This window comes from Streptomyces sp. C1-1 (assembly GCF_050214755.1).
GTDB lineage: Bacteria > Actinomycetota > Actinomycetes > Streptomycetales > Streptomycetaceae > Streptomyces.
Genome location: NZ_CP189826.1, coordinates 1,537,392 through 1,592,325 on the forward strand (window position 1 = coordinate 1,537,392; position 54,934 = coordinate 1,592,325).

Genomic DNA, 54,934 nt, shown 5'->3' on the forward strand with positions numbered 1-54,934 from the left:
GCCGGCGACCACCCCGAGCCCGAGGACGAAGCCGTCCGGCCCCCGCCCCCTCTTCCTCGGCACCTACACGAGCGTCGAGGGCGGCGGCAAGGGCATCGGCCTCGCCACCTACGACCCGTCGACCGGCCGCATCACCGGCACCGGGACCGTGACGGGGGTCGCCAATCCGTCCTACCTCGCCCTGCACCCCGACGCGCACACGCTCTACGCGGTCGACGAGCAGGACGCCGGCGCGGTGACGGCCGTGCGCCTGGCCGACCGCGAGGTCCTCGGCAGCCGCAGCACCGGCGGGGCGGGCCCGTGCCATCTGTCGGTGCATCCGAGCGGCCGCTGGCTGCTGAGCGCCAACTACGGATCGGGCAGCGTGGCCGTGCACCCCATCACCGGCTCGGGCGGCCTCGGCGAGCGCACCGACCTGGTCACGCACTCCAGCCCGGCCCCGGGACCCGGTCAACAGGGGCCGCACGCCCACCAGTTCATCACCAGCCCCGACGGCGGCCATGTGCTCGCCGTGGACCTGGGCACGGACACGGTGTACACCTACCGCCTCGACGAGCGCACCGGCAAACTCACCGAGGTCGCGCGGGCCGGGGCGAAGCCGGGCGCCGGTCCGCGGCACCTCACCTTCCACCCGGGCGGCCGCCACGCCTACCTGGCCAACGAGGTCGACGACACGGTCACGGTCTGCGCCTACGAGCCGTCCACCGGCCGTCTGACGATCGGCGAGCCGCAGTCGACGGGCTCCGGCGGGGGCACCAACTACCCCGCACAGATCCTGGTCACCGCGAACGGCTCGTACGCCTATCTCGCCAACCGCGGCGACAACACCCTCGCGCGGTACGCGATCGAGCGGGACGGCGCCCGGCTGCGGCTGCTGGGCACGGTTTCGGTGGCCGGTGACTTCCCCCGTCAGATCGCCTTCTCCCCGGACGGCACGCTGCTGTTCGCGGCGAACCAGAGGTCGGGCACCGTCAGCGTCTTCCACGTGGACGACGACAGCGGTGAACTGCGGTCGGCGGGCGAGCCGTTCGCCTCACCGGTCGCGGTCTGTGCGCTGCCGTTGTAGGGCGCGGGGACAGGCGGCGGCAGCGGCCTGTCCGAGCAGGACGTGCATGCGCTCGGTGAGTTGCGCGACGTCGTCGGCGGGCGTGTGGAACGGCAGGCGTACGTCGCCGTGGGTGCGGGCGCGTTCGATGCGCAGCGTCAGGCCGTGCCGGTCGACGGCGAGCGGCTGGACGCGGACCGCGCCGTGCAGGCTGCCGGGGTCGACGAGGCGCGTCAGGCGCTCGACCGCGTCGGCGTGGCAGTCCGCGAGGTGGGTCAGCAGGTGGGCCTCGGCCAGTGCCAGCGGGTCGGGCGCGGCGGCGGCGAACTCGTCGAGGCCGACGACCACCGCGCCCGAGGACTCCCGCAGCACGATCCGGGTCGGCCGGAACGCCAGGCGGTCGCCCTCGGGGGTGAAGGACCCCGCCGTCCACAGCCTGGCCCGGATGCGGTGGCGCACGGGGACGGGTGCCACGTCGGCGAACTCCAGCACGGCGGACGGCTCCCCGCGGGGTGCGAAGATCGCGGTCGCGAGCAGCGCGCTGTCCTCGGGCACGCTCACCAGCACCCGGCCGTCCTCGGTCACGGTGTGCGCGCCGACGAACTCCTCGCGTCCGCCCTCCGCGGTGATCGCGCAGGACCACGCCGCGGCCTGCACCGAGCGTGCCCGTTCCGCCGCGGCGGGCGCGGCCGTCCAGCTTCGGCTGTCACCCATCCCAGACCTCCTTAGGTAAGGCTTTCCTAACTTATCGGAGATCGGGGTGTACGCCAACACCGTCTCCGCAGAAGGGAGGGCCAGGCCCCTGCTCAGGAAGCGATGACGCCCAGCAGCGCCCGGGCGCACAGATCGCGCACCTGCTCGCGCGTCAGTTCCGAGCCGCGCAGCCACTCCAGGCAGACCGCCGTGGTGAAGGCCAGCCAGCCGCGGACGGCGAGCCGGAGGTCCGGGCGCGCCTGGGCGATCGGGCCGAGTTCCGGGTCGCGCGCCAGCGCCGCCAGGATCTGCCGCTCCTGCGCCCCGAGCGCCCGCTGGTAGACCCGTCGTACGGCCTGGTCCCCCGCCGCGTCGGCGCGGTGGAAGGCGCGGAAGCCGTGCGCGTGGGCGTGGACGTACTCCAGGAAGATGTCCAGGTTCGCCGTGAGCTGCTCGCGGGCCGGCACGCCCGGCACCGCCTCGGTCATCTGCAGCATCCGCTCGCTCTCCCGCTCGACGACCGCCAGGAAGAAGTCCCGCTTGGTCGGGAAGTAGTGGTAGAGCAGTCCGCGGGAGACCCCGGCGATCTCGGCGACCTGCTCGATCCAGACGTCGTCGTACGGGCTCTCGGAGAACAGCCGCGCCCCTACCGAGAGCAGCTGCTCGCGGCGCTCCTCGGTGCTCAGTCGGCGGCGCGTGCGCCCGCCGGGGTTCGCGGCCATCCCCGCACTTTACTTGACGTCGATTCAACAGCGGGCCCAGACTGGGCCGCGCTATTGAACCCACGTACAACTGGCTCGACTGCCGCTGGATCAAGGGAGATCGCGTGATGGCGGAGACCACGACGAGGCCGACGCTGCCGGGCGGATTCCGCAGCGCCGAACAGGGCTGGCCGGAGCTGCGCCGGATCCCGCATCCGCCGCGCCGGATCCCGCTGCTCGGGGACGTGCTCGGGGTCAACCGGGCCACCCCGCTCCAGGACTCCCTGCGCTTCGCCCGCCAGTTGGGGCCGATCTACCGGCGCAAGGCGTTCAACCGGGAGTTCGTATTCGTCTGGGGCGCCGATATGGTGGCCGACCTCGCGGACGAGTCGCGGTTCGCCAAGCACGTGGGCCTCGGGGTCGCCAACCTGCGGCCGGTGGCCGGCGACGGCCTGTTCACGGCGTACAACCACGAACCGAACTGGCAGCTCGCGCACGATGTGCTGGCCCCGGGGTTCAGCCGGGAGGCCATGGCGGCCTACCACCCCATGATGCTGGACGTGGCCGGACGGCTGACCGACCACTGGGACCGCGAGCGGGCGGCCGGGCGGGCGGTGGACGTGCCCGGCGACATGACCAAGCTGACGCTGGAGACCATCGCGCGGACCGGTTTCGGCCATGACTTCGGTTCCTTCGAACGCGACCGGCCGCATCCCTTCATCACCGCGATGGTGGGCACGCTCACCTACGCCCAGCGGCTCAACTCCGTTCCCTTCCCCGCCTTGTTGCGGCGCGCCGCGCAGCGCAACGAAGCCGACATCGCCCACCTCAACCGCACCGTCGACGACCTGGTCCGCGCCCGGCGCACGGCGAGCGGGGACGGCGACCTGCTGGACCGGATGCTGGAGACGGCCCACCCCGAGACGGGCGAGCGGCTGTCGGCCGAGAACGTCCGCCGGCAGGTCATCACCTTCCTGGTGGCGGGACACGAGACCACCTCGGGCGCGCTCTCCTTCGCCCTGTACTACCTCGCCCGCCACCCCGGGATCGCGGCCCGCGCCCGCGCCGAGGTCGACCGCGTCTGGGGCGACACCGCGGCGCCCGACTACGACCAGGTGGCCAAGCTGCGCTACGTGCGCCGGATCCTGGACGAGTCGCTGCGGCTGTGGCCGACGGCACCGGCGTACGCCCGGGAGGCGCTGGAGGACACCGTGCTGGCCGGGCGGCACCCGATGCTCCGGGGCGCCTGGACGCTGGTGCTCACGCCGATGCTGCACCGCGATCCCGCCGCGTGGGGGGCCGACGCCGAACGGTTCGACCCGGACCGCTTCGACCCCAAGGCGGTCCGCTCCCGCCCCGCGCACACCTTCAAGCCGTTCGGCACGGGGGCACGGGCGTGCATCGGGCGGCAGTTCGCGCTGCACGAGGCGACGCTGGTGCTGGGGCTGCTGCTGCGCCGGTACGCGTTCGTCCCCGACCCCGGCTACCGGCTGCGGGTGACCGAGCGACTGACGCTGATGCCGGACGGGCTGCGGCTGCGGCTGGAGCGGCCCGAGGTCACGACGGCCGGTGCGGCGGACGCCGACGAGGAGGCGCCGTCAGAGTCGCGTTGCCCAGTGCGCGGGGCGCGTGACTGAGCCCGGCAGACGGGTGCCCGCACTCCCCCGGGCCGCCGTGAGCTGGGGCTGGGTGAGGAAGAACGCCCCGGTCAGATCGGCGTCGGTGAGGTCGGCGTCCCGCAGGTCGGCGCCGATGAGATCCGCGTACCTCAGGTCGGCGCCGGTCAGGTCGGCGGCGATGAGGTAGGCGCCGCGCAGGTTCGCGCCGCGCAGGTCGGCCCCCTTGAGGCGGGCGCCCATGAGGTCGGCCCCGCGGCGGTCCTTCTTGCGGCCGCGGACGCCGGCCCGGACGAGTTCGCTGGTGCGCAGCAGAAGCAGGTTGACCTCTTGCCGGTGGGCGCCGACGTCCAGCCCGGCGAGCTCGTCGGAGGTCAGGCCGGTGAGTTCCCGTGTTTGATCCAGGGCCCGGCGCAGGTCGGCGTGGACGGGGCGGGCGGCGGGCAGCTCGAGGGCCTCGGTCAGGTACCAGAGCAGTTCGTGCAGCTGCCGGACGACCGGGAACACGTCGAACATCTGCCGGGCGCGCTCCCGTGGGCCCGTGCGCCAGTCCTGGCCGCCGAAGGTGATCTGCGAGACCTGCTGGCCGGCGCCGAAGCAGTCGTAGACCGTGCAGCCGGTGAAGCCCTCCTGCCGCAGACGGGCGTGGATGCCGCAGCGGTGGTCGTCGCGGAGGTTCGGGCAGGGGGTGCCGGCCGGCTTGTCGAGTGCGAAGTCGGCCGACGCCGCGAAGGGCAGGGCCACACAGCACAGTCCGAAGCAGTTCGCGCAGTCGCCGTGCAGGTCGGCACGGCCGACGGTCCCCTCTTGCATATCGCACACCTTATCGAAGGTGGGTCGGTGCTTCCCCTCCACCCGCGATCCACGGCTCACCCGGACAGCAGGGCGCGCAGCCACTGCTCCTCGCGCATCTCGACGTACTCGGCGTCCCCGCGCCAGGCGTCGCCGTGCCCCTCGGCCCAGAGCCTGGACCAGGGCTGGTTGCCCAGGTCGTTCTGCTCCCGCAGGAAGTCGTGCATCGCGCGGGTGCGGCGGCCCAACAGCGGTACCAGGGCGCGCCGTTCGGCCTCGTCGAGGCCGTATGCGTCGGCGAACAGGCGCAGCCGGGCGGCGGCGTCGGGGGTCTGCCAGTCGGGGTGCGCGGACAGCGGGACGAAGCCGCGGACGGCATAGGCGACGTCCCAGAGCCGGGAGCCGGGGGCCGCCGTGTCCCAGTCGATGAACGCCCAGCCGCTCTCACCGGCGACGAGGTTCCAGGGCGCCAGGTCCTGGTGGGCGATGATGTCGTCGCCCTCGGCGGGTACGAGCACCTGCCAGCACGCGTCCCGGGGCGGTCTGAAGTCCTGTACGGCCTCGTGGAAGTCGCGGATCATGCGCGCCACCCGGACCAGCCCCGCCGTCGGCTCCACCAGGGCGAACCGGTCCGGCCAGACCACCTCGCCCGGCACGAAGGCCAGCACCTCGCGGCCCCGCTCGTCGATCCCGAGCGGGCGTGGCGCGGACCGGAAGCCGGCCTCGTGCAGGTGCGTGAGCAGGGCGTGCACCGACGGCGTCCAGGGTCCCGCGGGCCGGCGCACGGTGTCGCCGACCCGGACCACACCGGCACTGACGTTCCCGCCGGTCAACGGCTGTTCCTCTGCGTGCGGCATTCCGCCAGTGTGTCCGAACACCCCTCACGGATCACGTCATTTGATCCGCGCCCCCTGCCGCGCGGCCGAACCTCACCGATGAGTTTCCGGCGTTGTGGGGGTCTTCTCATACAACGGAAAACAAGCTGCTGTACCACGGATACCAACCCCCTTCGGGCGGGAGCCGGACGGATCGAGGAGTCGGACCATGTGCACCCACCAGCCACCGTGCCCCACCGCGGACAGCCCGCTCCATCACGGCGCCGCGATCGTGTCGTCCCACCCCGAACAGGGCTGGACCCTGCTGTGCAACGGAACGATCGTGTTCGACGACACCGGTGAGCTGCTGCCGGACGGCCGGGTCGTCGACCCGCACCGTGTCCTCGGCCCGCTGGCCGTGGCGGCCTGACCCGCACCGCTGCGGGCTACCGGGCGAACACCTCGAACGCCACCGCCGGCCTGCCGCCGAACCGCTGCGCCGACCGCTCGGCGTTCTCCGTCAGGAAGGCGCGGGCGTACGTCTCCGGGTCCTCGGCGGTCAACGCCTCGATGTAGGTGCGGTGTTCGAGCAGTGAGCGCACCGCCCGCTCCAGACCGGCCGTGGCGTCCACGGCGTGCGTGGGCGAGGCGGAACCGGCGACGGCGACCCAGCGGACGCCGTCCCAGGGCTCGAGTCCCCGCTCGGTGAGCTCGGGGAAGATCCACCGGTTGCCCGCGTCCGCGGCCGCGTCCAGCGTGGCCCGCCCGACGGCCACGTGGTCCGGGGTGTTCCAGGCGACGCCGCCCCAGGTGTCCCGGTGGTTGAGGGTGATCACCAGCTCGGGCCGGTGCCGGCGGATCGCTGCGGCGATGTCCCGGCGCAGTGCGACGCCGTACTCGACCACACCGTCCCGGTGGTCGAGGAACTCCACCTCCGCAACCCCCACGACGGCGGCGCTGGCCCGCTGCTCGCGTTCGCGCAGCGGCCCGCACTCGGCGGGCGCCAGCGTGTCGATGCCCGCCTCGCCGCGGGTCGCGAGCACGTAGGCGACCTCACGGCCCTCGTCGGTCCAGGTGGCGATCGCCGCCGAGCAGCCGTACTCGAGGTCGTCGGGGTGTGCCACGACGGCGAGCGCGCGCCGCCAGTCGCCGGGCAGGGGCTGGAGCTGGGTGATCGTCGGCTCGGTCATGGGCGCAGACTAACGGGGCAGGCAGGGTCACGCCTCGTCGCGGACGAGGGCGAGGAGTCGGTCCAGGACGCGCTGGCCGCCCGCGCGGACGCCGTCGTGCTCGTACTCGTCGGTCACCCAGGTGCGCAGGCCTCTGATGGTGCGGGCCGTGCGGAGGGCGTGGGCCGTGTCGACGTACATGTCGTCGTGGTAGACGGCCGCCGCGACCGGCACGTCGTTGGCGGCGAGCCGGGCGGGGTCGTAGAGGGGGCGCCAGTCCGTGCGCCGTGCGAGCAGGTCGGCCGTCTCGCGCAGGGGCCGCAGCGCCGGGTCGCAGTCGAACATCCAGGGGTGGATCGACTCGCCGGTGAACAGCAGCGGGCCGTCGCCGGCGAGCGCCTTGGCCGCGTCGAACTGCGGGAACTCGCCGCGCACGCGCTCGGCCGACCAGGCGGTGGGGCGCTCGTCCTGGGCGTAGATCGCCTCGTGGACGAGGGCGTACAGGGGGTGGCTCGCGTACGACAGCAGGCCCTGTACGTCCTCCTGGAAGGCGTCGGAGAGCTCCGCGCCGTGCGGGGTGCGGACGAAGGCGTGCTCCAGGAGGTGGTGGAGGCGGTGGCTGCCCTCGCCGCCGCCCAGGAGGATGCCCAGGGTCTGGAAGGCCTCGGCGGTGAGGTGGTAGCCGTTCGGCAGGGTCACCTCGTGGGTGAGGAGGTGGTCGGCGATGCGGCGGGCGCGTTCGACGTCCTGCGGGTAGCGGGCGTAGTGCGCGGCGACCTTGCGCTCGACGCGGGGGTAGGCGGCGCGGTAGACGTCGTCGGCGTGCGCGTCGAGGGAGGGCAGGCCGCCGGTGATCAGGGCCGCGCTGAGGCCTTCGGGGGCGTGTGAGAGGTAGTTGACGGCGCAGAAGCCGCCGAAGCTCTGGCCGAGCACCGTCCAGGTGGCGCCGCCGGTGACCGCCGGGCGGATGGCCTCGCAGTCGCGGACGATCGAGTCGGAGCGGAAGTGGGTGAGGTAGGCGGCCTGTTCTGCGGGGCCGCCGCGCAGCGGCAGGGTCTGCCGGTTGGCGGGGGTGGAGTGCCCGGTGCCGCGCTGGTCGAGGAGGAGGACGCGGTACTCCTTCAGCGCGCGGCCGAGCCAGGACGGCCTGCCGACGAACCTGTTGGCTCCGAAGCCCGGACCGCCCTGGAGATAGACCAGCCACGGCAGGTTCCGGTCCGCCTTCTCGCTCGCGACGACCTCACGGGCGTAGAGCTCGATCGTCTCCCCGGCCGGGTCGTCGTGGTCGAGGGGCACGGTGAAGCGGCGGTCGGTGAGGACGACGCCGGGCTGGCGGTACGTGGCGGTCAACGGGTCTCCCGGGACGGACGGACTTCTGGCCGCGTCCCACTTCACCACATGACCGGGCCCGTGCCGACCTCCGGGATCATGAAATTTACTGAACGGACGATCAGCGGGCGGAGAGGCTGGAGCGCCGTACCACGAGCTCCGGCTGGAGCACGACCCGCCGGTGTTCGTGCCGTGTCGTGCCGGTCTCGGCCTCCGTCTCCTCCAGCAGCAGCTCCGCTGCCATGGCACCCATGGTGACGGCGGGCTGCCGTACGGAGGTGAGCGGGACGGCCGCGGCGGCGGCGAACTCGATGTCGTCGTAGCCGACGATGGCGAGGTCGTCGGGGACCTTTATGCCGGCCGCGTACATGGCCTGCAGGACTCCGAGGGCGAGCAGGTCGTTGGCGCAGAAGACGGCGGTGGGCCGGTCGGCGAGGCCGAGCAGGCGGGCGCCCGCGTCGCGGCCGGCGGCCACGTCGAGCCGTTCGGTGGGCAGCTCGCGCAGACAGTCCGGGCCGAGGCCGGCCTCGGCGAGGGCGTTCAGGGCGCCCGTGCGGCGGTCGCGGACCTGGTTGAGGCCGGGCGGGCCGCTGACGTACGCGATGGAGCGGTGCCCGGCGTCGACGAGGTGGCGCACGGCCAGGGCGCCGCCCGCCACGTCGTCGACGGAGACCGAGCACTCGGTGGTGCCCTCGGCGACCCGGTCGACGAGGACGAAGGGGATGTTGTGGCGCCGGAAGGTCTCGATGTTCCGGCCGGTCGCGTCGGCGGGGGTCAGCAGCACGCCCCGTACCCGCTGCTCGGCGAAGAGCGACAGGTACTCGGCCTCCTCGCCGGCGCTCTGCGCGCTGTTGCAGACCATCACGCCGAGCCCGGCGTCGCGGGCGGCGCGCTCGGCACCGCGGGCGACGTCGACGAAGAACGGGTTGCCCATGTCGAGGACGAGCAGCCCCATGATCCGGCTGCGGCCCGCGCGCAGCTGGCGCGCGGACTCGCTGCGGACGTAGCCGAGCCGGTCTATGGCGGACTGCACCCGTGCCCGGGTCTCCGTGGCGACCGTGTCCGGACGGTTGATCACGTTCGACACCGTGCCGACGGAGACTCCGGCGGCACGGGCGACGTCCTTGATACCCACCGACTGGGCCATCAGGCAGGGACCTCCAGAGGAACGCGGAGCGGCGGGAAGAGGACCTTCACATTACCGTCATCGCCCCGCACATCGGCGCCGGTCACGCGGGCAGTGCGAAGTCGACGACATGGAGTGCCGAGGGGGTCGTGCCGCTCGACTTCTCCTGGTACATGAACGACAGCACGTTGTCGTACCTCACCCGCAGCTCGTCGATGACGACCTCGCCGAAGGCGTTGAGGTCGCTGCCGTCGTAGAGCAGCGTCCAGTCGGTGTAGCCGGAGGACTTCGACGCGGCGGCGATCCGGCCGTAGGGCAAGACCGCGTAGGCGTTGTCGTACTTGTCCAGGACCAGCTTGGTGCGCTGGCTGGAGTTCAGGGGGACCGGGATCTCGGTCTTCTGCCAGCTGCCCGAGGCGTTCTTGCGGACGTGGAAGGCGCGGCCGTTGGCGGTGCGGTCGGCGACGTAGTTCGTGGTGCACTGGCCGAAGCGGCCGGGGACGTAGCTGATGATCGCGTGCGGGAGGCCGGTGGAGTCCGTCCACTGGCTCTCCTGGTTCATCAGGGAGTGGTCTGGGTTGAGGGAGTCGACGACCAGGCCGGAGTCGGTGACGGCGACGGTGTCCGAGGTGCCGGTGGTGGCGACCAGGGTGCCGGCGTCGTTGCGCCAGGTGCGGCCGCGGTCGGTCGAGTAGACGTAACCGGTGTCGTGGTTGGTGATCCCGCCGCTGTTGCACATCACCGCCGCGTTCTGCTCGCGCCAGGTGAAGAAGGAGTGCAGCCGGCCGTTGACGTCGTAGTCGATGCCGTGCAGGTACATGTTGCGGGCGGTGGAGGAGCCGTGCGAGCTGGTGTACGTGCCCGTGGAGGCGGACCACTCCCCCAGTGCCGTCCAGCTCGAACCGTCGTACTCGGCGAGGGCGTTGCGGCCGTTGCCGGAGATGCCGACCCGGTAGCTGAGCTGCAGCCTGCCCTCGGGGGTGGACACGAACTGCGGGTAGGTGAACTGCGAGGTGAGGGCGAGGCCGTCCATGGACGTCTGGACCGCTCCGAGCACGGACGAGGTCCAGGCGGTGGTGGCGGGGTTGTCCATCAGCCCGGCGGCGGACTTCACGTAGAAGTAGCCGTCACTGTGCGAGTCCATGTTGAGGTGCAGGCGGCCGTCGACCTTGGAGACGCCCATGGAGATGACGTTGTGCGAGTCGCTGGTCTTGAGGACGTGGGACAGCGTGACGGTCGACCAGCTGCTCCCGCCGAGCACGCGGCGGCCGACAACGGCGTTGCCGGTCGAGGTGTACCAGACGGCGTACTGGTAGCCCTTGTACGTCAACAGGCCGTTCTTCTGGAACGAGTTGTTGTTGACCAGGCCGTCGTAGGAGACGAAGAAGATCGCCTGGGAGTCGAGCTGGGTGGTGCCCTTCTTGCTGACGGAGGGGCCGGGGTCGGCGGCCCGCGCGATGCCCGGTGTTGCCACGGCCGCAAGTATGGCGGTCGCGAGCACGGTGCGTCTTCTCATGAGCGGCTCCAGCGGGGCGGGAAGGATCGGCGGGGACGGGTCAGGCGAGGTGGAACACTTCGGTGAGCGGTTTCATGGCCTCGTCGGGCCGGGCGCCGTCCAGCGACTCGAAGAACGGCCCCATCTCCGCCTGCCAGCGGGCGTTGACCTCGGTGGCCTCCATGCCGGCGAGCGCGGCGTCGAAGTCCTCGGTCTCCAGGTAGCCGACGAGCAGGCCGTCGTCGCGCAGGAAGAGGGAGTAGTTGTGCCAGCCGGTGGCGGAGAGCGCCTCGCGCATCTCCGGCCACACGGCGGTATGGCGTTCGCGGTACTCGGCGAGCCGGTCCACACGGACCTTGAGGAGGAAACAGACGCGCTGCATGAAGTACCGGCTCCCGCAGGGGTGGAAGGGATCAGAAGTTGAACTGGTCGATGTTCTTGGCGGTGAACACGGTCGGCTTGCCGAGGGTGATCACGCCGTCCTTGCCGATCGTGTACGTGGTCGACCCGGCCTTGAAGGTCTCGCCCTCCTTGCCGGTGATCTGACCGGAGGACAGCGCGACGGCGGTGCGGGCGGCCAGGTCGCCGAGCTTGGCCGGGTCCCACAGCTCGAAGCCCTCGACGGTGCCGTTCTTGACGTACTTGCGCATGTCGTTGGGGGTGCCGAGGCCGGTCAGCTTGACCTTGCCCTTGTACTTGGAGCCGGAGAGGTACTGGGCGGCGGCCTTGATGCCGACCGTGGTCGGGGAGATGATCCCCTTCAGGTTCGGGTACTGCTGGAGCAGGCCCTGGGTCTGCTGGAAGGAGGCCTGGGCGTCGTCGTTGCCGTAGGCGATCTTCACCAGCTTGACGTTCTTGTACTTCGGGTCCTTCAGCTCGTCCTTCATGTACCCGATCCAGGTGTTCTGGTTCGTGGCGGTCTGGGCGGCGGACAGGATCGCGATCTCGCCCTTGTAGCCGATCTGCTGGGCGAGCAGCTGCACCTCGGTGCGGCCGAGGTCCTCGGCGGAGGCCTGCGAGACGAAGGCGTTGCGGCAGTCGGGCTTGGTGTCGGAGTCGTAGGTGACGACCTTGATGTTGTTCTTCATGGCCTGCTTCAGCGCGGTGCACAGGGCGCCCGGGTCCTGCGCGGAGACGGCCATCGCGTTCACCTGCTGCTGGGTGAGCGTGTTGACGTAGGAGACCTGCCCGGCGGTGTCGGTGGCGCTGGAGGGGCCGACCTCCTTGTACTTGCTGCCGAGTTCGGTCAGCGCCTTCTCGCCGCCCTTGTCGGCGGAGGTGAAGTACGGGTTGTTGACCTGCTTGGGCAGGAAGCCGACGGTCAGCCCCTTCTTCAGCGCGGCGTTCGGGTCGGCCTTCGCGGTCGAGGAGGCGGAGGCGTTGTCGCTGCCCGAGTTGTTCTTGGTGGTGCCGCCGCAGGCGGTCAGCGCGAGGGCGAGCGAGGTGCCGGCGGCGAGGGCCGCGCAGGTACGACGGACGGATGACTTGCGCATGTTGAGGTTTCCTTTACGAGGGTGAGGAGTTACGACGTCGGAGTCGAGGCGGCGGCTCTGCGTCCCGCCCTCGCGACGGAGATTTGCCGTGCGACCCGTGGGCCGAGCACGGAGATGACGAGCAGGACGCCGGTGACGACGATCTGCGACTGGGCGGAGACGTTCAGCAGGCTCATCACGTTCTGCAGCGCTCCGAGGAGGAAGACTCCCGCGATCGCGCCGCCGAGCGTGCCCCGGCCGCCGTCGAAGTCGATGCCGCCGAGCAACACCGCTGCGACGACGGACAGTTCGAGTCCGGTGGCGTTGTCGTACCGGGCGCTGGCGTAGTGCAGCGCCCAGAAGATCCCGGTGAGCGAGGCCATCAGGCCGGTCACCGTGAACAGGATCAGCTTGTGCCGCTTGACCCGGATCCCGGCGAACCGCGCCGCCTCCTCGCTCGCGCCGATCGCGAACAGCGACCGTCCGAAGGGCGTGGCGTGCAGCACCACGACGGCGATGGCGAGCAGGACGAGGAAGGGCAGGAAGGCCTGCGGGAGGAACGAGTTCCCGAGCCGTCCGGACGCGAAGTCCAGGTACTGCGTGGGGAAGTCGGTCACCGCGTCGGAGCCGAGCACGATCTGCGCGATGCCCCGGTAGGCGGCGAGGGTGCCGATGGTGACGGCGAGGGAGGGCAGTCCGAGCCGGGTGACGAGCAGGCCGTTGACCAGCCCGCAGACGACACCGAGCAGCAGGCACAGCGGGATGATCGTCTCGATCGCCATGCCGTCGTTCCACAGCTTGCCCATCACCGCGCCGGACAGGCCGGCGGTGGAGGCGACGGACAGGTCGATCTCGCCGGCGACGACCAGCAGGGTCATCGGCAGGGCGATCAGGGCGATGGGCAGGGTGTTGCCGATCAGGAACGACAGGTTGAGGGCGTTGCCGAACCCGTCGACGGTGCCGAACGACAGCAGGAGCAGAAGGATCAGCAGCGCGCCGACGACCGTGTCCCAGCGGACCGCGCGCGTGAGGGACTCAGGCATTGCGGGCGTTCCTCTTCTTCAGGGCGGAGGCCACGCGCAGCGCGACGATCCGGTCGACCGCGATGGCGAGGATGAGCAGGATGCCGTTGATGGCGAGCACCCAGACCGAGCTGACGCCGAGGGCGGGCAGCACGCTGTTGATGGAGGTCAGCAGCAGGGCGCCGAGCGCGGCCCCGTACACGCTGCCGGAACCTCCGGTGAAGACCACGCCGCCGACCACGACCGCGCTGACGACGGTGAGTTCGTAGCCGGTGCCGGTCCCGGAGTCGACGTTGCCGAACCGGGCCAGGTACATGGCGCCGGCGAGGCCGGCGAGGCCGCCGCAGAAGGTGTACGCGGCCAGGATTCGCTTGCGGACGGGGATGCCGGCGAGCCGGGCGGCCTCCGGGTTGGAGCCGAGCGCGTACAGTTCGCGTCCGCTGCCGAAGTGCTTGAGGTAGTACGCCGTCGCCACCAGCACGGCCAGCGCGATCAGCGCGAGGTACGGCACCGCGGAGATGCCGCCGGAGCCGAAGTCCACGAAGCCGCCGGGCAGGTCGGCCGCCGTGATCTGACGGGAGCCGACCCAGATGGAGTCGATGCCCCGGATGATGTAGAGCGTGCCGAGGGTGACGACGAGGGCGGGCACCTGGCCGAGGCTGACGAGAAGGCCGTTGAGCAGTCCGAACCCGACGCCCATCAGGACCGCCAGCCCGATGGCGATCACCGAACTGCCGCCGCCGTGCAGGTAGTCGCCGGCCGCGAAGGCGCAGATGCCGAGGGTCGAGCCGACGGACAGGTCGACGTTCCTCGTGATCACCACCAGGGACTGGCCGGTCGCGACCAGCACCAGGATGGTGGCGTTCAGGAGCAGGTCCTTGATGCCCTGCTCGGACAGGAACTCGCTGTTGCCGGCCTGGGTGATACCGATCATCACCAGGAAGACGACCAGGATGGCGAGCTCACGCATCTTGAAGACGCGATCGACGAGCCGGGTACCGCTGGACTTGGGCACCTCGGCGACGGGGGTCTCGTTGGGAGTGGTCACCGTCATGCGGCGGCCCTCCCGGTGGCTGCGGCCATCACGGTTTCCTCGGTGGCTTCGGCGCGTGGGATCTCGGCGGTCAGCCGGCCCTCGTGCATGACGAGCACGCGGTCGGCCATGCCGAGGATCTCGGGCAGGTCGGAGGAGATCATCAGGACGGCGACGCCGTCGGCGGCCAGCCGGCTGAGCAGCCGGTGCACCTCGGCCTTGGTGCCGACGTCGATGCCCCGGGTGGGCTCGTCGACGATCAGCACCTTGGGTCCGGTGGCGAGCCACTTGGCCAGGACGACCTTCTGCTGGTTGCCGCCGGACAGGGTGGAGACGGCGTCGGCGATCCGCGCGTACTTCACCTGGAGCTTGACCGCCCAGTCCAGGGACCGGTCGCGTTCGGCGCCGCGGTCCATCAGTCCGGCCCTGACGGTCGTACGGAGTCCGGTGAGGCCGATGTTGCGTTCGATGGACATGCCCATCACCAGGCCCTGGGCGCGCCGGTCCTCGGGGACGAGGGCGAGCCCGGCGGCCATGGCGGTGGACGGGGCGCCGTTGGTGAGTGTGCGGCCCTCGACCTCGACCTCGCCGGCATCCCAGCGGTCGATGCCGAAGACGGCCCGGGCCACCTCGGTGCGGCCGGCGCCGACGAGTCCGGCGAGGCCGACGATCTCGCCGTGCCGGACCTCGAAGGAGACGTCGGTGAAGACGCCCTCGCGGGTCAACCGCCGGACGCTGAGGGCGACTTGACCGGGCTTGACGTCCTGCTTCGGGTACAGCTCCTCGAGGTCGCGCCCGACCATGCGCCGTACGAGGTCGTCCTCCGTCATGCCCTCGATCGGCTCGCTGGCGATCCAGGCGCCGTCGCGCAGGGTGGTGACGCGCCGGCAGATTTCGAAGATCTCCTCCAGCCGGTGCGAGATGAACAGCACGGCCGCGCCCTGTTCGCGCAGGGTGCGCACGACGCCGAAGAGGCGGGCCACCTCGCTTCCGGTCAGGGCGGCCGTCGGCTCGTCCATGATCAGGACGCGGGCGTCGAACGAGAGCGCCTTGGCGATCTCCACGATCTGCTGGTCGGCGATCGACAGGCCGCGCGCGGGGCGGTCGGGGTCGAGTTCGACGCCGAGCCGCTTCATCAGCCGCAGGGTCGCGGTGTGCGTGGCCTTGTGGTCGATCCGGCCCAGGGCCCGCCGGGGCTGGCGGCCCATGAAGATGTTCTCGGCGATCGAAAGGTCGGGGAAGAGCGTGGGCTCCTGGTAGATGACGGCGATGCCCGCGTCGCGTGCGTCACCGGGTCCGTGGAAGACGACGGGCGCACCGTCGAGCAGCACCCGGCCGGCGTCCGGCCGGTGGACGCCGGCGAGCGTCTTGATCAGGGTCGACTTGCCCGCGCCGTTCTCTCCGGCGAGGGCGTGCACCTCTCCGGGGAACAGCTCCAGGGACACGTCCCGCAGGGCACGCACGGCCCCGAAGGACTTCGAAATGTCCTCGAGCGCCAGCACCGGGGCCGGACCCGTGTCGGACGGGTGGGTCATGAGGGGCTCCTCGACGACGTCCGGGAAGCACCTCGCGACGTCGTGAAAGGTTTCAACTGGGTTGCCGGGACGTTAGGCGCGTGGGCCATGTCACGTCAATGGGTGGGCCCCGAAAAAATTTCGAGAGCCCTTCGAGAGCCAAAGGTCACGGTGAGGCTACGGGCAACAGAGTGCGCCAGAACGCTTGACACTTCTACGGAGCGTTCTAAGCTTCGCTTCCTGAATCGATTCATACAGAAGCCGTACGGACGCCATTCCGGCCCGATGTCACAGGAGCCCTGAAGTGACCGAGCTCGCCGCGGTGAAGGCCGCGCTGAAGACCCAGGCAGTCGAGACGCCGTCGTGGGCGTACGGGAACTCGGGGACCCGGTTCAAGGTGTTCGCCCAGCAGGGAGTTCCCCGCACGCCCCAGGAGAAGCTGGCCGACGCGGCTCAGGTGCATGCCGTCACGGGGGTGGCGCCGACGGTGGCGTTGCACATTCCGTGGGACAGGGTCGAGGACTACGCCGCGCTGGCGAAGTTCGCCCAGGACCACGGCGTGAAGCTGGGAGCGATCAACTCCAACACCTTCCAGGACGACGCCTACAAACTGGGCAGCATCTGCCACCCCGACGCGGCCGTGCGCCGCAAGGCCGTCGACCACCTCCTCGAATGCGTCGACATCATGGACGCCACCGGATCACGCGACCTGAAACTCTGGTTCGCCGACGGCACGAACTACCCCGGCCAGGACGACATCCGCGCCCGCCAGGACCGCCTCGCCGAAGGCCTGACCGAGGTCTACGCACGCCTGGGCCAGAACCAGCGGATGCTGCTGGAGTACAAGTTCTTCGAGCCCGCCTTCTACACGACCGACGTCCCCGACTGGGGCACCGCCTACGCCCACTGCCTCAAGCTGGGCGAGAAGGCCCAGGTCGTCGTCGACACCGGACACCACGCCCCGGGCACCAACATCGAGTTCATCGTCGCCACCCTGCTGAGGGAGAACAAACTCGGCGGCTTCGACTTCAACTCCCGCTTCTACGCCGACGACGACCTCATGGTCGGCGCCGCCGACCCCTTCCAGCTCTTCCGCATCATGCACGAGGTCATCCGCGGCGGCGGCCTCTCCTCCGACGTGGCCTTCATGCTCGACCAGTGCCACAACATCGAAGCCAAGATCCCCGCCATCATCCGCTCCGTGATGAACGTCCAGGAAGCCACCGCCAAGGCACTCCTCGTCGACCGCGACGCCCTCACCACCGCCCAGCGCGAAGGCGACGTCCTGGCCGCCAACGCCGTCCTCATGGACGCCTACAACACCGACGTCCGCCCCCTCCTCGCCGAACTCCGCCAGGAAACAGGCCTCGACCCCGACCCCATCACCGCCTACCACCGCTCCGGATGGGCCGAGAAGATCGTCGAGGAGCGGGTCGGCGGGAAGCAGGCCGGCTGGGGAGCCTGACGCAGGTCGGCAGGTCGGCAGGTCAGCCCTCGCCCATGCCGAACGAGTCGTGGACGGGGCGCACCTCGACGGCCACGACATGGAAGTCGAGGACGCGCCCGGCGATCTCCCGCGCCCGCTCCGGGGTGGCGCAGTCGACCACGTAGTAGGCGGTCAGCTGTTCGGTCGCTCCGGTGAGCGGGCCGCTCGTCGTCGTGGCACCGTCTTCGCCGTACCGGAGAGTGGTCGTGTCGCGCGGGTAGGCCAGCCCGGCTCCGTTCAGCATCTCGCCCGTGCCCCGCAGGTCTTCGTGGAGGGCTTCGTGCCGGTGGAAGACGTCCGCGCGCTCCGCGGGCGTCATCGCCTCGGTCGCCGCCGGGTCGGCGTACATCAGGATCATGTACTTCATGCCGCCTCCGGCACCGGAGCCACCGAGGTGGCCGCTCGGACGAGTGCCGCCGCGGCCGTCGAGCGGGACTGCTGGGGCCATGCGATGAAGAGAGTGGCCGGTGGGGCGTCCGGGACGGTGCGGTAGAGGACGCCCGGGCGCGGATAGCGGCTCGTGACCGATTCCGGGAGCAAGGTCACCAGCTTGCCGAGTTCGACGAGCGCGAGAAGTTGGGCGAGGTCCGCTATCGCATGCCGCTCCATGATCATGTCCAGGTAGCGGCACAGACCGTGTGAGTTGCCCGATTCGACGCCGGGAAGGGCGAGGTCGGCGAGGGTGATGTCGTCCCGGGCCGCGAGCGGGTGGGTGACGGGGATGGCGGCGAGGCGGGGTTCGACGGTCACCACTTCCGCGTCCAGGCCCGTCTGGTCGAAGGGGCCGTACAGGAGCGCCGCGTCCGCCTCGCCCTCGCGAAGCAGCCGGACCTGCTCGCCCCAGCCGGAGAGGCGGACCGTGACGGGCCGGGCCTCCGGCTCGGCGGCGAAGCGGGCCAGAATGGCCTCCAGCAGACCGGCGTCGCCGTCGGCCTTGATCGCGAGGATCAGCTTCGGGTCCGTCGCCGCGGCGCGCTGGGCCCGTCGTCCGGCCGCCTGCAGGGCGTCCAGGGCGATGCGGGCCTCGGTCAGCAGGACCTCGCCGGCCGGAGTCAGTGCGACGCTGTGGGTGGTACGCACGAACAGGACGATGCCCAGGTCCTGCTCCAGCTTGCGGATGGCGCGGGACAGGGGCGGGGCGGAGATGCCCAGCCGTTCGGCCGCGCGGGCGAAGTTGAGTTCCTCCGCGACGGCGACGAAGTAGCGCAGTGACCGGGACTCCATGGCCTGGCACCTCCATTCGGTGTTACCCGGAGGGTAACAAGCGGGACCCGGCCGGTCCTTCCCCGCGGGAGCGTCCGGGCACAGGATCGAGGCACGCGGCCCCCGGTACCGCCACGGGTGACGGGCGTGAACCGCGTTTCCGGCGAACCGTTTTGGAGCTTCTGCATGTTTGTCATCACCACGCCCACCGGTCAGATCGGCCGGCAGGTCGTCGAGCGTGTCCTCGCCGACGAGCAGCCGGCCCGTGTGATCGTGCGGGATCCCGGCCGGCTCTCCCCCGAGGTGCGGGAGCGGGTCGAGGTCGTCCAGGGCTCGCACACCGACCCCGGTGTCCTCATGAAGGCCTTCGCGGGAGCGGAGGCCGTGTTCTGGGTGATACCTCCGGACCACAGCACGGTGAACCTCGAGCGCCACTATCTGGACCCGACGCGGTCGGCGTGCGAGGCGATCGTCAGGAACGGCGTCGGCCGGGTCGTCAGCGTGTCGACCATGGGCCGCGGCATCGAGAAGAACGCCGGGCACCTGTCGGCCGCGCGGGCCGCCGAAGAGCTGATGGCCGGCGCGGGGGTGAAGTTCCGGGCGCTGCGGCCTCCGTTCTTCATGGAGAACCTGCTCCGCCAAGTCGACGCGATCAGAGGCCGGGGCACCTTCTTCCTGCCGAGCGACCGCAACCGCACCCTGGCACTCGTCGCCACCCGCGACATCGCCGGACGAGGCGCCGAGCTGCTGCTCGACGGCACCTGGAGCGGACAGGGCGGGGTACCCGTGGTGAGCCCCGACTCCCTCACTCCCAACGGTATGGCGGAGGTCCTCGGCGATGTGCTGGGGCTGCCGGTCCGGTACCAGCAGCTCCCGATCGACGCGTACAGGTCGATGATGATCGAAAACGGGGCGAGCGAGGCCTCGGCCCAGGGTGTGGCCGACATGGCCGTCGCCCAGAACGAGGGGGCCTACGACGAGGAGCACCGCACCGCGCAGCCGAGCCCGACCGGCTTCCGCCAGTGGTGCGAGGAGGTGCTCAGGCCGGCGTTCCCCGCCTGAGCACCTCCACCGGGAGTCACTCCGGGGCGGAGAACGGATGCCGGATCGCCGCCGGCGGCCAGGTGGGAGCGGTGTACGGCCGCCGGAAGGTGCGGCGGCCGGAGCCGACCTCGAACGGCTCGCCGTCGCCGGGGAGGCGGACCTCCGCCCGGGTGTTGGGCGGTACCAGGACCTCCACCACCAGCGTGTCGTCCTCGATCCGCCAGCCCGCCTCCGCGCGGCCGTAGGGCGTCTCGTGGGCGGCCTCGGCGAAGGTGAGGTCGCCGCCGGGCAGGGGTGCGATCCGCAGCCGGCGCCAGCCCGGTTCGGCGGCCTCCAGGCCGGCGACCGTGCGGTGCAGCCAGTCCGCGACGGCACCGAGGGCGTAGTGGTTGAAGGACGTCATCTCGCCCGGGTTGACGCTGCCGTCGGGCAGCATCGAGTCCCACCGCTCCCACACGGTCGTGGCCCCCATGGTCACCGGGTACAGCCAGGAGGGGCACCCCTGCTCCAGGAGCATCCGGTACGCCAACTGCGGCTCCCCGCCCGCGCACAGCGCGTCGCAGATCAGCGGCGTACCGGCGAACCCGGTGGCGATACGGAAGCCGGCCTTGCGCACGATGAACGCCAAGCGCTGTGCGGCGCCCAGCCGTTGACGTCCCGTCGGCAGCAGGGCGAAGCACAGCGCCAGCGCGTACGCCGTCTGCGCGTCACTGGCGAGCCGTCCGCCCGGGGTGACGAACTCATCGGCGAACGACGCCCGTACGGACCGTGCGAGTTCCTCGTACCGCACGGCGTCGTCCTTCTCCCCGAGCAGCCGTGCCGTCTCGGCGAGCACGTCGGCCGAGCGGACGACGTACGCGTTGGCGACGAGGTCGCCGTCGGTGCGGGCGGCACCCGGGTCCTCGGGCGGCGCGGCCGGGTCCAGCCAGTCGCCGAGCTGGAAGTCCTGCCGCCACAGGCCGCCGCCCTCCTCGGTGAGCCGGGCCGCCACCTCCATCCAGGCGCGCATGCTCGGGTACTGGGCGCGCAGCACCCCGATGTCGCCGAAGCGCCGGTACAGCGTCCACGGGAGCAGCACCGCCACGTCGGCCCACACCGCGTGCGGGGTGCCGCCGAAGTCGAACGGCAGGACGTCGGGCACCACCAGCGGCGGGACCCGGTCGGCTCGGGCGAGCTGTTCGGCGGCGAGGTCGCGCAGCCAGCCGCCGAGCATGCCGGAACAGTCGTAGAGGAAGGACGCGGTGGGCGCGAAGACCTGGATGTCGCCGGTCCAGCCGAGGCGTTCGTCGCGCTGGGGGCAGTCGGTGGGGACGTCCAGGAAGTTGCCGCGCATCCCCTGGACGACGTTCTCGTGGAGGCGGTTGACCAGGTCGTGCGAGCACTCGAACCAGCCGGTGCGCGCCATGTCGGTGTGCAGGACCACGGCTTCGACGGCGGCCGGGTCGAACTCGCCCGGCCAGCCGTCGACTTCGGCGTAGCGGAAGCCGTGGAAGGTGAAGCGGGGTTCGTACGTCTCCACGCCCGTGCCGGCGAGTGTGTACGTGTCGGTGGCGGCGGCCTGCCGCAGGGGCCGGACGCCGAGTTCGCCGTGTTCCAGCACCTCGGCGTGGCGCACGGTGACCGTGTGGCCCGCGGGGCCCGAGAGGCGGATGCGCAGGCGTCCGACGAGGTTCTGGCCGAAGTCGAGGACGGTCCTGCCGGACGGTGTGGTGATCACGTCGACGGGAGCGACGGTCTGGGTGCGGCGCACGGGCGGGCCGGTCGGCGCCACCAACTCGGCCTCCGGGAAGGGGAGTCGGGTGACGGACGTCCAGTCGGCGAGGTCGTGGCCGGGCTCGGACCAGCCGGGGCGCGCGAGCCGGGCGTCGTAGGCCTCGCCGTCGTAGATCTCCGAGCGCAGGACGGGCCCGGTCGTGGCGCGCCATGTCTCGTCGGTGGTGAGGGTGGTGACGGTTCCGTCGGGGTGGGTGACCTCCAGCTGGGCGAGGAGGGCGCGCCGGTCGCCGTAGAGGTTGCGGCGGCCGCAGCCGAAGCCGAGCCGGCCGGTGTACCAGCCCTCGCCGAGCAGCGCGCCGATCGCGTTGTCGCCCTCGCGCAGCAGCGTGGTGACGTCGAAGGTCTGATAGCGCAGGCGGTGGTGGTACGAGGTCCAGCCGGGGGCGAGGACATGGTCGCCGACCCGGCTTCCGTTGATCTCGGCCTCGTAGACGCCGTACGCGGTGATGTAAAGCCGCGCCGACGCGACCGCCTTGTCGAGGGCGAAGGTGCGGTGCAGCAGCGCCACCGGGAGCGGGGCGTCGGACGCGTCGCGGTCGGGGGTGACGGGGCGGGCGGTCCAGTCGGTACGGTCGAGCAGGCCCGTCTCCGCCCGGGTGATCGGTGACCAGTCGGACGCTTCGGCGCCCTCGCCCCACACCTGGACACGGACCCCGACCCGGCTGCGGGAGCCGAGTTCCGGGCCCGGCCAGTCCACCAGCACGGAATCGGCGCCCTCGACGCGCCCGGTGTCGGCGAGGACCGTGCCGTCGGCATCGGTGATCTCGACACGGTAGGCCCGCTGCGCCCAGTCGGGCACGGCGGTCTCGGTGCGCCAGCTCAGGCGGGGCCGGGACTCGCCGATGCCGACGGGCTCGCGGTGGTGTTCGAGAACAGGGGCCGTGACCCTCATCGGACGGTCTCCTTCTCTCAGATGGCGGCCGGCGCGGCGGACCGCCCCCGAACCTTCGGTGATGGCACGTGTCAGTGTGGCCGAAAAGATCGTGAAACGTTTCACGGCATCGTGAAGGCGACACGGCCGTCCGTCAAGGGTTCCGACAGGGCGAAGCTTTCGGTCTCACAATGTCGACGCAGCACAATCGCCCCGACGTCTTGACGTCGTCGCAGCCCTGCGGTTAGTTTCCCTGAAACGATTCAAACAGTGTTCAGAGGTGGTCATGCCAGACCTGTCCGCCGTGAAGGCAGCGCTCGCGGCCCAGCGGATCGAAACCCCGTCGTGGGCGTACGGGAACTCGGGGACCCGGTTCAAGGTGTTCGCCCAGCAGGGAGTTCCCCGCACGCCCCAGGAGAAGCTGGCCGACGCGGCTCAGGTGCATGCCGTCACGGGGGTGGCGCCGACGGTGGCGTTGCACATTCCGTGGGACAGGGTCGAGGACTACGCCGCGCTGGCGAAGTTCGCCCAGGACCACGGCGTGAAGCTGGGAGCGATCAACTCCAACACCTTCCAGGACGACGCCTACAAACTGGGCAGCATCTGCCACCCCGACGCGGCCGTGCGCCGCAAGGCCGTCGACCACCTCCTCGAATGCGTCGACATCATGGACGCCACCGGATCACGCGACCTGAAACTCTGGTTCGCCGACGGCACGAACTACCCCGGCCAGGACGACATCCGCGCCCGCCAGGACCGCCTCGCCGAAGGCCTGACCGAGGTCTACGCACGCCTGGGCCAGAACCAGCGGATGCTGCTGGAGTACAAGTTCTTCGAGCCCGCCTTCTACACGACCGACGTCCCCGACTGGGGCACCGCCTACGCCCACTGCCTCAAGCTGGGCGAGAAGGCCCAGGTCGTCGTCGACACCGGACACCACGCCCCGGGCACCAACATCGAGTTCATCGTCGCCACCCTGCTGCGCGAGAACAAACTCGGCGGCTTCGACTTCAACTCCCGCTTCTACGCCGACGACGACCTCATGGTCGGCGCCGCCGACCCCTTCCAGCTCTTCCGCATCATGCACGAGGTCATCCGCGGCGGCGGCCTCTCCTCCGACGTGGCCTTCATGCTCGACCAGTGCCACAACATCGAAGCCAAGATCCCCGCCATCATCCGCTCCGTGATGAACGTCCAGGAAGCCACCGCCAAGGCACTCCTCGTCGACCGCGACGCCCTCACCACCGCCCAGCGCGAAGGCGACGTCCTGGCCGCCAACGCCGTCCTCATGGACGCCTACAACACCGACGTCCGCCCCCTCCTCGCCGAACTCCGCCAGGAAACAGGCCTCGACCCCGACCCCATCACCGCCTACCACCGCTCCGGATGGCAGGGGCGGATCACCGCCGAGCGTGTCGGCGGCACCCAAGCCGGCTGGGGCGCCTGACCCCGCCTCGCGTACACCCGCACCGTCCCGACGACGCAAGGAAGAGACCCGCTCATGGCACCGCACCCCGAAGCCGCCGCCCTCCTGGCCCGCTCCCATCGGCTCGGCTCCGATCCCCGCAACACCAACTACGCCGGCGGCAACGCCTCCGCGAAGGGCACCGACACCGACCCCGTGACCGGCGGTGACGTCGAGCTGATGTGGGTCAAGGGGTCCGGTGGCGACCTCGGGACGCTCACCGAGGCCGGGCTCGCCGTGCTGCGGCTGGACCGGCTGCGGGCGCTGAAGGGTGTCTACCCGGGCGTGGAGCGCGAGGACGAGATGGTCGCCGCGTTCGACTACTGCCTGCACGGCAAGGGCGGTGCCGCCCCGTCCATCGACACGGCCATGCACGGCCTCGTGGAGGCCGCGCACGTCGACCATCTGCACCCCGACTCCGGGATCGCGCTCGCCTGCGCCGCCGACGGGGAGAAGCTGACCGCCGAGTGCTTCGGCGACACGGTGGTGTGGGTGCCGTGGCGGCGGCCCGGTTTCCAGCTGGGGCTGGACATCGCGGCGGTCAAGGAGGCGAACCCGCAGGCCATCGGCTGTGTGCTGGGCGGACACGGGATCACGGCGTGGGGTGGCACATCGGAGGAGTGCGAGCGCAACTCGCTGCACATCATCCGCACCGCCGAGGCGTTCCTGGCGGACAGGGGCAAGCCCGAACCCTTCGGCCCGGTGATCGACGGGTACGCGGCGCTGGAGCCCGCGGAGCGTCGTGAGCGGGCGGCGGCTCTCGCGCCGTACGTCCGGGCCCTCGCCTCCCAGGACAAGCCGCAGGTCGGGCACTTCAACGACTCCGAGGCCGTGCTGGACTTCCTGGCGCGCGCCGAGCACCCGCGGCTGGCCGCGCTGGGCACCTCCTGCCCGGACCACTTCCTACGGACCAAGGTGCGTCCGCTCGTCCTCGACCTGCCGCCGGCCGCCCCGCTGGAGGAGGCCGTCGCCCGGCTGAAGGAGCTGCACGCCGAGTACCGCGAGGAGTACGCCGCCTACTACCGGCGGCACGCCCTGCCCGACTCCCCCGCCATGCGCGGCGCGGACCCGGCGATCGTGCTGGTCCCGGGGGTCGGCATGTTCTCCTTCGGCAAGGACAAGCAGACGGCCCGGGTGGCCGGTGAGTTCTACGTCAACGCCATCAACGTGATGCGCGGTGCCGAGGCCGTGTCGACGTACGCGCCCATCGAGGAGTCGGAGAAGTTCCGCATCGAGTACTGGGCGCTGGAGGAGGCCAAGCTCCAGCGGATGCCGGCGCCGAAGCCGCTGGCGACGCGGGTGGCGCTGGTGACGGGCGCGGGCAGCGGCATCGGGAAGGCGATCGCGCAGCGGCTGGTCGCCGAGGGTGCCTGTGTGGTGGTCGCGGACCTGAACGTGGACAACGCCGCCCAGGTGGCCGAGGAGCTGGGCGGGCCGGACAAGGCCGTCGCCGTGAGCGTCGACGTGACCTCCGAGGAGCAGATCGCCGAGGCGTTCAAGGCCGCCGTCCTCGCCTTCGGCGGCGTCGACCTGATCGTCAACAACGCCGGTATCTCCATCTCCAAGCCGCTGCTGGAGACGTCGGCGAAGGACTGGGACCTGCAGCACGACATCATGGCCCGCGGTTCCTTCCTGGTCTCGCGGGAGGCGGCCCGGGTGATGACCGCGCAGGAACTGGGCGGCGACATCGTCTACATCGCCTCGAAGAACGCCGTGTTCGCCGGTCCCAACAACATCGCCTACTCCGCCACCAAGGCCGACCAGGCCCATCAAGTACGGCTGCTGGCAGCCGAGTTGGGCGAGCACGGCATTCGCGTCAACGGGGTCAACCCGGACGGCGTGGTGCGCGGTTCGGGGATCTTCGCGGGCGGCTGGGGGGCGCAGCGCGCGGCCGTGTACGGGGTGCCGGAGGAGAAGCTCGGCGAGTTCTACGCGCAGCGGACCATCCTCAAGCGCGAGGTGCTGCCCGAGCATGTGGCCAACGCCGTGTTCGCCCTGACCGGCGGGGAGTTGACCCACACCACCGGGCTGCACGTCCCGGTCGACGCCGGCGTCGCGGCCGCCTTCCTGCGATGAGCGCGCTCGTGAAGTCGTACGCCGCGGTCGACCTCGGCGCGTCCAGCGGACGTGTCATGGTCGGCCGCGTCGGCACCGACAGCCTGGAGCTCACCGAGGCGCACCGGTTCGCGAACCGGCCGGTGCGCGTTCCGGAGGGCCTGCGCTGGGACGTCCTCGCCCTGTACGGGGGTGTGCTGGACGGACTGCGGGCGGCCGGGCAGGTCGACTCGGTCGGCCTCGACAGCTGGGCGGTGGACTACGGGCTGCTGGACGCCGACGGTGCGCTGCTCGGCAATCCCGTGCACTACCGGGACTCCCGCACCGAGGGCGTCGCGGACAAGGTGTGGGCGACCGTGCCCGCCGAGGAGCTGTACGCGGCGACCGGGTTGCAGTACGCGCCGTTCAACACGCTGTACCAGCTGGTCGCCGCTCGGGACTCGGCCCAACTGGCGTCAGCGAAGCGGTTGTTGCTGATCCCCGATCTGCTGTCGTACTGGCTGACGGGTGAACAGGGCACCGAGCTGACCAACGCCTCGACGACCCAGCTGATCGACCCGCGCACCCGCGCCTGGTCGTACGACGTGGCCTCCCGGCTGGGCGTCGACCTCGGTCTGTTCGCGCCGCTGCGGCAGCCGGGCGATCCGGCGGGCGTGCTGCGGCCGGAGGTGCTGGAGGAGACCGGGCTGCGCGGGCCCGTGCCGGTGACGGCCGTCGGGTCGCACGACACGGCGTCGGCGGTGGCCGCCGTGCCGGCCGACGGGGAGCGGTTCGCGTACATCTGCACCGGGACCTGGTCTCTGGCGGGTCTGGAGCTGGACGCGCCGGTGCTGAGCGAGGAGAGCCGGACCGCCAACTTCACCAACGAGCTGGGGCTGGACGGCACGGTCCGGTACCTGCGCAACATCATGGGGCTGTGGCTGCTCCAGGAGTGCGTACGGGCCTGGGGAGAGCCGGAGTTGGACACGCTGCTGCTGGAGGCGGCGAAGGTGCCGGCGCTGCGGTCGGTGGTGGACGCGGGTGACGCGGCGTTCCTGGCGCCCGGCCGGATGCCGGAGCGGATCGCCGACGCGTGCCGCGCCTCCGGACAGCCGGTGCCCGGGACGCCCGCGGAGATCACGCGCTGCATCCTCGACTCGCTCGCCCTCGCGCACCGCAAGGCCGTCGAGGACGCCCAGCGGCTGGCCGGCCACCCCGTGGACGTCGTGCACGTGGTCGGCGGCGGCACCCGCAACGCCCTGCTGTGCCAGCTGACCGCCGACGCGTGCGGGCTGCCCGTGGTGGCGGGCCCGACCGAGGCGGCCGCGCTCGGCAACGTCCTGGTGCAGGCCCGGGCCCACGGGCTGGCGGGCGACCTGGGGAGCGGCCGGCGTCTGCTCACCCGTACCCAGCCGCTCACCCGCTACGAGCCGCAGGGCGACACCGCGCGCTGGCGCGAGGCGCAGGCCCGGCTCGCCGGAGGGTGAACCAGGTCTCCCCCGGACCCCGCACCCCGGTCTACCCTTCACTCATCCGATGATCGAACACAAGGAGCCGCGATGCGTGTCGCCCTGTTCCTGACCTGCGTCAACGACACGCTCTATCCGGACACCGGACGCGCCGTGGTGAAACTGCTGACCAGGCTGGGCGTCGAGGTCGACTTCCCGATGGGCCAGACCTGCTGCGGGCAGGCGCACTACAACACCGGCTACCGCCATGAGGCGGAGCCGCTGGCCCGGCATTTCTCCGATGTCTTCGGGGAGTACGAGGCGATCGTCACGCCGTCCGGATCGTGCGGGGCGATGGTGCGGGAGCTGTATCCGCGGATGGGTGAGCGGGCTCGGGCCGAGGGCCGCGGGGACGCTCTCGCGGCCACTCTGGCGCCGGTCGTGCCGAAGACGTACGAGCTGACGGAGTTCCTGGTGGACGTGCTGGGGGTAACGGACGTCGGGGCGTACTACCCGCACAAGGTGACCTACCACCCGACCTGTCACGGGCTGCGCGGGCTGGGGCTCGGTGACCGGCCGCGCCGGCTGCTGCAGGCCGTCAAGGGCCTGGAGCTGGTCGAGTTGCCGGGTGCCGAGGAGTGCTGCGGTTTCGGCGGGACCTTCGCGCTGAAGAACGCGGACGTCTCGGCGGCCATGGGTGCCGACAAGGTGCGCAACGCCGCCTCGACGGGCGCGGAGGTGCTGTGCGCGGCCGACAACTCCTGTCTGATGCACATCGGCGGGACGATGACGCGGCTGAGCACCGACATGCGGCCGGTGCACATCGCGGAGATCCTGGCGAGCACGGAGGAGGAGCCGGCGGCATGAGCGGGACGTATCTGGGAATGCCGGCCTTTCCGAAGGCGGCGCACGATGCCGTGCGGGACGAGACCCTGCGCGGCAATCTCCGGCACGCCACACACACGATCCGCGCCAAGCGGGCGAAGGCTGTCGCGGAGGTGTCCGACTGGGCGGCGCTGCGGGAGGCCGGCAAGCGGATCAAGGACCATACGCTCCGCCATCTCGACAGGTATCTGGAGCAGTTGGAGGAGTCGGTCACGGCCGCGGGCGGCACGGTGCACTGGGCCGTGGACGCCGAGGAGGCCAACCGGATCGTGGCCGATCTGGTCAAGGCGACCGGCGAGTCGGAGGTCGTCAAGGTCAAGTCCATGGCCACGCAGGAGATCGGGCTGAATGAGGCACTGGAGGCCGAGGGCATCCGTGCCTACGAGACCGATCTCGCCGAGCTGATCGTGCAGTTGGGCAAGGACCGGCCCTCGCACATCCTGGTCCCGGCCATCCACCGCAACCGTGGCGAGATCCGCGACATCTTCCGCCGGGAGATGAGCCAGTGGGGCCGCCCGGCCCCCGAAGGCCTCACCGACACGCCCGCCGAGCTCGCCGAGGCCGCCCGTCTCCATCTGCGGGAGAAGTTCCTGCGCGCCAAGGTCGGCATCTCCGGCGCCAACTTCATGATCGCCGAGACCGGCACGCTGGTGGTCGTCGAGTCCGAGGGCAACGGGCGGATGTGCCTGACCCTGCCGGAGACGCTGATCTCGGTCGTCGGCATCGAGAAGATCCTGCCGAGCTGGCAGGACCTGGAGGTGTTCCTGCAGACCCTGCCGCGCTCGTCGACGGCCGAGCGCATGAACCCGTACACGAGCATGTGGACGGGCACGACGGACGAGGACGGTCCGCAGACCTTCCACCTGGTCCTCATCGACAACGGCCGCACCGACACCCTCGCCGACGAGGTCGGCCGCCAGGCGCTGCGCTGCATCCGCTGCTCGGCCTGCCTCAACGTCTGCCCGGTGTACGAACGGGCCGGCGGCCACGCCTACGGCTCGGTCTACCCGGGCCCCATCGGCGCCATCCTCAGCCCCCAACTCCGGGGAACCGCGAGCGAGATCGACGCCTCCCTGCCGTACGCCTCGTCGCTGTGCGGCGCCTGCTACGAGGTGTGTCCGGTCGCGATCGACATTCCCGAAGTCCTGGTGCATCTGCGGGAGCGGGTCGTGCAGGGCGGACCGGTCACCCGGGAGGGCAACAAGGTGGTGCTGAAGCCGGCGAAGGGGCATGCCGCCGAGCGGGCCGCCATGCGGGCGGCGCGCTGGGCCTTCAGCCATCCCGGCGCCCTGCGCACGGGCCAGCGGATGGCCTCGCGCACCCGTCGGCTCCATCCACGGACGCTCCCCGGGCCCGGCAGGGCGTGGAGCGGCAGCCGGGACCTGCCGACGGTGCCGGCGGAACCGTTCCGGGACTGGTGGCAGCGCACCGGCGGCGGAAAGGGCGGTGCCAAGTGAGCAGCAGGGACAGGATTCTGGGCCGGGTACGGCGCGCCCTTGCGGACGTCCCGTCGGACGACGTGCCGTACGAGCAGGCTGTTCAGCGGGACTATCTGCGCGAGCACGGCGAGCGGAGCGTCGAGGAGACGGTGGATCTGCTGGCGGAGAACCTGGCGGACTACCGGGCGATCGTGCACCGCACCACCGTGGACGAACTCGCCGATGTGATCGGCCGGTTGCTGAGCGAGCGCGGCTCGAAGAGCGTGCTGGTCCCGCCGGGCCTGGACGTGGAGTGGCTCGGCGGCACGGACGCCGAGCGGGTTCCGGACCGGGCCGAGAGCACTCCGGAGGAGCTGGACCGGCTGGACAGCGTCGTCACCGGCTGCGCGATCGCCGTCGCCGAGACCGGCACGATCGTCCTCGACGGCTCCCCCGACCAGGGCCGTCGCCGCATCACCCTCGTCCCCGATCACCACATCTGCGTCGTACGCGTCCCCGAGCAGGTCGTCTCGTCCGTGCCGCAGGCCCTCGAACGCCTCGATCCGACCCGCCCGTTGACGTGGATCTCCGGCCCGTCGGCCACCAGCGACATCGAGCTGGACCGGGTGGAGGGGGTGCACGGTCCACGCACCCTGGAGGTGGTCCTGGTGAGCGGTCCGCCGGAGGGACGCGGCTGAGCGGGCGCCGGGGTTTTGCCCGCCGTGTCTGGGGGCCTTGCGGCCCCCAGACACCCGCTTCGGCCCTGAACAGGCCTCGTCCTCACACGCCGGACGGGCTGGATTGTGCGGGTCGGCGCCACTTCGAAGCCCTGAGTGGGTGCGGTCAGGCGTCGTCGGACTCCCTCGCGGCCGTCTGCGAGGCACCGGCCTTGGTGTTCCTGTGCGTCGCGTCGCGGCCGAGGATGCCGAAGGCCCAGCGTTCGTTGAACCCGGACACGAATCCGACCGCGCACCAGAAGATCCAGAAGTCGGTGCCCTTGGCGGCGGACCCGGTGTGCCCCGGTGCCGGGCAGATCTGGGCGGTGGTGGCGGGCAGTTCGAAGACCGGGACCAGTCCGCCGCTGAGCAGGAAGTACACCGCCAGGGCGAGGATCCAGCCGACGAAGACCCGGTAGACGCCCTCGTGCCGCAGGCTGCGGGCGAGCTGCCGCCCCGGCGGGATGGTGCGCTCCTTGCCGATGGTCTGCCGGGACGCCAGTTGCTCGACGCTGAGCCGCAGCCGGACCAGGACGCTCAGCACGGCGCCGAGGGCACCCAGCCCTCCTGCGACGAAGGCGCCCAGCAGGCTCCAGCGGTTGGCGCAGTCGAGGGTGACGCCCAGGACGCGCAGGACCGGCACGCCCCACAGGACCGGGGCGACGAGCAGGGCCATGCCCGCGGCGGCACCCATGGCCAGGCCGATGTTCAGTCCGCGGCTGACGGCCGTCACGCTGTCCTGCCGCAGCCAGCCGCGCATCTCGGCGACCTCCTGGTCGAGATAGGCGGCAAGGTACTGGTCGGGCCGGTCGCCGAGCCGCGGGTCCTCCAGCACGGTCCGCACGACGCACCGCAGGGCGTTCTGGACACTGATGCGGGTCCGCCGGTCGAAGGTGCGCTGCGCGGCGCCCAGCGCGACCTGAAGGTGCAGGTGCTGTTCCGGATAGGTCTCGCGGAACAGCTTGTAGGCCACCTCGTCGACGGGCTGCACCAGTTCCCTCAGCCCTTTGGGCCTGGCCTCGGCCTCGGCCCCGTCCAGCACTTCTCTGTACCGGCTCCGCCAGCGGCGAAGCCCCCCGTTCCTGTCCCCCATGTACCGGGTGTACCGATCCGCGGGCGTGAGGGAAACCCGGCGCGCCGCACCAGTACGGTCACCGTCGTCACGGAGCCGTGACGTCCCCTTCGAGCGGCGCCTGCCGCGTCAGCAGTAGGTCATGGGACAGCCGTACCGTAGCGAGAACTGGGCGGCACGCAGGTACAGCGCCACGTAGAAGGCCGTGTCCAGGTCCTCGCTCCACAGCCCGGGACGGGTGGCGGCCAGTTCCTCGGCCTCTCCTTCGAGGAACCAGAACGTCAGGGCGAGGTTCTCGGACGCGTCCGGCACTTCGGCGGGCAGGCCGATGACCGCGGCCAGACGCTCGGCGAGGGCCAGCACCTGCGGGGCGCCCGCTATCAGCGTCGTGTCCGTGTAGGCGGAGCCGATCGGCAGCTCTATCCCCTCCTCGAGCGACACCGGAACCAACACCGACCAGTCGCCGAGCATCCGTTGCTCCTGCGGCGTCAGGTGCGCTCGGCACACCTCGGCGAACCCGGTCATGGGCGGGCTGAGCTTCTCCTCGAACCACGAGGCCGCGCCCCTTCCGGGAGCGGGCTCGTACGGCGGCAGGCCGCGCCGCTTCAACTCCGCGTCGAGACCGGAAGCGACCGCCCCCTTGCCGCCCTCCTCGTCGTCAGCGAACCATTCCCCCGCGTCGACACTCACCAGGTAGATCCCCATGCCCGCAACGTACCGGCCGCCACTGACAATCGGGCCGACTCACTTCAGCACGCCCGCCGCGTCGAGCAGGGTCCTCACGGTCGCGGTGGCCAGACCGTCCAGCGTCTCGATGCGGGCGCCGGCGCGGGCGCTGGCCCCGTCGAAGACCAGCATCAGCTGGCGGGCGAGGAGCTCCGGCTCGTGCGCGCCGCCGAGCTCCGCCTGAATCCGGAAGGCGTCCTGCAGCCGCTGCTTGGCGGCACGGGCCACACGGCTCGCCGGGTGCCCGGGGTCCTTCAGCTCGACCAGCGCGGCCAGAAAGGGACAGCCCTGGTAGTCGGGCCGGACCGAGGCCTTCTCCACCTGCTCGAAGACGTACAGGATGCGTTCGCGCGGGGTGCCGGCGTCCTCGGGGCCGGGCATCAGCTGCGCGGCGTAGCCGGGGGCCCGGCGCTCCAGGCTCGCCGCGAGGACCTCGTCCTTGCTCTCGAACAGCTGGTACATCGACCGCTTCGAGACGCCGGCCGTCCTGCACAGCGCCTCCACGCCGATGGAGACGCCGTCGCGGTAGAAGAGCTCGGCCGCCGCGTCGAGCAGCCGGTCCTTGGTGGACGCCTTTTCCGTCGTGGACGCCTTCTCTGTCGTGGCCATACCGCGAGGTTACCTCCGCCACCGACACCGGGGAAACCGATCGGTCTACCATGCGGAGCAGCGGATACCCCGTGACAGAAGCGCTGAACAAGCGCTTAGATAGTAGGCCTGGCATCGCCGCCCACCAGGAGGCCCCGTTGTTCACGTCCGTCGACGACGTCTCCGCACGTCTCGCCGCCACCGGCTACCTCGCCTCGCCCGCGGTCGCCACGACCGTCTTCCTCGCCGACCGGCTGGGCAAGCCCCTGCTGGTGGAGGGCCCCGCCGGAGTAGGCAAGACCGAGCTCGCCAAGGCCGTCGCCGAGGTGGCGGGGGCCCGGCTGGTCAGGCTGCAGTGCTACGAGGGCGTCGACGAGTCGCGCGCGCTGTACGAGTGGAACCACGCCAAGCAGCTGCTGCGCATCAGCGCCGGCCGCGACGAGACGTGGGACGAGACGCGCACGGACATCTTCAGCGAGGAGTTCCTGCTGACGCGCCCGCTGCTGACGGCCATCCGCGGCGACGATCCCAAGGTGCTGCTGATCGACGAGACCGACAAGGCGGACGTCGAGGTGGAGGGCCTGCTGCTGGAGGTGCTCAGCGACTTCCAGGTGACGGTCCCCGAGCTCGGCACGATCGCCGCGACCCGGCGCCCCTTCGTCGTGCTCACCTCCAACGCCAGCCGTGAGCTGTCCGAGGCCCTGCGCCGCCGCTGCCTCTTCCTGCACATCGGCTTCCCGGACGAGGAGCTGGAGCGCCGGATCGTACGGCTGAAGGTGCCGGACCTGGACGAGACACTGGCCGCGTCGGTGGTACGGGTGGTCGGTGCGCTGCGGGCGATGGATCTGCGCAAGGTCCCGTCCGTCGCCGAGACGATCGACTGGGCGCGCACCCTGCTCGCGCTCGGCGCGGACACTTTGGACGAGACCGTCGTACGCGACAGCCTGGGGGTGCTCCTCAAGCACCACGACGACGTCCTGAAGGCGACGGCCAAGCTCGACCTGGACGCGGTGTGACCGCGCCCGGCGTCGCCGAACGGCTGACCTCGCTGGTCGGGGCGCTGCGCGCGCACGGCATGCGGATCGGCACCGGCGAGACCGTGGACGCGGCGCAGGCGATGGCGGCGCTGGGGCTGGCCGACCGGGAGCTGCTGCGCGAGGGCCTCGCCGCGACGCTGCTGCACGGACCGGCCCAACGGCCGGTGTTCGACCCGGTCTTCGACCTGTACTTCCCGCGCGGAATCGGCGCGCCCGAGGGCGAGCCGGCCGGCCGGGAGGACCTGCGCGACCGGCTCGCCACGGCCCTCGCGGACGACGACCGGGTTCTGCTGGGGCAGTTGGCGGCGGAGGCGGTCGACGGCTTCGGCGGATACGGCAGCTCGCCCGAGGCGCAGGGGTGGTCGTCGTACCAGGCGCTGGAGCGGCTGCGGCCGCAGACGCTGCTGGCCCGCGTCCGCGAGAGCGTGCGGGCCCGGGACGGCGCGTCGGGGTTCACGGACCGGCTGCTGGAGGACGAGATCCGGCGGCGCATCGAGGCCTTCCGCTCGCTGGTGGCCGTGGAGGCGCGGCGGCGGGTCGCCGAGCGGCGCGACCGGGACGAGCTGGCCCGGCGCGCGGTCGCCACGACGCCCGACCGCGTCGACTTCCTCTACGCGGGCAAGCTCCAACTCGCCGAGTTGCGCAGGACGGTTCAGCCGCTCGCCCGCAAGCTCGCCACCCGGCTCGCGGCGCGCCGGCGCCGTGCCGCCCGCGGCAGCATCGACCTGCGGCGGACCCTGCGCGGCTCACTGTCGACGGGCGGCGTGCCGATGAAGCCGGTGCTGCGCCGCCGGCGTCCCTTCCGCCCCGAACTGGTCCTGCTGTGCGACGTGTCGGGCTCGGTGTCCGGATTCTCGGACTTCACGATGCTTCTGGTGCAGGCGTTGCACGACCAGTTCAGCAAGGTGCGGGTGTTCGCCTTCGTCAACCGCATCGACGAGGTCACCGGACTCATGGAACACGGCGCGGCCGACCCGGAGGGGCTCGGCGCCCGGATCCGCGCGGAGGCGACCCTCACCGGCTGGCACGGCAGCAGCGACTACGGCGTCGCCCTGGGCGAGTTCGCCGAGCGCTACGGCGACGCGGTCGGACCTCGTACCACGCTGTTCGTGCTCGGTGACGCCCGGACGAACATGAGTGACCCGAACCTGGCCGCCGTCCGGCAGGTCGCCGAACGGGCCCGCCGGGTCTACTGGTTGAACCCCGAGCCACGCCCGCAGTGGGGCACCGGCGACTCCGCGGCACCCGAGTACGCCGAGCTGGTGGAGATGCACGAGTGCCGCAACGCCCGCCAGCTCGGCGCGTTGATCGCCCGGCTGCTGCCGGTCTGACCGCTACTCCTTCGCCTTGGCGTAGTCCGTCGCCATCTGGCCGGCGAAGTCGTAGACCACGCAGGGTTCGTCGCCGATCACCCAGGCGTCGTGTCCCGGCGGAAGCACGAACACGTCGCCGGGTCCGACCTCCTGCTCGGCGCCGTCGTCCATCCGGACCCGCATGCGTCCCTGGACGCAGTAGCCGTTGTGATGGACCTCGCAGCTCTTCGTCCCGGCGATGGGTCCCACGGACTCCGTCCAGCGCCAGCCCGGCTCGAAGGTCCCCACGGCGAAGTCGAGCCCGGTCAGGTGGACCGCTTCCAGGTGTCCACGCGGGAAGTCACGCCGCTCGTCGGGCTTCTCGACGGCCTTGATCTCGATCATGACGGCTCCCTCCATTGCGAGCCCCGTCCACGAGACCATCGTCCGCCCGTCCGGTCGACACCGCCATTCGGGTGAGCGCAGAATGACGCGTGAGGCCGCAATCGCCGAACTACCGGAAAGGTGGCGATCACCGTGGCTGAGCATCCCCACGCACAACTCGTCCGCAAGGGCTACGAGGCCTTCTCCCGCGGCGACATGGACACCCTTCGCTCCCTGATGACGAGCGACGCCACGCAGCACGTGCCAGGCAGCCATCCGCTGTCCGGCGACTGCAAGGGGATCGACGCGATCCTCGGCTACTACCGCCGCCTCTTCGAGGAGACGGGCGGAACCTTCAAGGTCGAGCTGCGCAGCGTCCTGGTGGACGGCCGCGGCCATGCCGTCGCGATGCAACACGTCAGCGCGCAGCGCGGCGACAAGCGCATCGACGAGGACGGATGCATCGTCTTCCGGATCGTCGGCGACAAGGCGACCGATCTCGACGAGTGCGTCGAGAACCTCGACAGGGTCGACGAGTTCTGGTCATGACTCCGTCGCCCGGCCGCACAGCCGGGCGAAACGGTCCGCGTCCACATTGCCGCCGGAGACGATGACACCGACCCGGCGCGGCAGGGAACCCGCGCGCCCGGCGAGCAGCGCGGCCAGCGGGGTGGCCCCGCTCGGCTCGACGACGATCTTCAGCCGTTCGAACGCGAAGCGCATCGCGGCCCGGATCTCGTCGTCCGAGACCAGGGCGACCGCGTCGACCAGCCTGCGGTTCACCGAGAAGGTCAGCTCGCCGGGCGTGGTCAGTGCCTGACCGTCGGCGATGGTGCGCGGCACCGGGACGCTGACGCGTCGGCCCTCCTCCAGGGACCGCTTGGTGTCGTCCCCGGCCTCCGGCTCGACGCCGAGCACCCGGGTCCCGGGGTGCAGTGCCTTGGCCGCCGTCGCGGACCCGGCGATCAGCCCGCCACCGCCGACGGGCACGATCAGCGCGTCCAACTCACCGACTTCTTCGAGGAGTTCGAGCGCAGCTGTGCCCTGACCGGCCATGACGTGCGGGTGCTCGTAGGGCGGGATGAGGGCGAGACCGCGCTCGTCGGCCACGGCCCGGGCGACGGCCTCGCGGTCCTCGGTGTAGCGGTCGTACGTGACGATCTCGGCGCCGTAGCCCTCGGTGGCCTCGCGCTTGGAACCCGGGGCGTCCTCGGGCATCACGATGACGGCCGAGCTGCCCAGTTCCCGGGCGGCCAGCGCGACGGCCTGGGCGTGGTTGCCGGAGGAGTAGGCGGCGATGCCCCTGGCCAGCTGGTCGGGGGTGAGCCGGGAGGCGGCGTTGTAGGCGCCGCGGAACTTGAAGGCGCCCACCCGCTGGAAGTTCTCGCACTTGAGGAAGACCTCGGCGCCGACGAGGGAGTCGAGGGTGCGCGAGCGCAGGACCGGCGTGCGGTGCGCGACACCCTTGAGCCGGGCGGCCGCGTCGCGGACGTCGTCCAGGGTCACGGGTGGGGTGGTGGTCGTCACGCGTGTCCTCCAGCGGGAGTCGGGGCGGTGGCCGCGGGGTCGGTCGAGCCGGTGGCCGGGGCGGTGGTCGCGCGGGCCTGGGAGAGGTAGCTGTAGGCGGAGGCACGGGAGATGCCGAGCCGGGCGGCGACCTGCTCGACGGCGCGCCGCACGGCGAAGACGCCGTGTTCGTCCAGGCCTCGGAACAGGTCGAGGCGCTGGGCGCGGTCGAGTCCGCCCCAGGGCCGGTCCGGTCCGATCCGGTGGGCGTCGAGGATGGCGTCCACGACGGAGTCGATGTCGTTGCCGAAGGTGGTGACGGGGGTTTCGGCGCCGGTGTCGGTGAGTCCGGCGAGGGCGCCGAGCAGGGCATGGGCCTCGCCCACCGCGGTGACGTCGACGTTGACGCAGAGCGCGCCGAAGACCGCGCCCGTGGAGTCCCGCAGCACCATGGTGGACGCCTTGAGCAGCTTGCCGGACCGGGTGCGGGTGACGTAGTTCAGCTCGTCCTCGGCCTGGTCGCCGCGGGCGAGTACCCGCATGCCGATCTCGCTCATCGCGCCGCCCACCGCCCGCCCGGTCACCGAGCCGGCGACGGCGACGACCGAGTTCTCCGGGTGCCGGTAGTCGTGCAGGACCGCCTCGCAGACCGGCCCGAACGTCGCCGCGATCCCGTCGACGACGGGACGCAGCGCGGCGAGGATCGCGTCCCTCTCCGTGTCCAGGGTCTCTTCATCCGTCACACTCCTAGACTAGTGGTCCAGAGCCTGGACGAAAAGTCCAGGAGGATAAGGGGCTGTCGTGGGTCGCGACATACGTCAGGGCCTCCCGCGCGGCATGGCGGTCACCGACCGTCTCCCACCACGGGTGGGTGTGCATCTCCTCGGCGAGGCGCCGGCACCGCTCCCGTGCGTCGGCCAGGCGCTCCCGCTGCCGGCCGGTGATCTCGGCGCGGCCGGCCGCGATGTCCGCGCCGCTGGGCAGATGCGCGGCGATGTCCGCGGCGTGTTCCAGAGCCCGGGTGAAGGTGCGCCGGGCGGCCACCAGATCTCCGGGTATGACGAACTCGCCGACGACGAAGGGCCGGGAGAACTCGGACGGTCCGGGTTCGGTGTGCCACAGCGAGGCGTCGATGGGCCGTTCGTCGTCCCGCGCGCGGGTGAGCTCGGACCGGACACCCTCCTCCGTTCCCTCGGGACTGGAGCGCCCCGCCCGGCCCGCCGCGTCCGCGGGGCGCACCGCCACCGCGCCCGGGTCGGGCTCGGGCCGGCCTTCGAGGAACTCCTCCTTGTCGGTTGGGGTGACCCACATGTGCCAGCCGCGGCGGCCCGCCGGGTGGGGCAGGTACAGCGAGACCAGCTCGCCCGTCGCCGTACGCCGGATGACGTCGTCGTAGTACAGCCCCCGGACCGGCTCCCACAGCGCGTGCCTGCCGCCGCAGCGGCCGGCCCCCTGCTGCGGGCAGGGCACCGGGTTGGCCCAGTCGCAGCGGGACATGTGCAGTTGCTTGATGCCACCGCGCACCGGGAGGGCGGCCCGGTCGGTCACGTCACGCCAGCTCTGTACGTTCAGCCGGGCCCAGGGGGCGCGGTCTATCGGTATCGCGTTCTCGTTGTTGACCAGCCACAGCGGGGTCAGTCCCGCCCGGCGCGCGGTGCGGGTGCGGTCGTCGACGGAACCGCCCGCTATCGCGGCGAGCTGGATTTCGTAGGCGAGGTGATGACGGTCCGCGCCCTCGACCGTGACATCCGCACGCCCCTTTTCCGGCCGGTCTCCTTCTGGCCGTGTCACCCGGAATCCCTCTCCGGCGGCGACCTTGGCCGTGTATTCCCCGAGCGCCTTGTGGAGATCGCTTTCCGCCTTCGTCTCGGGGCGTTCTCCTTTTGCCACATGCATGGCGTGCGGACGGCCGTCGACCTTGCGGATGGTCATGAAGCCCGGGCAGATGAAGCCCTCGTCCTCGTGGGCTTCCAGGCAGTACAGAAGATCCGGTTGGTAATTGCCGTAGATCTCGTCGAGCAGCCGAGGGTATTCGGGATGCCCGAGATCGGCCTCGGTCAGGTCGAGTGTGACGCCGAGGCCCCTGTGCCAGACGCTGTAGGTCATATTGCGAGAGTAGGACGCGGCACTGACAATCGGCCCCGGCGCCGACTCCCGCCGGCACCGGGCCTTTTGGCCGGCGGATTTCAGGACCAGCCGACAGGGCCGTCCCGGTCGATGAACCGGCCGGTGCCCGCGCCGGGTTTTTCGATGGCGAGGCGGACGATCGCGTCGGTGCCCTCGGTGACGGTCTGGGGGCCGGAGTGGCCATTGAGGTCGGTCGCCGTGTAGCCGGGATCGGCGGCGTTGACGCGAATGTCCTTGAACGCCTTGGCGTATTGAGTGGTCAGCATCGTCAGGGCCGCTTTGGAGGCCGTGTAGAGCGGCGCGATCACCGAGGACTCGATTCTCGACGGGTCGTGGGTGAGGGCGAGCGACCCCATTCCGCTGCTGACGTTGACGACGACCGGATCCGAGGACCGGCGCAGCAGCGGAAGGAACGCGGTGGTCGTGCGGATCACGCCGAAGACGTTGACGTCGAAGACGCTCAGCGCGTCGGCGCCGGTCAGTTCGCCGGGATCGCCGTGCGGGCCGTGCACGCCGGCGTTGTTGATCAGTACGTCGAGCACGCCCTCGTGCGCGGCGACGTCGGCTGCGGCGGCCGCGACGGAGGCGTCGTCGGTGACGTCGATGGGGACGAATCGCGCGCCCAGCGCGGCGGCGGCAGCGGCCCCGCGCCCGGGATCGCGGGCGCCCATGATCACGGTGTGGCCGAGCGCGACGAGGCGGCGTGCGGTCTCCTGGCCGAGTCCCTTGTTGGCTCCGGTGATGAAGGTGGTGGTCATGCGTCGATCGTTCGCCGGTCGACGCACCCTGCGCCAGGGAGACGCCGACCGTAGGAAAGGCAGTACCAGGATCACCCGGAGGACAGCGGGGCACGATGGATGGCATGACGGCGAGAGGCGGTGTCGGACTGGGCGCGACGATCCGCGCCTGGCGGGAGCGGCTGCCCCCGTCCTCGGTGGGGCTGCCCTCCGGCCGCGGACGCCGCACGGCGGGACTGCGCCGCGAGGAACTCGCCGAACGCGCCGGCGTGTCGGTCGACTACGTGGTGCGGCTGGAGCAGGGGCGGGCGACGACGCCTTCCGCACAGGTGGTCGCGTCCCTGGCGAACGCGCTGCACCTGACGTCCGCCGAGCGCGACCACCTCCACCGTCTGGCGGGGCTGGCTCCTCCGGACGCCGGACTCGTCCCCGATTCCATCCCGCCCGGCGTGCGTCGCGTGCTGGACCGGCTCGGAGACGTCGCGGTGGCCGTGTTCGCGGCGGACTGGCAGCTGCTGTGGTGGAACGCCGGATGGGCGACGCTGCTCGGCGACCCGTCGCTCTCGCCGCCCGAGCTGCGCAACTTCGCCCGGGAGCGGTTCCCGGTCGGCCCCGATCGCGTCCGCATCTCACTGTGGCCGGTGCTCGTGGGGGACAGCGACACCTCCGACCTGGCCATCGTGTCCGACCTGCGCCGCGCGGCCGGCCGCTTCCCGCACGACGCCCGGCTGGCCGAGCTGATCCGACTGCTGGTCACCGGCAACGAGACGTTCGCGCGACTGTGGGCCGGCGGCACGGTGGCCGCGCACCGCGAGGACCGCAAGAGGGTCGAGCATCCCGTGGCCGGTGCCGTGGAGGTGGACTGCGACGTCCTGACCGACGGCGACTCCGAGCTCAAGATCGTGATCCTGTCGGCGGCGCCCGGCAGTGCGGACGAGGCCGCCTTCAGGCTCGCCCTGAGCGCCGACGCCGCGATCGGCACGCCTGGGGCGGGGGCGTGACGGCGCGGGTGCGACTGCGCGCGTAACGCGGAGCCGCCGAGTCCCTGCCCCATCCACCCACCTGGGCCACCCTTTTCGACCCCCGCCGAGCGCGGGACGACTCGCCCGTTCCCAGCACGGAACACCCCTCCACGCGTCACCACCTTGACAGGTGACGAAACTGCGTGGGAATCTCTCGTCACCGCTCAGAACGGTTACTTCTCGGTGAGGACATCCCATGGCAGTCGTCGTACGCTTCCACCTCGTCTCCCGACTCGGCCCCAAGGAAGTGCTCGGGGTACTGACCGACTTCGGTCCCTCGCGCGCACAGGCCTGGCCCACGATCGACGCCGACCACTTCGTCGTCCACGACCTCGGCGACACCTGGGCCGAGGTCACCGAGGGGACCGCCGCGGCCTGGGAGCGGGCGCGCTATCAGTGGGAGCCGGCCGGTGACACGGTCACGGTCACCACGCTGGACTCCAAGCTCTTCGGAGCCGGCGGCGGCTGGGTCTTCCGGCTGACCCCCGAGGGCGACGGCACCCGGGTCGACGTCGAGCTGACGCGGCAGCCGAGCACGGTCAAGGGCAGGATGCTCGCCGCGCTCCTTCCGCTGGCCGCTCCCGGATCGCTGCGCAAGTCCTTCGCGGGGCCGCTGCAGGCGAAGTGACGCACCCACACCTGCGGGAGGGGCCGACAGCACGACCTGTCGGTCAGTGCCGGGGCGGGGAGACGCAGGTGAAGGCGGCGGCGGTGGTCGGGTCGCCGTGGCCCTTGTAGCGGGACACCTGCGGGTAGGGGCACAGGTCGCGGGTGACGTGGTGGCCGTCGGCGTCGATCAGGGTGGCGGGCAGTGTCCTGGGCGCCTTGCCGTGCTCGACCCAGTCGGTCAGCGCGGCGAGACCGTCGGCCGAGCCGTCACCGCCGTTGAGGCCGCAGTGGTCCGTGTTCGGGGCGAGGAAGAGTCGGTAGAAGTCGTCGACCTTCTTGGTTCCGCCCAGCGCCCGCTCGGCCTTCTGGCGGTACTGCACGGTGCCTCGGGTGGGGATGTACTGGTCGGCTTCGCCGTGCCAGGTCAGCAGCTTCCCGCCGGACGTGCGGAAGTCCGACAGATCGGGATCGTCCGTGCCGATGACCTTGTCGTACTCGGCCTGGGACTGCCTGAACAGCTGGGTGAACCGGTCGTAGGTGAGCTTCGTGACGTCGAGGGACGGGTCCTTGGCCACCCACAGCCGCACCCAGGCGGCCGGCACCGGGAACGGCGCTCCCGTGACGTGCCCGTCGGCGTCCGGGTCGGCGTGCCCGGCCAGGGCCCACATGTCGGCGCCGACCGGGACGCCGTACCACAGCCTCTTCCCGGAGGCGGTGCGCGGACCGTCCCAGATCCTGCGTACGACGGTGGCGTCGGCCGCGGTGATGGTCAGCTCCTCGCCCTCGCACACGACCTTGGTGCCGATCAGCCGGCGTGGGTCGAAGTCGCACCGGGAGGGGTCGTCCACCAGGCCGTCCCTGACGCCGTCGAGGGAGTCGCAGGCCTTGACGGCGGCCTTGGTGAAGGCGGTGAACTCGCACTGGGACGGGTAGGTCTTCTCGTTGTTCATGACCACCTGCGGCCACAGGGTGGCGACTTCGAACTCGTCCCAGTTGACGGCGGGCGCGTCGGCGAGAATGCCGTCGTAGTCGCCGGGGTGGCGCTGGGCCTCCATGTAGCCCTGGCGGCCGCCGGTGGAGCAGCCGGTGAAGCAGGAGTAGGCGGGGCGCCTGCCGTAGACCGCGTCGACGACTTCTTTGCCGACGACCGCCGCCTCGTGCTGGGAGCGGGAGGCGAAGTTCTTCAGCAGGGCGGTGTCGACCCGGCCCTCGCCGTTCAGTGCCCAGCCGGTGTCCAGGGCGTCACCGACTCCGGCGTCGGTGGAGACGGCGGCATAACCGTTCTTGACGGCGGCGCCCAGGCCGACACCATTGTCACCGGCCAGGTAGGCGGCGCCGCCGAGGCCCTGGAAGCGGCCGTTCCAACCGCTGACGGGCAGCCAAGTACGTACGGTGGCATGGTCGTTGTCGCCCGGATGAGTGAGCGTGACAGTCACCTCGCAGTAGGCCGGGACCCCGGAGACCGAGCCGCCCAGGACGCCGGAACCGGTGATGGTGCCGCCCTGCCGGTCGACCGCGGACACGGACTCCACCTCGGTGCCGGCCGGCGCCTTCACGGACGGCGCCGAGCAGGCGAACGGGGCTGCGGCGGCGGAACCCCGGGGTTCCGCCGAGGCGGTCGGCAGATACATCGCCGCGGCCAGGGGCACCCCGGCGGCAAGGACAGTCAGAAGTCGTTTCATGGGTTTGCCCTTCAGGAAGCAGGTGTACTGGCCCATGGGCTCAATGCGTTGCGCCCTCGGCGCCCTTGGCGCCCTCACCGGTCCGCCGCTCCTCCCGCAGCCAACGCGAGTGGTACCGCTGCGCCCAGGCGCGGCTGACGTGACCGGTGCGCATCCCCAGACGGGCTTCGGGATCCTCGAACGCCTTGCCCATGTGGCCCAGGAGGACGAAGGTGATCGCCCAGGCCACGAGGTCGTGCACGAAGATGGCGCTGGTGCGGGAGACGAAGGGCAACAGCCCCGTGAACCACATCAGCAGGCCGGTGCACAGCATCACCAGCACGGCCCCGGCGATCCATCCCGCGAAGAGCTTCTGGCCCGCGTTGAACTTGCCGGCCGGGCGCGCCTCGGGCGAGGTACGGCGCCTGCGGACGGCGCGCAGCCACCGACGGTCGTACACCGCGAACCGGTTCAGTCGGCGCAGGTCCGCGCGGAAGGCGGGCGAGAGGAGCCCCAGCAGGAACGGCAGCGGCAGCGAGATGCCGGACCACTCGTGGACCGTGACCAACAGATGCCTGCGTCCGACGAGTTGGGCCAGCGGTCCGAGGTAGAGACAGGCCGCCGAGACCAGACACAGCAGCATCGGGTGGCCGGTGGCCCGGTGGACCATGCGTTCGGCGGTGCTGAAACGGCGTACCCGGCCCTCGTGTTCAGGCCGCACCGCCGTGCCGGTCGGCACCGTCGAGCCAGCCGTCGACCGCATAACCGCGCTCCTCCCAGTAGCCGGGAACGACCCGGTCGGTGACCGTGATGCCGGAGAGCCACTTGGCCGACTTGTAGAAGTACATGGGCGCCACATAGAGGCGGACCGGGCCGCCGTGCGCGTGGGTGATGGGCTTGTCCTGCATGTTCAGGGCCACCAGAACGTCCGAGCGGCGGGCCTGTTCCAGGGTGAGGCTCTCGGTGTAGGCGCCGTCGAAGCAGGTGAAGCGGACGGCCGCGCCCGGGGAACGCACCCCGGCGGCGTCCAGGAGGTCCGCCAGCGGGACTCCCTCGAAGGGCGTGTCGTCCACGCGCCACCCGTCGGTGCACTGGACGTCGTGGACCACTCGGGTCTGCGGCAGCGCGCGCAGTTGGTCGAGCGTGTACGTCCTCGGCCGCTCAACCAGCCCGCCGATGCGGAGTTCGTAGTCGGTCTCGTCCTTGTGCGGCACCGAGCCGACGACGCTGTAGTAGCGGAAGCCGCCCGGGTCGGGCAGCAGACCGGTCAGGCCGGTGGCGTCGACCTCCGAGGCAGCGGCGAGGAACCCCTCCCAGCCGCGTTGCAGGTACGGCGCCGCGACGAGTCCCGCCGCACCCGCGCCGAGCATGCCCAGCATCGCCCGCCGCCCGACCGGAGCACCCCCGGTTCTTGGCCGCGGTTTCGGCTTCTCCGCCATGTCCGCGCTCCCCCCGGGCGTCAGCGGCCGGGGGCGCGCTCGGTGATCTCCTGCAGGAACCACTCGTTGCCGTCGGGGTCCTTGAAGGTGGCGAAGGTGCCGTAGCTGGCCCGGTCCGGGTGCACGCCGGGCACCCGGCCGGAGTCGCCGGCGTGATGGAAGGCGCCGGTCTCGTCACGGAACGGACCGGACACCTCCACACCGCGGGAGGCCAGCTCCTCCTGGGCCTTGAGGATGTCGGTGACGGTCAGCTGGAGGCCGTGGAGTGTGCCCGCCTGCTGCTCGGTGAGGCCCTCGCCGAAGATGATCGAGCACTCGGAGCCCGGCGGGGTCACCTGCACGACCCGGTAGCCGTCGTCGATCGGGAAGTCGGCGTCGAGGCGCCAGCCGAGCCGCTCCACGTAGAACCCCTTGGCCCGGTCCACGTCGCCGACGGGCAGGATGACGACTTCGAGCTTCATGTCCATGACTGTGATCTCGCTTTCGATGGTGACGCGGGTACGCGGGGTGTCTACAGACCCAGGTCGAGGGCGAGGCAGGAGTAGTACTTCCACGACCCTTCCGGGTCGTACGAGGCGTTCGCCGCGCCGGCCGGAACGGCCTCGACCGCTTCGGTCATGTCCTCGAAGCGGATGCGCTCGGGAAGCTTGCCGAATCGCGCGTGCCGTACCGCCGCCTCGGCGGCTTCCTTCGTGAGTCCCTCGCTCATGACCGTGCTCCCTCGTGGGTGGTGTCCGGCTCGTCGCCTTGGACGTTCATCAGCATGCCGAGCGTCGCGTCACCTGTCAAGCCGGTGACGCAGGTCGAGGCACGCATCCAGGTCATGGCGGGGTGGCGTCACTGTTCAGTCGCGCGACACCAGTCCAACGGGTTACGTGTGTACGAGGGCGGGTCAGACGGTGATGGTCTTGTACTCGGTGTAGGTGCCGAGCCCGACGGCGCCGTACTCGCGGCCGACACCGCTCGCCTTGAAGCCGCCGAACGGTCCGTCGAAGGCGATGGAGGCGCCGTTGACGGTGACGGTGCCCGCGCGAACGCGGCGGGCGACCGCCAACGCGCGTTCCCCGTCGGAGGACCAGACGCCGCCGGAGAGGCCGTACTCGGAGTCGTTGGCGATGCGGACGGCGTCGTCCTCGTCGTCGTAGGCGATGACGACCAGGACCGGGCCGAAGATCTCCTCCTGCGCGATCCGCATGGAGTTGTCGACATCGGCGAAGACGGTGGGGGTGACGTAGTTGCCCTTCTCCAGGCCCTCGGGGATCTGCGGGCCGCCGGTGACCAGGCGGGCGCCCTCCTCGACGCCGAGCCGGATGTAGTCGCGCACGCGCTCCTGCTGGTCGGGGCGGATCATGGGGCCGATGAAGGTGTCGGGGTCGCCGGGATCGCCCACCTTCAGCGACTCCACCAGCCCCTTCAGGGCGGTCACGACCTCCTCGTACCGGCTGCGCGGGGCGAGGACGCGGGTCTGCGCGATGCACGACTCGCCGTTGTTGAGCAGGGAGCCGAACTTCAGGCCCGCGACGGCCTTCTCGATGTCCGCGTCGGGAAGGATGATCGCGGCGGACTTGCCGCCCAGTTCCAGACTGACCCGCTTGAGCTGCTCGCCCGCGATCGAGGCGATGCGGCGGCCGGCCCGCGTCGAGCCGGTGAACGCGATCTTGTCGACCTCCCTGTGCGAGATCAGGTACTCGCTGGTCTCCCGATCGGCGGGCAGCACGCTGATCACCCCTTCGGGCAGGTCCAGCCGCTCGAGCAGTTCGGCGAGGAAGCCCATGCTCAGCGAGTTCTCCGGGGACACCTTGAGGACGACGGAGTTACCCGCGAGCAGTGCGGGGATAATCTTCGCGGTGGCCGCGGAGAACGGTGAGTTCCACGGGATCACCGCGGCCACGACTCCGACCGCCTCGCGGCGCACCACGCTGCGTACGGGAGACGAGGGGTCGGAGGGCACGAGCGTCTCCTCCCAGCCGAACTCCTCGGCCGCCTTGAGGTAGGCGTTCGCCTGCCGGGTCAGGCCCGGCTGTCCGGCGCGGGTGAACCAGCCGGCCGACCCGTTCTCCAGCGAGATCAGGTGCGCGATCCTCTCCGCGTTCTCCTCGCGCAGTGTGTTGAACCGCCGTAGGACCGCGATCCGTTGCCGCGGTGGGGTCAGACGCCACTCGCCCTCCTCGAAGGACGTACGCGCCGCGGCAAGCGCCGGGTCGATGTCCGCCGGCCGCGCCTGAGCGGCGCGGCCGACGACCGACCGGTCGTGCGGAGAGGCGATGTCGAGCAGCTCCGGATCGTTCGGCTCGACCCAGGAGCCTCCGACGAAAAGCCTGTCGTAGATGATCATGTGCTCTCTCTCCCGGCGCGTCGACGCGATGCGCCCGATGGGCACCATCAACTGTCACATTAGAGTAGCACTTACACTGATTAGCTCCCCGTGAGCGTGCTCAAGAAGGTGAATGAGGGCGAAAACAGGCCGACCCCCGGGCGAAGTACGCCCAGGGGTCGGTACAGCGGATCGAGGACTGAGGCCGTCAGGCCTCGGCGCGCTTGGGAAGGCGCCAGTTCGGGCGCGGGAAGTGGCAGGTGTAACCGTCCGGATAGCGCTGGAGGTAGTCCTGGTGCTCCGGCTCCGCCTCCCAGAACGGACCCGCCGGCACCACCTCGGTCACCACCGGCCCCGGCCACAGACCGGACGCGTCGACGTCGGCGATGGTGTCCTCGGCGACGCGGCGCTGCTCCTCGTCGAAGTAGAAGATCGCGGAGCGGTAGCTGAGGCCGATGTCGTTGCCCTGCCGGTTCCTCGTGCTCGGGTCGTGGATCTGGAAGAAGTACTCCAGGATCGCGCGGTAGTCGGTGACCGTGGGATCGAAGGTGATCTCGATCGACTCCGCGTGCTTCCCGTGGTCGCGATAGGTGGCGTTGGGCTTGTCGTTGTCGCCGCTGTAGCCCACCCGCGTGCGGGTCACACCGGGCAGCGCCCTGATCAGCTCCTGCATACCCCAGAAGCAGCCGCCCGCCAGCAGCGCCCTCTCCTCGGCGTCGCTCATGGCACCTCACCTTTCCGTTCACGTCGTTCGCGCAGGACTCCAGGCTCGCATGTCGGCGACCCGAACAGCTCCACGCTTGTCACCATCTTGACAGGTGACACGTCGAATGACGGATTCGTCACCTGCCAAAGCGGTGACGAACTCGGCAGAGCCGGAACGCCGTGAGTGCCGAGGAAAATTCCCGAGCCGTGGTGACGAGTGACGGCGGTACCTCTACGAACTCGCCGACCGAACCGGCGGCCGCCCGGATTCCCCGACGGTCGCGGGGTCGGCGGGTCCGGAGGCGGCGGTGGTGTCGGCGGGCGTCCGGGCCGGCTTCCCCCGGGTCGGCTTCAGGAAGAGGGCGAGGAGGACGCCGACGGCGAGGGTGGGCGCGATCCACAGGTAGCCGGCGGCCGTAGCCCGGGCGAACGCGTCCAGCGCGGTGTCACGCAGGGCGCCGGGCAGCAGGCCGACGGTGTCGGGGCGGGCGGCGTCGAAGCCGCCGGCGGTCGGCAGGGACCGGGCGCGCTCGGCGAAACCGGTGTTGAGGAGGGTGCCGAAGACCGCGACCCCGAAGGCCGCGCCGATGGAACGGGCGAAGGTGACGACGGCGCTGGCGGCGCCGAGGTCGGCGGCGGGCACGCTGTTCTGGACCGTGGTCAGCACGACCATCGGCACCATCCCGATGCCGACACCGGTGATCAGGAAGTAGACGCTCAGCAAGAGGGTGTCGGTGGCCGCCCCGATGGTGCCCAGCAGGAGCAGTCCGGCGAGGTTGGTGACCAGGCCCGCCAGCAGGACGGCCCGCAGCCGGCCGGCGTGTGCGGCCCAACGGCCGGCCAGCGACTGGCTGATGACGAGCCCGGCGACGAGCGGCAGCATGTGGACGCCGGAGAGGGTCGCCGAGACGCCGCGGACGATCTGGAGGTAGGTCGGCAGGTAGACCAGCACGGAGAACATCGCGGCGTTGGCGAAGAACCCGATCAGCGAGGAGAACACCACGGTCCGGGAGGCGAACACGGCCGGCGGCATTACGGGGGCGGCGGCGCGGCGCTCGACCGGTACCAGCAGCACGGCCGGCGCGAGGGTGGCGGCGATCAGGCCGACGACCGCCGGTGAGCCCCAGCCCCAGCGCTCGCCGAAGGACGTGACGAGGACCAGGCCGGTGGCGATCGCGGCCAGCACGGTGGCGCCGGCGTAATCGATCCGGGCCCGGGTGCCCCTGGTGGCGGCGGGCAGCGCCCGCGCGGCGACGGTCAGGGCGACGAGGCCGACCGGGAGGTTGACCAGGAAGGCCCACCGCCAGGACAGCTGGTCGGTGAAGACGCCGCCCAGCAGGGGGCCGATGATGCTGGCGACGCCGTAGACCGAGCCGAACAGGCCCTGGTAGCGGCCGCGTTCGCCGGGGGCGACGATGTCGCCGACGAGGGCGAAGGTCAGCACGATCATGCCGCCGCCGCCCACGCCCTGCAGGACACGGGCGCCGATCAGTTCGGGCAGATTCCGGGCCAGGCCGCAGGCCACGGAGGCGATCAGGAAGACCGTGGTCGAGGCCAGGTACAGGCGCTTGCGGCCGAACATGTCGCCGAGCTTGCCCCACAGGGGGGTGACCGCCGTCGACGCGAGCAGGTAGGCGGCGCTGACCCACGCGATGTCGTCGAACCCGTTCAGGTCCTCGGCAATCCGCGGCAGGGCGGTCGAGACGATCGTCTGGTCCAGGGCCGCGAGCAGGACCGCCAGGACCAGCGCACTCATCGCGGCGGCGGCACCACCCGCCTTGGGCGATGAGGGCCTGTCTGTGTTCGGCATCGAAGGTCCACCTCTCGGGTGAGCTCGTCAATCTGGCATTACCAGATCTATCTGTCACATGAATGTAGCACTTATAGCCCCTGCTTCTACTCCCGAGAGACGGTAGATGTCTCAGGCATCACATCCCGCCACTAGACTCGGTGCGGTGAGAGCCGACGCAGCGCGCAATCTGGAAGCCGTCCTGACCACCGGCGCACGCATGCTCGCCGCCGACCCCGGCGCGAGCATCGCGAGCATCGCCGCCGAGGCAGGGGTCGACCGGCGTACCGTCTACCGCCGCTTCGCCTCCCGGGAGGACCTCCTCACGGCCATCTACGAAGCCCGGCTGACGGCGATCGAACGCGCCATCGAAGACGCGCGGCTGCGCGAGGCGCCCGTGGCCGTCGCCCTGCACCGCTACGTCGAGAACATCATCGCCGTCAACCGCACCTGGCCCGTCGACCTCGCCCGGATGCTCGCCGACGACAGCGTCCACGCCCGCCGCGACGCGGCCGTCGAGGAGGTCGACGCCTTCCTGCGACGCGCCACCGACGAAGGCCTGCTGCGGCCGGGGCTCCCCCAGGGCTGGGCGAGCGCACTGCTGCCCCAGCTGATGCACCTGGTCTCCCGGCAACTGCCCGAACTGAGCGCGGGACAGGCGGCGGACGTCGTCGTCGACACCCTCCTCAACGGCCTCGGGACGTCCTGACACGCCGACGGCCCTCGGGAACACCTGAGTCCAGGTGTTCCCGAGGGCCGTCGGGCTCGGTCATTCCATGGTCTGCCGAGCCGTCCGCGATCCGGACGTCTGCTGTGTGTCCTTCTCCCCCGCCGGGCGCCGGGCAGCCTCACGGGGCGGCGACACGGTTCCGGGCAGACGGACGCGACGGAGTCGGGACGGCTGGTCGGTGGGGTCGGAGTGGGTCAAGGCTTCTCCCCTCGGTGCGTGCTCCGGAGAAACCAACGGCGGCGCCGGCACATTCCGTTGCGCGCCGAATCGGACCCAGTGGCTGTTCGCTCAGTCGGCCAGCCGGTGCGGGTGCGCGGGGTACACGCCGAGGATGCGCACCTCGGTGGAGAAGAAGCGGAGTTCGTGCAGGGCGAGAGCGATGCGCTCGTCGTCGGGGTGGCCCTCGATCTCGACGTAGAAGCGGCTGGCGTTGAGCCCCGCGCCCATCTGGTAGCTCTCGATCTTGGTGAGGTTCACGCCGCTGGTGGCGAACCCGCCGAGCGCCTTGTACAGGGCGCTCGGGATGTTGCGGACGCTGAAGAACAGACTCGTCATCGTCGGCTCCCCGGTGCGCGGGGCCAGGGCGGCTTCCCGGGAGAGGACCACGAACCGTGTGGTGTTGTCCGGGTCGTCCTCGACCTCGGCGCGCAACACCTCGAGACCGTAGAGCTCGGCCGCGGCGGGCGGGGCGAGCGCCGCGTGCCGCGGGTCACCGAGTTCGGCCACCTCGCGTGCCGCTCCGGCCGTGTCGTCACTGACGAGGGTGCGCCAGCCGCCCTCCCGCAGCACCTTGCGGCACTGTCCCAGCGCGTGCACATGGCTGCGTACGCACTCCACCTGGTCGAGGGTGGCGCCGGGCGCGCCCATCAGGTCGAAGCGGATGGCGAGGAAGTACTCGGCGACGATGAACAGGCCGGACTCCGGCAGCAGGTGGTGTACGTCGGCCACGCGTCCGGCAGCGGAGTTGTCGACCGGGATGACGGCGACGTCGGCGGCGCCGAGCGTCACGGCGTCCAGGGCCTGTTCGAAGCTCGTGCACGGGAGCTGCCCGGCGTCGGGGTAGAGGGCGCGCGCGGCGGTCGCCGAGTTGGATCCGGGTTCACCCTGATATGCGGCGGTCGTCACCGTGGTTCAGCCTTCCTGAGGGCGGGTTCTGTCGTGGGGCAGCAGAAGCTCCGTCGCATACCGCACCGATGAAGTATCGGCGAAGAAGCCTCGATCGCCTGCATCTGGGGCGCGGCAGAGCTCCGCGCGACATCGTGACGCTCCTTGCACCTTCCTGCGGTCACCTGTCAAGATGGTGACGTGAATCTCGACCATGTCTTCGTATGCGGGCACCCGGCACTCGACTTCGCGGCCACGCTCCGGGCCCGGCGCTCGGCCCGTTTCGAGATGTTCGTGACACCGGACCGGCTCAACGCCTGGTACCTGGAGTCCGGGCTCGTGGACACGATCACGCCCGGCGGGGAGGACGACGTCCACGAGGCGACGACCGTGCGCGAGGCCATCTACCTGCTGGTGACCAACCGCCGGCTCGGCGACGACTTCGACCGCCAGGCGCTCGCCGTGGTCAACGCCGCCGCGCGCAAGACCCCCGTAACCCCCCAGCTCACGCCGGCCGGCAGGCACACCGAGGCCACGCCCGAGCAGGCGCTGGCCACCGTCGCCCGGCAGGCCGTGGAACTCCTCAGCGGCCCCGACGTGCCCCTGATGAAGGAATGCGGCAACCCCGAGTGCACCAGGGTCTACATCGACCGTTCCCGGGGCATGCGACGCCAGTGGTGCGGCATGGAGTCGTGCGGCAACAAGATCAAGGCCGCCGCCTACCGCGCACGGAAGAAGACGGCACCCGACATGGCCACCCGCTGACGGACGACCGCGTCCGGCCCGTCCACGGTCCGCGCAGGTCCGCCGCTCACCGGGCGGCGGGAGCGGCTGCCGGGACGTGGGCGGTGGTGATCGTCATCGGGGTTCCGGTGACGGCGATCAGGTAGGTCCGGGCACGGCCGCCCGGCACGGGCCGGAAGCCGCCCGGAGGTTCGACGACGTAGTCGGCGGAGGCGTGCGGCGCCAGAGTGGCGGGGCCGGACGCGACGGTCCACCAGCCGGAGGCACCCTGACCCCGGCGGCTGGCGAAGTGCGGGGAGAGCGTCGTCCCCGTCGTGTTGACGGCCCGCAGCCGGATGGCCGTGACGCCGACGCGTGAGCCGTGCGTGGCGTAGCGGGGCGTGAGGCTCATGTGCAGGGGCGGCGGGCTCGCGGCGGCGATCAGCACGCAGACGAACGCGGGGGTGAGCAGCCCGGCCGCGAGGGCCGCTTTCGCACGTCGGCCGGTGAGGCGCGGCAGCCGCGGCTGCCAGGCGGTGGCGAAGACGGCCGCCGGGACCGTGGCCGCGGCCGCCAGCCACAGCGGGGTCATCATCAGGAAGTAGCCGTCCTGGGAGCGCGTGGCCAGATAGAAAGCGAGCCAGGGCAGCACGGTGATGGCCGGGCCCAGTCGCCGGACGAACAGCATCGTGACCACCAGCAGGCCGCACAGGAGCAGCTGACTGCCGTAGGAGTAGTAGTCGAGGCGGCTGCTGCCGTCGGTGAAGTAGTAGGAGATCCCCATCACGCCCTGCCCGTGCACGATCGCCTTCTGCCGCAGCGGCAGGAGGATGCCGGCCAGCCAGGCCGAGAAGTCCTGGACGGCGAAGTACGCGTTGAGGGCGGACCAGGCGAGGGCGGCGGTGGCGGCGTAGCGGGCGGTGATCGCCAGGGCGCGCCGGGGGCCGAGTTCGCCCCGCCGGACGGCGTACAGACCGATCAGCAGGAAGGGTGTCAGGAACCAGGCGAGTTGCTGGGCGGCGCAGGCCGCGCCAAGACAGGCCGAGCGCAGCACGCCCCCCGGCCCGAGGTGCCCGTCCCGGCCCGTGTCGGGCCAGCGGACCACCACCGGCACGAGCAGCGCGAGGGCCGTGATGGCCGGATAGCCGAGGGCGGCGTAGTGCGGCAGGATGCCGAAGCCGAGACAGACGGCCGTGGCCGCGGAGCGCCACGGCGCCGGCAGCAGGAACCACAGCAGGACGGAGGACAGGAGGAGGGCGGAGGTCGTGACCAGGGTGGCGGCCGCCGTCGAGTGGACGACGGCGTGCACCGGTGCCGCGAGCAGCGCCGTCAGCGGCGGATAGCCGTACGTGAAGTCCGCGCCGCCCGACATGGTCTTGGTGATCCCGACGCGCGGGGTCCCGAACAGCCAGGGCCAGGGCTGGCCGTACACCGGGCGGCCGTGCAGGATCTCGTTCGCCGCCTGAGCGGTCAGTACGCCCTCGTCGCTGCCCATGTGGTCCAGCAGGTAACCGCACGTCACCAGCGCCACGGCGGTGATCAGGACGACCGCGTCGATGCGGATCAGCGCGCGGCGGGTGCGCACGATCAGCGCGAGAACGGCGCAGACGAGGATCGAGGCGTAGCAGAGCGAGATGACCCCGGCGGCGACCGGGCGCGAGAGCATCGCGTCGGTCCAGGCCTCTCGTGTGCCGATGAACAGGCTGATCGTGGCGACAAGGGTCATGCCCCGGTGCAGTTGCCGGGGCCCGACCTCCAGAACGGCGCGCGCCCTGGCCGGGGCTGAGGGCGGTGCCACCGGATCCGTGGCGGTACGGCGACGCATCCCGACGCCCGTTCCGGCGCCGTAGGTGTCAGCCATGAACCGCCTCCTCTGTCTCGCCCCCATTGGGCGGCAGTCGCGTGCGTCCGGCCACCCGGGATCCGTCGAGCGTGTCGTGCGGAAGACGAGCCGGAGCACGAGGTTCCGCAGGACGCGGGCCCATCGGCCACGGAACCTGACACGGTTTCACGTGGCCGCCGTTCGGGTCACGGACGGGAACGGACGCCCCTCCTCGATCGTCTACAGTTCAGACGGCGTCTACAAGGTTGTAGTCGGTAAGCGGTTTGCGTGAATCGCCTTCATCCACCGGACGGAGAAGCATGCGCCACAAGATCCTGGTCGTCGAGGACGATCACGCCCTGCGTGACGTGCTGCGCCGGGGCCTGTCCGACGAGGGCTTCGCGCCCGTACCCGCCGCCGACGGGGCCACCGCCCTGCGGCTGGCGGCCGAGGACATCGCCGCGGTCGTCCTGGACGTCGGGCTGCCCGACGCGGACGGCCGGGACGTGTGCCAGGCACTGCGCGCCAACGGGTTCACCGCCCCGATCATCTTCCTCACGGCCCGCCACCACCTCACCGACCGGCTGTCGGGGTTCTCCGCCGGTGCCGACGACTATCTGTCCAAGCCGTTCCATCTCGCCGAACTCGTCGCCCGGCTGCGGGTCGCGCTCAAACGCTCCGCGCCGCCGGCCGTGGTCGGAGCGGGCGATCTGGTGCTGGACGCGACCCGGCACAGCGCCACGGTCGGCGAGGCGCACGTCGGCCTCTCCCCCACCGAGTTCCGTCTGCTGGCCACCCTCGTCGCGGCGGCCGGCGGCATCGTGAGCCGGCGCGATCTGGTGGGGGCGGCCTGGCCCGACGGCGCGCAGGTCAGCGACAACACGCTGGACCAGTACCTGAGCCGGCTGCGCCGCAAGTTGCGCGGGGCGGGCAGCGATCTGAACCTCACGACCGTTCGCGGGGTCGGGCACCGGCTGTCATGAACGCTCTCCCGGACCGCCTGACCCCCAAAACCCTGCGTGGCCGCCTGTCGCTGGTCGCGCTGACCACCGCCGCGTTGCTGATGGCCGTCCTGACCGTGGCCTTCAACGCCGTGATGGACCGGCATCTGCAGCACCAGGCGGACGACGAGCTGCGCAACCGCGCGGCCGCCGTCGCCACCACCATCGACACCAGCGGCCCCCGCGTGCGCATCGTGGAGACCGTCAACGACGGCCTCCTCGACGCGAACGTATGGATCTACGACGGAACACGGCTGGTGGAGAAGCCGCCGAGGGCCCCCGCCGGCAACGCCCTGACCAGCGCCGCCGGCCGGCTGGCCGCGGGCGGCCGAGGGGTCTGTGTGACGGCACGGGCCGAGAACCCCCGATTCGTCCGTC

The 54,934-nt window shown here is 71.2% G+C and carries 54 protein-coding genes (2 of these 54 only partly in view); 20 read left to right on the plus strand and 34 right to left on the minus strand.

Annotated features, from left to right (window positions below; genetic code table 11):
* Positions 1-1,066: the 3' portion of a beta-propeller fold lactonase family protein gene (locus tag ACQF4J_RS07005; protein ID WP_427165128.1), read on the plus strand. The gene continues 173 nt to the left of window position 1, outside the view; only the last 1,066 of its 1,239 coding nucleotides appear in the window; its start codon lies off the left edge, out of view; its stop codon occupies positions 1,064-1,066.
* On the opposite strand, the gene ACQF4J_RS07010 is transcribed toward ACQF4J_RS07005, so the two are convergent.
* Both ACQF4J_RS07010 and ACQF4J_RS07015 read right to left on the minus strand, forming a co-directional pair.
* Positions 1,034-1,759, minus strand: a complete 726-nt coding sequence (locus ACQF4J_RS07010) for a DUF2470 domain-containing protein (protein WP_427165130.1) — start codon at positions 1,757-1,759, stop codon at positions 1,034-1,036. The genes ACQF4J_RS07005 and ACQF4J_RS07010 overlap by 33 nt on opposite strands.
* A 92-nt stretch (positions 1,760-1,851) precedes the next feature.
* A complete protein-coding gene (locus ACQF4J_RS07015; protein ID WP_351581499.1) occupies positions 1,852-2,460 on the minus strand; it encodes a TetR/AcrR family transcriptional regulator in 609 nt (202 codons plus the stop codon).
* 107 nt (positions 2,461-2,567) lie between these two features.
* Here ACQF4J_RS07015 and ACQF4J_RS07020 point away from each other — a divergent pair, with 107 nt between their 5' ends.
* Positions 2,568-4,076, plus strand: coding sequence for a cytochrome P450 (locus ACQF4J_RS07020; RefSeq protein ID WP_427165133.1), 1,509 nt, complete (start codon positions 2,568-2,570; stop codon positions 4,074-4,076).
* On the opposite strand, the gene ACQF4J_RS07025 is transcribed toward ACQF4J_RS07020, so the two are convergent.
* Both ACQF4J_RS07025 and ACQF4J_RS07030 read right to left on the minus strand, forming a co-directional pair.
* Positions 4,038-4,868, minus strand: coding sequence for a pentapeptide repeat-containing protein (locus ACQF4J_RS07025; RefSeq protein WP_427165135.1), 831 nt, complete (start codon positions 4,866-4,868; stop codon positions 4,038-4,040). The two genes, ACQF4J_RS07020 and ACQF4J_RS07025, sit on opposite strands and share 39 nt — an antisense overlap.
* Before the next feature lie 56 nt (positions 4,869-4,924).
* The gene (locus ACQF4J_RS07030; protein ID WP_351581504.1) at positions 4,925-5,704 is read right to left on the minus strand and encodes a phosphotransferase enzyme family protein; all 780 of its coding nucleotides are present in this window, start codon (positions 5,702-5,704) and stop codon (positions 4,925-4,927) included.
* Between the two features lie 187 nt (positions 5,705-5,891).
* On the opposite strand from ACQF4J_RS07030, the gene ACQF4J_RS07035 reads away from it, so the two are divergent.
* Entirely contained in the window at positions 5,892-6,092 is a 201-nt protein-coding gene (locus tag ACQF4J_RS07035; RefSeq protein ID WP_351581506.1) for a DUF5999 family protein, read from the plus strand.
* Positions 6,093-6,108: 16 nt separating this feature from the next.
* Here the strand turns inward: ACQF4J_RS07035 and ACQF4J_RS07040 are convergent, their stop codons facing one another.
* The 9 genes from ACQF4J_RS07040 to ACQF4J_RS07080 form a co-directional block, all read right to left on the minus strand.
* On the minus strand, positions 6,109-6,852 hold the full coding sequence (locus ACQF4J_RS07040) for a PIG-L deacetylase family protein (protein WP_351581508.1): 744 nt from the start codon (positions 6,850-6,852) through the stop codon (positions 6,109-6,111).
* Between the two features lie 27 nt (positions 6,853-6,879).
* A complete protein-coding gene (locus ACQF4J_RS07045; RefSeq protein ID WP_351581509.1) occupies positions 6,880-8,181 on the minus strand; it encodes an alpha/beta fold hydrolase in 1,302 nt (433 codons plus the stop codon).
* Between the two features lie 100 nt (positions 8,182-8,281).
* Complete coding sequence (locus tag ACQF4J_RS07050; RefSeq protein ID WP_351581511.1) at positions 8,282-9,307, minus strand: LacI family DNA-binding transcriptional regulator; 1,026 nt, start codon at positions 9,305-9,307, stop codon at positions 8,282-8,284.
* A gap of 82 nt (positions 9,308-9,389) precedes the next feature.
* Positions 9,390-10,802, minus strand: a complete 1,413-nt coding sequence (locus ACQF4J_RS07055) for a BNR repeat-containing protein (protein WP_427165139.1) — start codon at positions 10,800-10,802, stop codon at positions 9,390-9,392.
* 40 nt (positions 10,803-10,842) lie between these two features.
* Positions 10,843-11,163, minus strand: a complete 321-nt coding sequence (locus ACQF4J_RS07060) for an L-rhamnose mutarotase (protein ID WP_351581515.1) — start codon at positions 11,161-11,163, stop codon at positions 10,843-10,845.
* A 31-nt stretch (positions 11,164-11,194) separates the two neighbouring features.
* Complete coding sequence (gene rhaS, locus ACQF4J_RS07065; RefSeq protein ID WP_142145323.1) at positions 11,195-12,274, minus strand: rhamnose ABC transporter substrate-binding protein; 1,080 nt, start codon at positions 12,272-12,274, stop codon at positions 11,195-11,197.
* Between the two features lie 29 nt (positions 12,275-12,303).
* Positions 12,304-13,296 (minus strand): ABC transporter permease, encoded by a 993-nt coding sequence (locus tag ACQF4J_RS07070; protein WP_200702543.1) that lies wholly within the window; start codon positions 13,294-13,296, stop codon positions 12,304-12,306.
* Positions 13,289-14,329: an ABC transporter permease gene (locus ACQF4J_RS07075; RefSeq protein ID WP_351581517.1), complete on the minus strand. Its 1,041-nt coding sequence runs from the start codon at positions 14,327-14,329 to the stop codon at positions 13,289-13,291. The genes ACQF4J_RS07070 and ACQF4J_RS07075 overlap by 8 nt, the downstream gene beginning before the upstream one ends.
* On the minus strand, positions 14,326-15,843 hold the full coding sequence (locus tag ACQF4J_RS07080) for a sugar ABC transporter ATP-binding protein (RefSeq protein WP_351806761.1): 1,518 nt from the start codon (positions 15,841-15,843) through the stop codon (positions 14,326-14,328). Before ACQF4J_RS07080 ends, ACQF4J_RS07075 begins: the two co-directional genes overlap by 4 nt.
* Positions 15,844-16,126: 283 nt before the next feature.
* Between ACQF4J_RS07080 and rhaI (ACQF4J_RS07085) the strand changes: the two genes are divergently transcribed.
* On the plus strand, positions 16,127-17,287 hold the full coding sequence (gene rhaI, locus ACQF4J_RS07085; protein ID WP_427165143.1) for an L-rhamnose isomerase: 1,161 nt from the start codon (positions 16,127-16,129) through the stop codon (positions 17,285-17,287).
* A gap of 22 nt (positions 17,288-17,309) precedes the next feature.
* Here rhaI (ACQF4J_RS07085) and ACQF4J_RS07090 read toward each other — a convergent pair whose 3' ends face one another.
* Positions 17,310-17,675, minus strand: coding sequence for a YciI family protein (locus tag ACQF4J_RS07090; RefSeq protein WP_351585012.1), 366 nt, complete (start codon positions 17,673-17,675; stop codon positions 17,310-17,312).
* A complete protein-coding gene (locus ACQF4J_RS07095; protein ID WP_427165145.1) occupies positions 17,672-18,532 on the minus strand; it encodes a LysR family transcriptional regulator in 861 nt (286 codons plus the stop codon). The genes ACQF4J_RS07090 and ACQF4J_RS07095 overlap by 4 nt, the downstream gene beginning before the upstream one ends.
* 165 nt (positions 18,533-18,697) lie before the next feature.
* On the opposite strand from ACQF4J_RS07095, the gene ACQF4J_RS07100 reads away from it, so the two are divergent.
* On the plus strand, positions 18,698-19,573 hold the full coding sequence (locus ACQF4J_RS07100; protein ID WP_427165147.1) for an NAD(P)H-binding protein: 876 nt from the start codon (positions 18,698-18,700) through the stop codon (positions 19,571-19,573).
* A gap of 16 nt (positions 19,574-19,589) precedes the next feature.
* Here ACQF4J_RS07100 and ACQF4J_RS07105 read toward each other — a convergent pair whose 3' ends face one another.
* Entirely contained in the window at positions 19,590-22,223 is a 2,634-nt protein-coding gene (locus ACQF4J_RS07105; protein ID WP_427165149.1) for a family 78 glycoside hydrolase catalytic domain, read from the minus strand.
* 265 nt (positions 22,224-22,488) lie between these two features.
* Between ACQF4J_RS07105 and rhaI (ACQF4J_RS07110) the strand changes: the two genes are divergently transcribed.
* The 6 genes from rhaI (ACQF4J_RS07110) to ACQF4J_RS07135 all read left to right on the plus strand — a co-directional run bounded on the left by rhaI (ACQF4J_RS07110) (position 22,489) and on the right by ACQF4J_RS07135 (position 30,150).
* On the plus strand, positions 22,489-23,649 hold the full coding sequence (rhaI, locus tag ACQF4J_RS07110; protein ID WP_427165151.1) for an L-rhamnose isomerase: 1,161 nt from the start codon (positions 22,489-22,491) through the stop codon (positions 23,647-23,649).
* A gap of 54 nt (positions 23,650-23,703) precedes the next feature.
* A complete protein-coding gene (locus tag ACQF4J_RS07115; RefSeq protein ID WP_427165153.1) occupies positions 23,704-25,743 on the plus strand; it encodes a bifunctional aldolase/short-chain dehydrogenase in 2,040 nt (679 codons plus the stop codon).
* The gene (locus ACQF4J_RS07120; RefSeq protein ID WP_427165155.1) at positions 25,740-27,188 is read left to right on the plus strand and encodes a rhamnulokinase; all 1,449 of its coding nucleotides are present in this window, start codon (positions 25,740-25,742) and stop codon (positions 27,186-27,188) included. Before ACQF4J_RS07115 ends, ACQF4J_RS07120 begins: the two co-directional genes overlap by 4 nt.
* 72 nt (positions 27,189-27,260) lie before the next feature.
* Positions 27,261-28,016: a (Fe-S)-binding protein gene (locus ACQF4J_RS07125; protein ID WP_351584914.1), complete on the plus strand. Its 756-nt coding sequence runs from the start codon at positions 27,261-27,263 to the stop codon at positions 28,014-28,016.
* Entirely contained in the window at positions 28,013-29,491 is a 1,479-nt protein-coding gene (locus tag ACQF4J_RS07130; RefSeq protein WP_351805934.1) for a LutB/LldF family L-lactate oxidation iron-sulfur protein, read from the plus strand. Before ACQF4J_RS07125 ends, ACQF4J_RS07130 begins: the two co-directional genes overlap by 4 nt.
* The gene (locus ACQF4J_RS07135) at positions 29,488-30,150 is read left to right on the plus strand and encodes a LutC/YkgG family protein (protein WP_427165158.1); all 663 of its coding nucleotides are present in this window, start codon (positions 29,488-29,490) and stop codon (positions 30,148-30,150) included. Before ACQF4J_RS07130 ends, ACQF4J_RS07135 begins: the two co-directional genes overlap by 4 nt.
* Before the next feature lie 145 nt (positions 30,151-30,295).
* Here ACQF4J_RS07135 and ACQF4J_RS07140 read toward each other — a convergent pair whose 3' ends face one another.
* The 3 genes from ACQF4J_RS07140 to ACQF4J_RS07150 form a co-directional block, all read right to left on the minus strand.
* Positions 30,296-31,210: a hypothetical protein gene (locus tag ACQF4J_RS07140; RefSeq protein WP_427165160.1), complete on the minus strand. Its 915-nt coding sequence runs from the start codon at positions 31,208-31,210 to the stop codon at positions 30,296-30,298.
* 159 nt (positions 31,211-31,369) lie between these two features.
* Complete coding sequence (locus ACQF4J_RS07145) at positions 31,370-31,945, minus strand: hypothetical protein (protein WP_351583685.1); 576 nt, start codon at positions 31,943-31,945, stop codon at positions 31,370-31,372.
* A gap of 39 nt (positions 31,946-31,984) precedes the next feature.
* The gene (locus ACQF4J_RS07150) at positions 31,985-32,575 is read right to left on the minus strand and encodes a TetR/AcrR family transcriptional regulator (protein WP_427165162.1); all 591 of its coding nucleotides are present in this window, start codon (positions 32,573-32,575) and stop codon (positions 31,985-31,987) included.
* A gap of 137 nt (positions 32,576-32,712) precedes the next feature.
* Between ACQF4J_RS07150 and ACQF4J_RS07155 the strand changes: the two genes are divergently transcribed.
* Complete coding sequence (locus ACQF4J_RS07155; protein WP_200701212.1) at positions 32,713-33,570, plus strand: AAA family ATPase; 858 nt, start codon at positions 32,713-32,715, stop codon at positions 33,568-33,570.
* Positions 33,567-34,922 carry a vWA domain-containing protein gene (locus tag ACQF4J_RS07160; protein ID WP_427165164.1) on the plus strand — a complete coding sequence of 452 codons (1,356 nt, stop codon included), beginning with the start codon at positions 33,567-33,569 and terminating at the stop codon, positions 34,920-34,922. The genes ACQF4J_RS07155 and ACQF4J_RS07160 overlap by 4 nt, the downstream gene beginning before the upstream one ends.
* Positions 34,923-34,925: 3 nt before the next feature.
* Here the strand turns inward: ACQF4J_RS07160 and ACQF4J_RS07165 are convergent, their stop codons facing one another.
* Positions 34,926-35,288 carry a cupin domain-containing protein gene (locus ACQF4J_RS07165; RefSeq protein WP_351583676.1) on the minus strand — a complete coding sequence of 121 codons (363 nt, stop codon included), beginning with the start codon at positions 35,286-35,288 and terminating at the stop codon, positions 34,926-34,928.
* 132 nt (positions 35,289-35,420) lie between these two features.
* Here ACQF4J_RS07165 and ACQF4J_RS07170 point away from each other — a divergent pair, with 132 nt between their 5' ends.
* Positions 35,421-35,816 (plus strand): nuclear transport factor 2 family protein, encoded by a 396-nt coding sequence (locus ACQF4J_RS07170; RefSeq protein WP_351583673.1) that lies wholly within the window; start codon positions 35,421-35,423, stop codon positions 35,814-35,816.
* Here the strand turns inward: ACQF4J_RS07170 and ACQF4J_RS07175 are convergent.
* From ACQF4J_RS07175 to ACQF4J_RS07190, 4 genes are all read right to left on the minus strand, one after another.
* Entirely contained in the window at positions 35,811-36,794 is a 984-nt protein-coding gene (locus ACQF4J_RS07175; protein WP_351583670.1) for a threo-3-hydroxy-L-aspartate ammonia-lyase, read from the minus strand. The genes ACQF4J_RS07170 and ACQF4J_RS07175 overlap by 6 nt on opposite strands.
* Positions 36,791-37,516 (minus strand): helix-turn-helix transcriptional regulator, encoded by a 726-nt coding sequence (locus ACQF4J_RS07180; RefSeq protein ID WP_427165167.1) that lies wholly within the window; start codon positions 37,514-37,516, stop codon positions 36,791-36,793. The genes ACQF4J_RS07175 and ACQF4J_RS07180 overlap by 4 nt, the downstream gene beginning before the upstream one ends.
* Positions 37,517-37,520: 4 nt before the next feature.
* Positions 37,521-38,879, minus strand: a complete 1,359-nt coding sequence (locus ACQF4J_RS07185) for a hypothetical protein (RefSeq protein WP_351583664.1) — start codon at positions 38,877-38,879, stop codon at positions 37,521-37,523.
* A gap of 80 nt (positions 38,880-38,959) precedes the next feature.
* The gene (locus ACQF4J_RS07190) at positions 38,960-39,658 is read right to left on the minus strand and encodes an SDR family NAD(P)-dependent oxidoreductase (RefSeq protein WP_427165170.1); all 699 of its coding nucleotides are present in this window, start codon (positions 39,656-39,658) and stop codon (positions 38,960-38,962) included.
* A gap of 95 nt (positions 39,659-39,753) precedes the next feature.
* On the opposite strand from ACQF4J_RS07190, the gene ACQF4J_RS07195 reads away from it, so the two are divergent.
* Together ACQF4J_RS07195 and ACQF4J_RS07200 are read left to right on the plus strand one after the other, a co-directional pair.
* Positions 39,754-40,638, plus strand: coding sequence for a helix-turn-helix transcriptional regulator (locus ACQF4J_RS07195; RefSeq protein WP_427165172.1), 885 nt, complete (start codon positions 39,754-39,756; stop codon positions 40,636-40,638).
* Between the two features lie 217 nt (positions 40,639-40,855).
* Positions 40,856-41,287 carry a hypothetical protein gene (locus tag ACQF4J_RS07200; protein ID WP_351583655.1) on the plus strand — a complete coding sequence of 144 codons (432 nt, stop codon included), beginning with the start codon at positions 40,856-40,858 and terminating at the stop codon, positions 41,285-41,287.
* A gap of 43 nt (positions 41,288-41,330) precedes the next feature.
* Here ACQF4J_RS07200 and ACQF4J_RS07205 read toward each other — a convergent pair whose 3' ends face one another.
* The 8 genes from ACQF4J_RS07205 to ACQF4J_RS07240 form a co-directional block, all read right to left on the minus strand.
* Positions 41,331-42,950, minus strand: coding sequence for a DUF6351 family protein (locus ACQF4J_RS07205; RefSeq protein ID WP_427165174.1), 1,620 nt, complete (start codon positions 42,948-42,950; stop codon positions 41,331-41,333).
* 40 nt (positions 42,951-42,990) lie between these two features.
* Positions 42,991-43,692, minus strand: a complete 702-nt coding sequence (locus ACQF4J_RS07210) for a cytochrome b/b6 domain-containing protein (RefSeq protein ID WP_427165176.1) — start codon at positions 43,690-43,692, stop codon at positions 42,991-42,993.
* The gene (locus ACQF4J_RS07215) at positions 43,640-44,368 is read right to left on the minus strand and encodes a molybdopterin-dependent oxidoreductase (protein ID WP_351583652.1); all 729 of its coding nucleotides are present in this window, start codon (positions 44,366-44,368) and stop codon (positions 43,640-43,642) included. Before ACQF4J_RS07215 ends, ACQF4J_RS07210 begins: the two co-directional genes overlap by 53 nt.
* A gap of 20 nt (positions 44,369-44,388) precedes the next feature.
* Positions 44,389-44,835: a VOC family protein gene (locus tag ACQF4J_RS07220; protein ID WP_427165179.1), complete on the minus strand. Its 447-nt coding sequence runs from the start codon at positions 44,833-44,835 to the stop codon at positions 44,389-44,391.
* Positions 44,836-44,879: 44 nt separating this feature from the next.
* A complete protein-coding gene (locus ACQF4J_RS07225; RefSeq protein ID WP_351805954.1) occupies positions 44,880-45,077 on the minus strand; it encodes a hypothetical protein in 198 nt (65 codons plus the stop codon).
* A 183-nt stretch (positions 45,078-45,260) separates the two neighbouring features.
* Positions 45,261-46,703: an aldehyde dehydrogenase gene (locus ACQF4J_RS07230; RefSeq protein ID WP_427165181.1), complete on the minus strand. Its 1,443-nt coding sequence runs from the start codon at positions 46,701-46,703 to the stop codon at positions 45,261-45,263.
* A gap of 187 nt (positions 46,704-46,890) precedes the next feature.
* Positions 46,891-47,406, minus strand: a complete 516-nt coding sequence (gene msrA / locus ACQF4J_RS07235; RefSeq protein ID WP_351583635.1) for a peptide-methionine (S)-S-oxide reductase MsrA — start codon at positions 47,404-47,406, stop codon at positions 46,891-46,893.
* Between the two features lie 213 nt (positions 47,407-47,619).
* Complete coding sequence (locus tag ACQF4J_RS07240) at positions 47,620-49,197, minus strand: MDR family MFS transporter (RefSeq protein ID WP_427165184.1); 1,578 nt, start codon at positions 49,195-49,197, stop codon at positions 47,620-47,622.
* Between the two features lie 199 nt (positions 49,198-49,396).
* Here ACQF4J_RS07240 and ACQF4J_RS07245 point away from each other — a divergent pair, with 199 nt between their 5' ends.
* Positions 49,397-49,885: a TetR/AcrR family transcriptional regulator gene (locus ACQF4J_RS07245; protein ID WP_351583691.1), complete on the plus strand. Its 489-nt coding sequence runs from the start codon at positions 49,397-49,399 to the stop codon at positions 49,883-49,885.
* A 309-nt stretch (positions 49,886-50,194) separates the two neighbouring features.
* Here the strand turns inward: ACQF4J_RS07245 and ACQF4J_RS07250 are convergent, their stop codons facing one another.
* On the minus strand, positions 50,195-51,031 hold the full coding sequence (locus ACQF4J_RS07250) for a prephenate dehydratase (RefSeq protein ID WP_351805960.1): 837 nt from the start codon (positions 51,029-51,031) through the stop codon (positions 50,195-50,197).
* A 180-nt stretch (positions 51,032-51,211) separates the two neighbouring features.
* On the opposite strand from ACQF4J_RS07250, the gene ACQF4J_RS07255 reads away from it, so the two are divergent.
* A complete protein-coding gene (locus ACQF4J_RS07255) occupies positions 51,212-51,775 on the plus strand; it encodes a CGNR zinc finger domain-containing protein (RefSeq protein WP_351584407.1) in 564 nt (187 codons plus the stop codon).
* Positions 51,776-51,821: 46 nt separating this feature from the next.
* Here the strand turns inward: ACQF4J_RS07255 and ACQF4J_RS07260 are convergent, their stop codons facing one another.
* On the minus strand, positions 51,822-53,594 hold the full coding sequence (locus ACQF4J_RS07260) for a hypothetical protein (RefSeq protein WP_427165187.1): 1,773 nt from the start codon (positions 53,592-53,594) through the stop codon (positions 51,822-51,824).
* A gap of 281 nt (positions 53,595-53,875) precedes the next feature.
* On the opposite strand from ACQF4J_RS07260, the gene ACQF4J_RS07265 reads away from it, so the two are divergent.
* On the plus strand, positions 53,876-54,538 hold the full coding sequence (locus tag ACQF4J_RS07265) for a response regulator transcription factor (RefSeq protein ID WP_427165189.1): 663 nt from the start codon (positions 53,876-53,878) through the stop codon (positions 54,536-54,538).
* Positions 54,535-54,934 carry the 5' portion of a sensor histidine kinase gene (locus tag ACQF4J_RS07270; protein ID WP_427165191.1) on the plus strand. The gene runs 986 nt beyond the window's last position, so 400 of the gene's 1,386 nt are visible here — the first part of the coding sequence; the start codon lies at positions 54,535-54,537; the stop codon falls past the right edge of the window. Before ACQF4J_RS07265 ends, ACQF4J_RS07270 begins: the two co-directional genes overlap by 4 nt.

What these genes read in the sequence shown, in the direction of transcription:
- ACQF4J_RS07030 (WP_351581504.1), bottom strand. Translation starts at nt 5,704, where the DNA reads ATGCCGCACGCAGAGGAACAGCCGTTGACCGGCGGGAACGTCAGTGCC.
- ACQF4J_RS07220 (WP_427165179.1), bottom strand. Translation starts at nt 44,835, where the DNA reads ATGGACATGAAGCTCGAAGTCGTCATCCTGCCCGTCGGCGACGTGGAC.
- ACQF4J_RS07185 (WP_351583664.1), bottom strand. Translation starts at nt 38,879, where the DNA reads ATGACCTACAGCGTCTGGCACAGGGGCCTCGGCGTCACACTCGACCTG.
- ACQF4J_RS07195 (WP_427165172.1), top strand. Translation starts at nt 39,754, where the DNA reads ATGGATGGCATGACGGCGAGAGGCGGTGTCGGACTGGGCGCGACGATC.
- ACQF4J_RS07060 (WP_351581515.1), bottom strand. Translation starts at nt 11,163, where the DNA reads ATGCAGCGCGTCTGTTTCCTCCTCAAGGTCCGTGTGGACCGGCTCGCC.
- ACQF4J_RS07125 (WP_351584914.1), top strand. Translation starts at nt 27,261, where the DNA reads ATGCGTGTCGCCCTGTTCCTGACCTGCGTCAACGACACGCTCTATCCG.
- ACQF4J_RS07245 (WP_351583691.1), top strand. Translation starts at nt 49,397, where the DNA reads ATGCTCGCCGCCGACCCCGGCGCGAGCATCGCGAGCATCGCCGCCGAG.
- ACQF4J_RS07205 (WP_427165174.1), bottom strand. Translation starts at nt 42,950, where the DNA reads ATGAAACGACTTCTGACTGTCCTTGCCGCCGGGGTGCCCCTGGCCGCG.
- ACQF4J_RS07075 (WP_351581517.1), bottom strand. Translation starts at nt 14,329, where the DNA reads ATGACGGTGACCACTCCCAACGAGACCCCCGTCGCCGAGGTGCCCAAG.
- ACQF4J_RS07260 (WP_427165187.1), bottom strand. Translation starts at nt 53,594, where the DNA reads ATGGCTGACACCTACGGCGCCGGAACGGGCGTCGGGATGCGTCGCCGT.
- ACQF4J_RS07020 (WP_427165133.1), top strand. Translation starts at nt 2,568, where the DNA reads ATGGCGGAGACCACGACGAGGCCGACGCTGCCGGGCGGATTCCGCAGC.
- rhaS (WP_142145323.1), bottom strand. Translation starts at nt 12,274, where the DNA reads ATGCGCAAGTCATCCGTCCGTCGTACCTGCGCGGCCCTCGCCGCCGGC.
- ACQF4J_RS07190 (WP_427165170.1), bottom strand. Translation starts at nt 39,658, where the DNA reads ATGACCACCACCTTCATCACCGGAGCCAACAAGGGACTCGGCCAGGAG.
- ACQF4J_RS07210 (WP_427165176.1), bottom strand. Translation starts at nt 43,692, where the DNA reads ATGCGGTCGACGGCTGGCTCGACGGTGCCGACCGGCACGGCGGTGCGG.
- ACQF4J_RS07150 (WP_427165162.1), bottom strand. Translation starts at nt 32,575, where the DNA reads ATGGCCACGACAGAGAAGGCGTCCACGACGGAAAAGGCGTCCACCAAG.
- ACQF4J_RS07115 (WP_427165153.1), top strand. Translation starts at nt 23,704, where the DNA reads ATGGCACCGCACCCCGAAGCCGCCGCCCTCCTGGCCCGCTCCCATCGG.
- ACQF4J_RS07200 (WP_351583655.1), top strand. Translation starts at nt 40,856, where the DNA reads ATGGCAGTCGTCGTACGCTTCCACCTCGTCTCCCGACTCGGCCCCAAG.
- ACQF4J_RS07105 (WP_427165149.1), bottom strand. Translation starts at nt 22,223, where the DNA reads ATGAGGGTCACGGCCCCTGTTCTCGAACACCACCGCGAGCCCGTCGGC.
- ACQF4J_RS07025 (WP_427165135.1), bottom strand. Translation starts at nt 4,868, where the DNA reads ATGCAAGAGGGGACCGTCGGCCGTGCCGACCTGCACGGCGACTGCGCG.
- ACQF4J_RS07165 (WP_351583676.1), bottom strand. Translation starts at nt 35,288, where the DNA reads ATGATCGAGATCAAGGCCGTCGAGAAGCCCGACGAGCGGCGTGACTTC.
- ACQF4J_RS07055 (WP_427165139.1), bottom strand. Translation starts at nt 10,802, where the DNA reads ATGAGAAGACGCACCGTGCTCGCGACCGCCATACTTGCGGCCGTGGCA.
- ACQF4J_RS07010 (WP_427165130.1), bottom strand. Translation starts at nt 1,759, where the DNA reads ATGGGTGACAGCCGAAGCTGGACGGCCGCGCCCGCCGCGGCGGAACGG.
- ACQF4J_RS07265 (WP_427165189.1), top strand. Translation starts at nt 53,876, where the DNA reads ATGCGCCACAAGATCCTGGTCGTCGAGGACGATCACGCCCTGCGTGAC.
- msrA (WP_351583635.1), bottom strand. Translation starts at nt 47,406, where the DNA reads ATGAGCGACGCCGAGGAGAGGGCGCTGCTGGCGGGCGGCTGCTTCTGG.
- ACQF4J_RS07225 (WP_351805954.1), bottom strand. Translation starts at nt 45,077, where the DNA reads ATGAGCGAGGGACTCACGAAGGAAGCCGCCGAGGCGGCGGTACGGCAC.
- ACQF4J_RS07070 (WP_200702543.1), bottom strand. Translation starts at nt 13,296, where the DNA reads ATGCCTGAGTCCCTCACGCGCGCGGTCCGCTGGGACACGGTCGTCGGC.
- ACQF4J_RS07035 (WP_351581506.1), top strand. Translation starts at nt 5,892, where the DNA reads ATGTGCACCCACCAGCCACCGTGCCCCACCGCGGACAGCCCGCTCCAT.
- ACQF4J_RS07130 (WP_351805934.1), top strand. Translation starts at nt 28,013, where the DNA reads ATGAGCGGGACGTATCTGGGAATGCCGGCCTTTCCGAAGGCGGCGCAC.
- ACQF4J_RS07090 (WP_351585012.1), bottom strand. Translation starts at nt 17,675, where the DNA reads ATGAAGTACATGATCCTGATGTACGCCGACCCGGCGGCGACCGAGGCG.
- rhaI (WP_427165151.1), top strand. Translation starts at nt 22,489, where the DNA reads ATGCCAGACCTGTCCGCCGTGAAGGCAGCGCTCGCGGCCCAGCGGATC.
- ACQF4J_RS07015 (WP_351581499.1), bottom strand. Translation starts at nt 2,460, where the DNA reads ATGGCCGCGAACCCCGGCGGGCGCACGCGCCGCCGACTGAGCACCGAG.
- ACQF4J_RS07145 (WP_351583685.1), bottom strand. Translation starts at nt 31,945, where the DNA reads ATGGGGATCTACCTGGTGAGTGTCGACGCGGGGGAATGGTTCGCTGAC.
- ACQF4J_RS07230 (WP_427165181.1), bottom strand. Translation starts at nt 46,703, where the DNA reads ATGATCATCTACGACAGGCTTTTCGTCGGAGGCTCCTGGGTCGAGCCG.
- ACQF4J_RS07095 (WP_427165145.1), bottom strand. Translation starts at nt 18,532, where the DNA reads ATGGAGTCCCGGTCACTGCGCTACTTCGTCGCCGTCGCGGAGGAACTC.
- ACQF4J_RS07040 (WP_351581508.1), bottom strand. Translation starts at nt 6,852, where the DNA reads ATGACCGAGCCGACGATCACCCAGCTCCAGCCCCTGCCCGGCGACTGG.
- ACQF4J_RS07120 (WP_427165155.1), top strand. Translation starts at nt 25,740, where the DNA reads ATGAGCGCGCTCGTGAAGTCGTACGCCGCGGTCGACCTCGGCGCGTCC.
- ACQF4J_RS07080 (WP_351806761.1), bottom strand. Translation starts at nt 15,843, where the DNA reads ATGACCCACCCGTCCGACACGGGTCCGGCCCCGGTGCTGGCGCTCGAG.
- ACQF4J_RS07215 (WP_351583652.1), bottom strand. Translation starts at nt 44,368, where the DNA reads ATGGCGGAGAAGCCGAAACCGCGGCCAAGAACCGGGGGTGCTCCGGTC.
- ACQF4J_RS07050 (WP_351581511.1), bottom strand. Translation starts at nt 9,307, where the DNA reads ATGGCCCAGTCGGTGGGTATCAAGGACGTCGCCCGTGCCGCCGGAGTC.
- ACQF4J_RS07240 (WP_427165184.1), bottom strand. Translation starts at nt 49,197, where the DNA reads ATGCCGAACACAGACAGGCCCTCATCGCCCAAGGCGGGTGGTGCCGCC.
- ACQF4J_RS07100 (WP_427165147.1), top strand. Translation starts at nt 18,698, where the DNA reads ATGTTTGTCATCACCACGCCCACCGGTCAGATCGGCCGGCAGGTCGTC.